Origin of the sequence: Tatumella sp. JGM91, from assembly GCF_018257575.1 — a bacterium.
GTDB classification, from domain to species: domain Bacteria; phylum Pseudomonadota; class Gammaproteobacteria; order Enterobacterales; family Enterobacteriaceae; genus Tatumella; species Tatumella punctata.
In genome coordinates, this window is sequence record NZ_JAERJP010000024.1 from 1 (window position 1) to 45,961 (window position 45,961).

Below are 45,961 nucleotides of genomic sequence, written 5' to 3' on the forward strand. Positions count from 1 at the left end.
GTATCTGATTAATTTCGATTTATTACCGGGGCGGTACTGTAACGCTGATGCGGGTATGCCGCATATCAATCCGGCGGGGTTCTGTTCGCCATAATGTCAGGCTATTTTTGCCGCCTCGCAGCGGGCGACCAGGCAAAGGGCGCAATGGCCGCGCCCTCTGCACACCGGGCCTGTGCGGCAGATCGTTCCGCCGNCCAGGCAAAGGGCGCAATGGCCGCGCCCTCTGCACTCCGGGCCTGTGCGGCAGATCGTTCCGCCGCTGCGCGGTACCTTCGTTCATTCCCGTGACCTTGACGGACCGGCCGCGATTCGCTCCTGCTCAACACGGCCTCTCGCCGCTTCCCTGCGGCTCGCCCTGGTCACACTCATTCACTCAGCGGCCCGGATGCCGCCTCCGGTAACCTGCCTTGGCTATGGATGGTTTTCAGCAATGAAAGTATCTGATGAATACTGGTTTATTACCGCAACGGTGTGACCACGCGCTATCCGCAGCGCTGAGCGCAGAGTGACGGCCCGGAGGAGCCGGCAGGACGCCGGCGATAGCACGGCTGAGCCATGGACGGCGAATCCGTGCGGTCCGGAAAGACGGAGCGATAAGCGAAGGAACAGCGAGGACTGCGCGAAGGCGTGGATTGTTAAGGCCCGCGCCCCCGGGCCTTAACCCGTCCGCCGCAGTGCGGCTGCTGAAACTCCGCCACTGATGGCGGAAGGAAGATGCACAGAGCCGGACGCTTATGCCCGAAGGCGGTGGATTAGCACTGATTATCGATAACGCCGATTGCAGCAAAACTGTTTCAGCGATAAAGGTATCTGATAAAGGAAGATGCACAGAGCCGGACGCTTATGCCCGAAGGCGGTGGATTAGCACTAATTATCGATAACGCCGATTGCAGCAAAACTGTTTCAGCGATAAAGGTATCTGATAAAGGAAGATGCTCAGAGCCGGAAGCTTATGCCAAAAACCAGTAACTCCGCACTAAAAGGTGACGCCCCGGCACGGATTGTTAAGGCCCACGCCACCGGGCCTTAACCCGTCCGATCGGTAGCAAGAGACTTGCTGTCGGAAAAATGTTCCCGGCACAAAAAAGCCGGGACAAACCCGGCTTTAAACAGTAAAGGATAACGGAAAACTTACAGCGCAGCGATGACTGCCTGCTGCTCGATAATTTTCACTCTGGCCTGTTGCAGATCACTCAGACGTTCACGCTCTTTCTCTACCACAGCGGCAGGGGCACGGGCGACGAAGCCTTCGTTAGCCAGTTTAGTGTCGATTTTCTCAATTTCGAGATCCACTTTCGCCAGCTCTTTTGCCAGACGTTCCAGTTCGGCTTCTTTATTAACCAGTCCGGCCATCGGGATCAGTAACTCGGCACCCTCGACCAGCTTAGTCACAGAAACCGGGCCTTTATCATCGGCGGCCAGCAGTGTCAGGCTTTCCAGGCGTGCCAGACGTTGCAGGAAGGTCCGGTTCGCTTCCACACGGCGCAGTACTTCGGGGGTAGCGCCACGCAGCAGCAGATCCAGTGGTTTACTCAGGGCAATATTCATTTCAGCACGAATATTACGTACTGATACGATAGCCTGCTTAATCCATTCGATGTCTGCCTGTGCCTGCGCATCTTCCTTCGCCGCATCGTAGGCAGGGAATGGCTGCAGCATAATAGTGTCATCGCTGTTACCGGTCAGAACCTTCACCTGTTGCCAGATGGTTTCGGTAATAAACGGAATAATCGGATGCGCCAGGCGCAGTAACGCTTCCAGTACCGTCACCAGTGTATGACGGGTACCGCGCAGTTCTGCCTCACTGCCACTGTTCATGACCGGTTTGGTCAGTTCCAGGTACCAGTCACAGAATTGGTTCCAGGTAAAGTCATACAGCAGACCGGCAGCGATATCGAAACGATAACTATCCAGTGCTTCGCGGTATGCTTTAACCGTACGGTTAAACTCAGTCAGGATCCAGCGATCAGCCAGCGACAGAACTTTCTCACCACCATTAAATCCGCAATCCTGGTCTTCGGTGTTCATCAGTACAAAACGGCTGGCATTCCACAGCTTATTACAGAAATTGCGGTAGCCCTCCAGTCGCTTCATATCCCAGTTGATATCACGGCCGGTAGAAGCCAGTGCTGCCAGGGTAAAGCGCAGCGCATCGGTGCCGGAAGGTTCAATACCATTCGGGAACTGCTTCTCGGTACGCTTACGGATTTTTTCTGCCAGCTGCGGCTGCATCATATTGCCGGTACGTTTTTCCAGCAAATCCGGCAGTGAAATACCGTCCACCATATCCAGCGGATCGATCACGTTACCTTTTGACTTGGACATTTTCTGTCCTTCATCGTCACGGATCAGGCCGGTCATATAGACGGTTTTGAAAGGAACCTGTGGCTTACCATTTTCGTCTTTCATAAAGTGCATGGTCAGCATGATCATGCGGGCAATCCAGAAGAAAATAATATCAAAGCCACTGACCACCACACTGGTCGGATGGAAAGTGCGCAGAGCCTCGGTATTCTCCGGCCAGCCAAGGGTAGAGAAAGTCCACAAACCGGAAGAGAACCAGGTATCCAGTACGTCTTCGTCCTGACGCAGCGCGACATCATCTGCCAGATTATTGTCGGCACGGACTTCGGCTTCATTACGGCCGACAAAAACGTTACCGTTATCATCGTACCAGGCCGGAATACGGTGACCCCACCATAGCTGGCGGGAGATACACCAGTCCTGGATATCACGCATCCATGAGAAATACATATTCTCGTACTGTTTAGGGACGAACTGAATATCACCGTTCTCGACGGCTTCAACGGCAACTTTCGCCAGTGGTGCAGTACGCACATACCACTGGTCGGTCAGCATAGGTTCAATCACCACGCCACCACGATCGCCGTAAGGTACGGTCAGATCATGAGGCTTAATTTCTTCCAGTAAACCGGCCGCATCGACGGCAGAAACGATGGCTTTACGGGCCGCAAAACGCTCCAGCCCGGCAAACTCAGCAGGGATCGCGGCATCGTAAACGCTACTTTCTTCACCGTTAGTATCATAAACCTGAGCCAGCTGACGAATATCGCCATCAAAGGTCAGAATATTGATCATCGGCAGCTTATGGCGACGTCCGACGTCATAGTCATTAAAGTCATGGGCAGGTGTGATCTTCACACAACCGGTGCCTTTTTCCATATCGGCATGTTCGTCACCGACGATCGGGATCCGGCGGTTAACCAGTGGCAGTATCAGTTCTTTACCGATCAGATCTTTATAACGCGGATCTTCCGGATTAACAGCAACGCCCGTATCCCCCAGCAGAGTTTCCGGACGGGTTGTGGCGACCACCAGGTAATCTTTGCCTTCGGCAGTTTTCGCGCCATCCGCCAGCGGATAACGGATATGCCACATAGAGCCTTTCGACTCACGGTTTTCAACTTCCAGATCGGAAATAGCGGTGCGCAGTTTCGGATCCCAATTCACCAGCCGTTTACCACGGTAGATCAGATTTTCTTTGTGCAGACGGATAAACACTTCTTTAACCGCATTGGATAACCCTTCGTCCATGGTGAAACGCTCACGTTCCCAGTCCACAGAGTTACCCAGACGACGCATCTGGCGGGTGATAGTGCCCCCGGATTCGCCTTTCCATTCCCAGATTTTGTCGATAAACGCCTCGCGGCCGTAGTCCTGACGGGTTTTACCTTCTTCCGCAGCGATTTTACGTTCAACCACCATCTGGGTAGCGATACCCGCATGGTCAGTCCCTGCCTGCCACAGGGTATTTTTCCCCTGCATACGCTGGTAACGGATCATGGTATCCATAATTGTCTGCTGGAAAGCATGTCCCATGTGCAGACTGCCGGTCACATTTGGCGGCGGGATCATAATGCAATAGCTTTCCTGGCGGGTATCACTATTGGGTTTGAAATAGCCTTGCTTTTCCCAGTGCTCGTAAAGCGGCTGTTCTATCTCTTGCGGATTATATGTTTTTTCCATTTCTGCTATGTCGTTTTTGGCGCGGAGTGCGTTGCCGTATTCAATTGGAAACCGACGCTGCGATACGCTTTATAGCGGTCACGCGCCAGCTGCTTCAAAGATTCTTCATCAGGAACGAAGTCTATCACTTCATGGAAAGCAGTAGCAAAATCTGCGAACCACGGCAGTAGGTTAATCAGCAAATCTCTGGAAGTACTGCCGCGTTTCTCCGGCCAGGCCAGTTCAACCGGCGCGCCATAACGCGGGCCTTCACCGGCCAGATTATGCGGAACAAATGCCTCTGCCGGACGTTGCCATAACGCCTCATCAAGGCGAATAGCCTGTTGTTCGTTTTCGCAGGCGACCAGGATGCGTTTACCTTCACGCCAGCGGGCAGCAGCCAGCTCGCAGGCCAGTGCTTCTGCCGCAGACAGGGTATCCTGTTGCAGATCGGGACCAGGGAGATAAAACGTGGCATTTTTCATGGGATTGCCTGTGTTTCATGAAGTAAAAAGAGTGACCGGAGTCACTCATAAAATAAATGATGCCGCGACTGCAGATCAAAAACCGTACACCCTGGCGGGCCGGGTGTACAGCGGCAGGCGGTTTACTCGTCGTTACCCAGCCCGGCACGGTTCAGCAGGAACTGTGACAGCAGCGGAACCGGACGTCCGGTAGCACCTTTGGCTTTCCCTGAACGCCATGCGGTACCGGCAATATCCAGGTGAGCCCAGTTATACTTACGTGTAAAGCGGGCCAGATAACATCCGGCAGTGATAGCTCCGCCGGGGCGTCCGCCGATATTGGCCATATCGGCAAAGTTTGATTCCAGCTGTTCCTGGTACTCATCAGCCATTGGTAAACGCCATGCACGGTCACCGGACTGCTCGGAAGCCCCAATCAGTTCATGGGCCAGCGGGTTATGGTTAGATAACAGTCCGCTGATATGGTGGCCGAGGGCAATCACACAGGCACCGGTCAGGGTGGCGACATCAATAACCACTTCCGGCTCGAAACGCTCGACGTAGGTCAGGGTATCACACAGCACCAGGCGGCCTTCGGCATCGGTGTTCAGCACTTCGACGGTCTGACCAGACATGGTTGTCAGAACATCCCCCGGACGCATCGCCCGGCCGTCAGGCATATTTTCACACCCGGCCAGCACACCTACCACATTCAGCGGCAGTTTCAGCTCGGCGACCATACGCATCACACCATAGACTGTCGCGGCGCCACACATATCGTACTTCATTTCGTCCATGCCTTCGCCGGGCTTCAGGGAAATCCCTCCGGCATCGAAAGTCAGACCTTTACCGACCAGTACAATCGGCCGGGCATCCGCATCCGGATGACCTTTGTACTCAATCACTGACATCAGGGACTCGTTCTGCGAACCGGCACCGACCGCCAGATAAGCATTCATCCCCAGTTCTTTCATCTGCTGCTCACCAATCACCCGGGTGGTGATATTCTGGCTGTAAGCGTCCGCTAACTGACGGGCCTGAGAAGCCAGATATGCCGGATTACAAATATTCGGTGGCATATTACCGAGGTCTTTAGCTGCTTTAACCCCGGCCGAAACGGCCAGACCATGCTGGATGGCACGTTCGCCACTGGTCAGCTCACGGCGGGTCGGCACATTAAAGACCATTTTGCGTAACGGACGGCGTGGTTCAGCTTTATTACTTTTCAGCTGATCAAAGCAGTACAGAGATTCTTTCGCCGTTTCGACCGCCTGACGTACTTTCCAGTAATTGTTACGACTTTTAACATGTAACTCGGTCAGAAAACAGACGGCTTCCATTGAGCCAGTATCATTCAGGGTGTTAATGGTTTTCTGAATAATCTGCTTATACTGACGCTCGTCCAGTTCACGTTCTTTACCACAACCAATCAGCAGAATGCGCTCAGAGAGAATGTTCGGCACATGGTGCAGTAACAGGGTCTGGCCCACTTTTCCTTCCAGTTCGCCGCGGCGAAGCAGGGCACTGATATAGCCATCGCTGATCTTGTCGAGTTGCTCGGCAATCGGCGACAGACGACGAGGTTCAAATACGCCGACAACAATACAGGCACTGCGTTGTTTTTCCGGGCTACCGCTTTTTACACTGAACTCCATGTATTCTCCTGAATCTTAAAGACAACAGCGTTTGCTATCGCTAGAATGTATAACTCTTATTCTTATTATGAAACAGTTGTACCATGACAAACACCATATCGGCGTCATAATAAGTTAAGATTCTGAGGGCTGATACCTCAGTATCCTGAGAAGGTGGTCATACAATTTTAGCCACGATGGCAGCCATTGATGAATTAAAATGGCTAATAAGCGTTGAAACTATCGACTTTCCTGCAAAAAGACAAGTTTTCACAGGCGTATTTAGCGTGATTATCATTAGATATCTGGTTCGGGAGACGCTTAAAAGTCAGTTCGCCATTCTGTTTGTCCTGCTACTGATCTTCTTTTGTCAGAAGCTGGTCAGGATCCTCGGAGCGGCGGTAGACGGCGATATCCCGACAAATTTAGTTCTTACTCTTCTGGGATTAGGGGTGCCTGATATGGCGCAACTTATCCTGCCATTAAGCCTGTTTCTGGCGATCCTGATGACGCTGGGAAGGCTGTACACCGAAAGCGAAATCACGGTCATGCATGCCTGTGGTCTGGGCAAAAGTGTGCTGGTGAAGGCGGCCTTGTTGCTGATGCTGCTGACGGCTGCTCTGGCGGCGATTAACGTCACCTGGCTGGGGCCATGGTCGGCGCGCTACCAGGATCAGGTGACCCAGAACGCCAGAGCCAACCCGGGTGCAGCCGCGCTGGCAGCCGGACAATTCCGTACTTCCGGTGACGGCAACTCAGTACTGTTTATCGAGAACGTGAAAGGCAACAAGTTCGGTAATGTTTTCCTGGCACAGCTGCGGCCCAAAGGAAATGCCCGTCCTTCGGTCGTGGTGGCGGACCAGGGCCATATGGAACAGCATGCTGACGGTTCCCAGACGGTGATCCTCGATAAAGGAACCCGCTTTGAAGGCACGGCGATGCTGCGCGATTTCCGTATTACTGACTTCACCAAATATCAGGCGGTGATGGGCTATAAAGAGGCCACTCTGGATCCGAATGATACGGACCAGGCGACATTCAGTACCCTGTGGCATAACCCTTCACCGGCATTCCGTGCGGAGCTGCACTGGCGTTTGACTCTGGTATTCTCGGTACTGGTTATGGCGCTGATGGTGGTACCACTGAGTGTGGTTAACCCGCGTCAGGGAAGGGTCTTATCGATGCTGCCGGCAATGTTGCTGTATCTGATTTTCTTCCTGGTACAGAGTTCATTCCGCTCAAATGCCGGTAAGGGCCGTCTTGATCCTGCCGTCTGGATGTGGTCAGTTAATCTCGGATATCTGTTGCTGGCGATTGTCCTGAACCTGTGGGATACCCTGCCGATGCGTCGATTCAGGGCCCGTTTCAGCCGCAGTGAGGTGGTCTGATGTTTGGAGTACTGGACCGTTATATTGGTAAAACCATATTTAACACCATCATGATGACTCTGTTCATGCTGGTGTCTCTGTCGGGCATTATCAAATTTGTTGAGCAGTTAAGAAAAACCGGCCAGGGCGCGTATACGGCGCTGGACGCCGGTTATTTTACCCTGTTAAGTGTGCCGTCAGACCTGGAACTGTTTTTTCCGATGGCCGCTTTACTGGGGGCCTTACTCGGACTGGGCAGCCTGGCACAGCGCAGCGAACTGGTGGTAATGCAGGCTTCCGGTTTCACCCGCCTGCAAATTGCTCTTTCAGTGATGAAAACAGCTATCCCGCTGGTATTACTGTCGATGGCGATTGGCGAGTTTGTGGCACCACAGGGTGATCAGATGGCGCACAATTACCGCGCCCAGCAAATGCTCGGAGGTTCACTACTGTCGACTCAGGGCGGGTTGTGGGCTAAAGATGGTAATAACTTTATCTTTATTGAGCATATCCAGAGCGAAAATCAGCTGAAAGGCGTCAGTATTTACCGCTTTAATGATCAGCGCCGGCTGGAAGATGTCCGTTTCGCGGCGACGGCCGACTGGGATAGCGGACAACACCAGTGGAACCTGGTACAGGTGGATGAATCAGACCTGACTAACCCGCAGCAAATTACCGGCTCTCAGACCGTGACCGGCGTCTGGAAAACCAGCCTGACCCCGGAAAAACTGAATGTTGTGGCGCTGGACCCGGATTCATTATCTATCCGCGGACTGAATGATTACATCAGGTATCTGAAACAAAGCGGACAGAAAGCAGAGCGTTATCAGTTGAATATGTGGAGTAAAGCAGTACAGCCTCTTTCGGTGGCCGTAATGATGCTGATGGCATTATCGTTTATTTTTGGTCCGCTGCGCAGTGTCTCTATGGGAATGCGGGTGGTAACCGGTATCAGTTTTGGCTTCCTGTTCTATGTACTGGATAAGATCTTTGGGCCACTCAGCCTGGTCTACGGGCTGCCTCCTTTCCTCGGCGCTATTTTACCGAGTGCCGCGTTCTTTATTATCAGCTTCTATTTACTGATTAAACGGCGCTAAAGGCTGCCTGAAAAAAGGGGTTCACTTGTGCGGTGAACCCCTTTTTTATGCCTGTTTCTCAGAAGCTCACTTCCAGACCGCTGAGGATATTCCAGTCATCAATACCTTCTTTTTGCAGCCGTGTCTGGTACTGCATACCGGTCGTCAGTGTCGTGTTCTCCGTCAGCCGTAATGCGGCCCTGGTTTTCAGCTGTACGCTGTCACCACCACGCCCGGCACTGAAACTGGAGGATGTCAGGCCGTCACTGATAATCGCCTGGCTGCCACCGCCCGGACGATGAATTAACCGTAAATCGACTCCGGCAGTCAGATTTCCGAGATCCAGCCGGTAGCCCGCACCGGCACTGAAATCAGGGTTGCGCTGTATCCGGTAGCGGACCTGAGCCTGATCTTCATCGCTAAATGGCCGGATATTCAGATACTGCCAGCGTATCCCCAGTAGCGGGGTGATACTTTGTGTTGCTGACTGCCAGCGTTTACCGGCATCCAGTCCGGCGGTCCAGCTACCGGCTTTCGGGCTGGCAACACCACCGCGTAAACCGGTATGCACCGTACCACTGAAGCGCGTATACCCGGCGGGCATTTCCAGCCACCAGCCAGCTCTGTGTTGCCAGCGCAGCAGGCTGTTAATACTCAGGGTATCAAATGCTGTGCGGCTGTCTCCGTCAGCAGCAGAGGGTTTTACTGAAAGTGAGCCCTTACTCACTCCCGCGCCGACGGTGATTTGCTGCCATGGCGATACGGCCAGTTGCCAGCGACCGCCGAGCATCCAGCCATTAGATTTACTGGTAAAATTATACCCGTAGCGGGCAAAGTCACCGGCCGTGTGGTAACGCTCCTCGCTATGGTAGCCATAAGCGAATATTGCCCGGTCCTGAACACGTACGCTATCGCTGAGCATCTCCTGTATGGCTGAACTGAAATTCCCCAGGGCTGACGGCAGTGAAATATAGGACGGCACCTGTGGTGTGGTTGCCGGACGAACCGGTTGCGGGTCTGGCTGTGGTGCAGGTTCCGGTACCGGTTGCGGGTCTGGCTGTGGTGCAGGTACCGGTACCGGTTGCGGGTCTGGCTGCGGTGCAGGTACCGGTACCGGTTGCGGGTCTGGCTGCGGCGCGGGTTCCGGTACCGGTTGCGGATCTGGCTGGGGCGCGGGTTCCGGTGCCACAGGTACTGTATTACCGTCACTGTTAAGCAGAATATTTTGCAGACGGTAATCCCAGTATTGATTACCTTCTCCGGTAAGTAAGCGTTCACCTGCGTCTGATTTTCCCGGGGCGAAGGCATATAAATCATATGCCCAGGCACCACGGGCCACATAACCACCCGCCAGCTTTACCCGCGTCTCATCAGAGGCCCCGCCGACCTGAACTAATGAGATACCTTCGTTGCTGTCCGCATGGTTATTGCCATTCGTATCGGTATTTCGCCAGATCCCTTGTGAGTTAACACTTACCAGCAATGGTGAACCGGCACGGCTATTCAGGTCACCCTCAATCAGCAAACGATCGGTAGTTGTGCCTCTAAAGCCTGAATTCAGGATCAACTGACCACCGTCAGGTATATCCAGACTGGCCATCTTCATAACCGCCCAGTCGTTTTCTGACTGTCGGTGCAGGCCGGGATAAAAGGTGACGTTCTTCCCTCCGGAAACTGCCCCGAGGCGGCCCGGGCCGGAGAGTGTTGTCTCTGCAAACATATTCAGCGGGCCGCTGACCACGGAGCGGACTTCCAGCTCACCTTCGCGGACACGGATCCCGCCCTTATTGCTGCTGTCACCGGTTAACGTCAGCCGTCCGGTACCGGTTTTTTCCAGCGTTCCCTCGCCGGTGATCTGCGCATCAATTTGTGCGGACAACTCGCCGAGAGTACTGACCCGCGGGCTGATATCGGCAATCAGTTGCGAACGGTCAGTCTCCAGCAGCACGCTGCCCTGCAGGGTACTGCGGGCCTGCATTATCAGCCCGGCGTTATCTGACAGGAGGGTTGTTGCATTAAGGGTGGCATGCTCTGCCACCGTCAGGCGACTGTCTGTCGCGACTCTGGCTGTTTCTGCAGTATACGTCTGCGGCTGCCAGTCATCGCTGTACAGCACATTACCGGCATGGAGTTCCTGCTGCCCGGCCAGTTGCAGGTGACCGCTGCTCACCGCCAGTTCCGCCAGGCTGGCACCGCCACTCAGTCGCCCGTCTGACAGGCTGGCACCGCCACTCAGTCGCCCGTCTGACAGGCTGGTCAGATTCAGCTTCCCGCTGGCCTGCGGGCTGCCGAGACTGCCGGAAAACTGATAATCCGCCCCATACAGTGTCACCTCAGAGGCCTGCAGAGCATTATTATTCAGTAAGCGTGCCCCGTTATCATTATGTTTTATTTCACTAAAGGCTAATGACTGGCCATTTAAATCCAGGTTGCCGCCCCGGTAGCCAAACTGAATATTGTCACTGCTGACCTGATCAGCACTGTTCAGCACAACTGTCGGGCGTCCGCTGACCAGCGTCACCGCGGAAAAGGCCTGTATTTTACCGTTACTGTCCGGCTGCTGGTCGAGGATCACCACTCCGTCACCGGTGTTCAGCGCACCGGGGTTTGCTCCCTGCCCGTGAACCCACAGGGTACCGGCACCGATTTTATGCAGCACATCGCCGGCCTGACCGTTAACCTGCCAGTCCACCGTATAATTCTCATCGACTTCGATACCGCCACCCACCCAGCGGGCATCTTCACCGGGCCCGGAAACGACCTGATAATTATTGGAAAACTGTAATTTTGCGGCACCGTGGTTAACGGACTGCTGCAATATAATAGTGCCGCCTTCCCCGTTAAATTGCAGGTCTTTACTGGCATCCAGTTGTTCATTCGTTGCCAGTGCCGGAATCAGGGTGTCGGTACCATGCCATTGCCACTGAGTATCAGCCTGGCGAATGCTGTCCGCTGACCAGAGAATATCCCCCGCAGAGCGGCGGTCAGTGACGGCCGGGTCGGTATTCTCCTGTTGTACGGCAGCGAGATGAGCATCCTGCAGAAACAGGACATAGCCCCGCAGATTATACGGCTCAGACCCGGAAATACTGGTCAGGACGCCGGCCAGTTTCCAGATTTTTTCCTGATTATCGTAAACGAACATCGGGCTGCCGCTGTCACCGGGCCTGGGAGAGGAGTCCAGTGGCTGAACCCGCGGATCCTCTGGCGAGTAGTTATACCAGCGCAGCCGCCAGCTTTCGAAAGTGGGTTCTGTCATAGTGCCACCGCTTTTCCATTGATAAGCACCTGACAGGTACCTCAGTCCGCCGGTATCGGCATCGACCTGGTATTGTGTGCCCGCGCCGACACGGGCAAACCATTGATAGCGGTCTTTATTTTTGGCGAGGTCTTTACCTTTAACCGTGGGTACCGGGGCCGCTTCCGTAACAACTTTATTCAGTCTCGGGACATGAAAATCACGCGCAGTATCATCGTTACGATTAATTAAACTATATTTTGTTTTGAAATTTGCATTATTACCGAAATCTGCTGTTTTATAACCGCCATTATGCCGGACACTGACAATATACGAGGGGGATATCAGGGTGGCATATCCCTGGGTGTTTACCGCACCAAAATCCGGTATCGGGTAACGTAATATACCGGCAGTGCTGCCATCAGTTTTTAATACGCTGACATTCTGTTTTCCCGGGCGGTATTTACCGAGGTTTTCCGCAAAGTCACGGTATTCCTGAACCGGGACATCTTCACGCATAATACCGGCATTACCTGGCGCAGGGACCAGAGAGGCAGAGCACAGCAGGGTTACAGAGAGTCGCTTCAAGGCTGATATCCTTAATTAATTCATGTCTTCCTGACGATGCGGCTTTATAACCAATAAAATAAATCCTGTCCAGAATTATGCCCCGGGAATGTTATTTCATTCTGAAAAAATAATATTACGTATTTAGTACTATTAATTATATTTAATCATTAGTCGGTTACTTATTTCTTTTAGCGGAAGTTATAATGTCAGCCAGTGGCGTAATAACTGAATAAATTCCGGTAACCGGGAGACTAAAAACAGTAATAGTCCGAGAACCCCGCCGACCAGAGTGCCATTAATACGGATAAACTGTAAATCACGGCCAATATTCTGCTCGATTTGGGCTGATAATTGCCGGTTATCCCAGCTTTTAATGGTATCGCTGATATGACGTGTCAGAAAGCGGGCGACGTCCGGCCCGCTGCGGGTCACCGCCTGTTCAATATGCCGGTTCAGGGAAGCCCGTAGTTGCGGATCTTTTTGCAGGACTTCTCCGGCCCGCAGGGCAGCCTGACCCATTTGCCTGGCGGTGGCTGACTCTGGCCGTTGCATATCCTCTGTCAGCCAGCGGCGAAGATCGTCCCACAATTCTCCCGTATACTGATGAAAGGTTTCATCTTCCTTAAGCCATGTTTTCAGTTGCCGGGCGCGTTGCTGCATCTGCGGATCTTGTTTCAATGCCTCAATAAACCGCTGTACACTGTGGTTAACACTGTCACGTAACTGATGGTGCTGATCCTGCGCGACATCCAGCAGCAGAGAATCCACCATCGCTGTCACTTTATCCGCGCCTTTTTCGCCCAGCCATTCCACAGAAATCAGCCGTGCCATGGTTGGATACTCCTGGCGAAACCAGCGGCTGATCTGTCCGGCAATAAACTGTCGTGACTGTGGATTTTCCAGCACCTGCACGACCTGTGCTATCAGTGAGTCCAGCAGTGCCTGATGGCGGTTTTCATGGGTCAGGCTTTCCAGCAGTCGGGCGGCAGTCTGACTGAAATCCACACTGTCGATAGCACGGCTTATCCCCTGACGCAAAAACCGCCGGATATGCTGGTCATTTCCGGCATTCAGAAAACCGCTGATCAGTTGACAGAGCAGGGTACTCAACCGCCCGGCATTCTGTGGTACGGTCAGCCAGCCGGCCAGTTTTCCTGCCAGATCCTGACGGCGCAGCAGGGCAATCATACTGTCGGTACTGAGAAATTTTTCTTCGACAAACCGGCCAAGACTATCGGCAATTCGCTGTTTATTGCGTGGAATAATCGCGGTATGCCGGCCGATAAAGGGCAACGGAATGCGGTGAAATAAGGCACTGACCGCAAACCAGTCTGCCAGTGCCCCGACCATAGCCGCTTCGGTCACCGATTTTACTGCCTGTACCGGCAGCGTCTGCGGCAGAAACAGGGTAACCAGAAAAATGATGCCCGCCAGCATAAGCAGGCATAACGCCAGACGTTTGGTTTTTTTCAGACCGGAAGTGTTATCCATATACAGCTCAGTAAACTCACAACATCAGAGGGTTAAGTTACAGTTATCAGGTTTCAGCATAGCAATCAGTCGTGCTTTTTTCCCGGAAAGGACCTTTTTCAGGACAATTCATCGCCGCCGGCAGAAAAATTATCATGCTGTTGCTGTAATAGCTCTCCGATAAAACTCAGAAACAGTTTCAGTGCCGAAGATTGCTGGCGGCCGGGCTATAGCTGAATCTGCAGGGTACGTTCTGTCAGCTGGCGGATTGACAGGCAGGGTACCGCCAGCGGGTGCTGTACCGGCATCACCGCCAGTTTTATCCCGCGCTCTGCATGCAGGCAAAACGGTAAGGCGAGGTCATATTCGCCCCGCTGCAGGTTTTCGGTAATCTGTCTGGCACTGGCGGTCTGTAAATGAAAGCGGACGGACGGATGCTGCTGGCGGTGCTCAGCAGTGTCTCGCTGATTGTTACCAGGCGTTATCAGGCGGTCTGAGCCTTACCCTGTACAGCGAAGAGGCCGGAACGGCCCCTTGATCAGACTAAACAGTTCAGATTATTTTCGCCCGCCAAACAGGCTGCCCAGCACACCCCGTAAAATCTGGTTAGTCACCTGACGAGTTGCGGTTTTTGCCATGGTCTGCACGACTCCGTCATGTTTACCTCCCCGTGGCCCGGTATAGCCAAACAGAATATTTTTGAGCCCGTCCAGCACTGTATTTTCTACCGCGTCTTTACCGCCTTTAGCCTGCGGGGCATTGGCCTGCTGACCGGCTGACTGAACAGCGTGCTGTAATAATTCGTACGCCGATTCCCGGTCCGCCACCTCGTCATATTTGCCGTACAGGGGGGAATGATTGATCAGACTGTTACGCTCATCACTGTTCAGTGGCCCCATACGTGAGCCGGGGGCAATAACCATCGCCCGTTCGACCACCGACGGACTGCCTTTTTCATCAAGGAATGAAATAAGTGCTTCACCGGTGCCCAGTGCCTGGAGGGCTTGTTCCGTATTAAAGGCCGGATTAGCCCGCAGAGTGGTTGCTGCGGCTTTTACTGCTTTCTGGTCTTTAGGCGTAAATGCCCGCAGGGCATGCTGTACACGGTTGCCCAGCTGACCCAGCACTGTATCGGGAATATCGGCCGGGTTCTGGGTGACAAAATATACCCCGACGCCTTTGGAACGGATCAGTCGTATTACCTGCTGAATTTTATCCAGTAATACGTCGGGAATATCATTAAACAACAGGTGGGCTTCATCGAAGAAAAACACCAGCTTCGGTTTTTCTGTATCACCGGTTTCCGGTAATTGCTCATACAATTCCGACAGCATCCACAGCAGGCTGGCGGCATACAATTCAGGCATCTGATACAGTTTTTCTGCACTCAGAATATTGATGATACCGCGGCCCTGCGCATCGGTCTGCAGCCAGTCTTTAATATCCAGCATAGGTTCGCCAAAGAAGTATTCAGCTCCCTGCTGTTCGAGGGCCAGCAAACCGCGCTGAATCGCCCCGACAGAAGCACTGCTGATATTACCGTACCGGGTGGTGAACTCTTTCGCATGATCGCCGATATACTGCACCATTGCGCGGAGATCTTTGAAATCCAGCAGCAGCATACCCTGATCGTCAGCGATCCGGAAAATGATTTGCAGCACGCCGGACTGGATCTGGTTGAGGTTTAGCAGCCTTGCCAGCAGCAATGGTCCGAGATCGGACACTGTCGCCCGTACCGGATGACCCTTTTCACCGAAAATATCCCACAGTACCACCGGATTATCCTGCGGCTGCCAGTCGGTCACTCCGATACTGGCTAACCTGGTCTGCAGTTTTTCTGAACTCTCGCCGGCTTTGGCAATGCCGCTGAGATCGCCTTTCACATCAGCCATAAATACCGGTACGCCTATCGCCGAAAAGGATTCTGCCATTTTCTGCAGGGTCACGGTTTTGCCGGTACCGGTAGCGCCGGTAATTAAACCGTGGCGGTTGGCAAGGGCCGGTAACAGGTTCAGGGTCAGTTGCGGAGTACGGGCAATCAGTAAAGGTGCAGTCATACAGTGTCAGTCTCTGAAAATTAGCAGTATTCGTATCCCTCAGACGGGAAACAGGTTTTCATTGGCATTATCCGCAACCAGTACGGATAACCGCTGATATGACTAAGACTATAGACAGTGGTGTGGCAAAAATATACCCGCTTATTTTACAGGTGAATGGCGAACTTCCCCCCGGCATGCCAGGTTTAATACTGATCCCCGCCCGCGGTCAGTGGCGACATTTCGTGCTAAATATTGATGGTTAGGTTATCAGTATATTAAATTTGTAATTAAAGTGCGCTAATGTAAGCGCTATCATTGTATTGGAAGCGTTTCCATCTTTTATTTTGTTAACAATTTTATAATAAATATATTCTGAGCAAATGAGAGTCGTTAATTATGTTGTTGCAAAAAAACACCACCCGCCGCAAATTCCTGCTCGGTTCACTGATGGCATTGCCACTGACTGAACTGGTGCTGAAGGGGCTGACCGCAGCTCAGGCAGCTGACATGGCTGCGCCCGAACTTGATCACTACCCGCCGGTATTTTTTCAGGCGGACGAATGGCAGTTTATCCTGGCGGCCACTGACCGGATTATTCCGGCTGGTGGCCCCGGCAAGGCCCCCGGTGCGCTGGAAACGAATGTGCCGGTATTTATCGATCAGCAGTTACATGACCCGCAGTTCGGTAAAGAAATTTATATGGAAGCGCCGTTTAATCCCCGCGCACCCGCGACTATGGGATATCAGATCCCTTTTTATCCGCAGCAGATTTATCAGACCGGTATCCGGCTGACGAATCAATGGAGTCAGCAAAATCTGCAGAAACCTTTCCATCAGCTCTCCGTGACGGAAAAAGATAAGGTACTGACAGCATTACAGAAAGACACTCTGGACTTCGCAGCACTGGGTGAAAATGACCTTAAAAGCTCACAGTTTTTCAGCCAGCTATTGGCGGATACCAAACATGGCTACCTTGCAGACCCGATGTATGGCGGCAACAAGGGCATGAAAGCCTGGATTGCTATCGGTTTCCCCGGCGCCAGGGCCAGTTATCTGGAATGGGTCAGGCAACATAACGTCAAATATCCTCTCGGTCCGGTCAGTCTGTTGGGCGAAACCGCCTGATTGCTGTTTTTCTGAATAACAAGGTTTCTTATGGCTCAGATAACTAAAAAAGAAGTCGATGTCGTGGTCTGCGGATTTGGCTGGGCAGGCTCATTAATGAGCATTGAACTGGCGATGGCAGGTCTGACGGTACGTGCCCTGGAGAAAGGTCCGGAGCGGGATTACGCTGCATTTGCCTACCCTAAACCGGCAGATGAATATGCCTATGCGGTGCGTAATAAAGTTATGACCACCCCGGCCGATTCTGCCGTCACTGTCCGTTATACGATGCAGGACACCGCGTTGCCGACCCGTAAATGGGGAGCATTTGTGCCAGGCGGCGGGGTTGGCGGGGCAGGTATGCACTGGACCGGCGTTTTGCTGCGTCCGACCCCCACCGATCTTAAACTCAAAACCTATGCTGATGAAGCCTACAAACCCGGCATATTGTCTGAAGATATGCGGGTCAGGGACTTTCCGTTCAGCTGGGACGAAATTGAACCCTGGTTTGAAAAATTTGAACGTATCTGTGGGTTATCCGGCAATGCCGGTAATCTGCGTGGAAAAATTCTGGAGGGCGGCGATCCTTTTGAAGGGCCGCGTGCCAATCCGATGCCGTTACCACCGCTGGAAAATACCCTGAACAACGTGATGTTCGGTGATGCGGTTAAAAAAATGGGTTATCACCCGTTTACTATCCCGTCGGCGGCGGCTTCGAGGGTCTGGACGAATCCGTACGGTAATACCATCGCGCCCTGCAACTACTGCGGTTATTGCTCTAAATATCCCTGCCTGAACTATTCTAAAGCCTCACCCCAGACCGCGGTGCTTGATGCCCTGAAGCAAATGAAAAACTTCTCGTATGAAGTACATGCCGAAGTCCTGAAAGTGGTACTGCACGACGATAAAAAAACCGCTAAAGGCGTGCTCTATATTGATGAGCAGGGCAATGAATGCTTCCAGCCGGCGAAAATTGTTATTCTCAGCAGCTTCCAGTTCTATAACGTCCGTCTGATGCTGCTGTCCGGTATCGGCCAGCCTTATAATCCGGTCACCGAAGAAGGGGTAGTGGGGCGTAACTATGCGTTCCTGAGTAATGGTGCTGCCACCCTGTTTTTTAAAGATAAAAACTTTAATCCGTTTATCAGTTCCGGCCCTACCGGGGTGCAGTTTAACGATATCTCTCCGGGCAACTTTGATGGTCCGGCGCTGGGGATTATCGGCGGGGCGAAAATTCAGAGTGCCCAGTCGACCGGGACACCTATCAGTACCGCACTGCCGCCAGGCACGCCTTCATGGGGTGCGGGCTGGAAAAACGGCCTGGAAAACTGGTACGGCCATTCGATGAAAGTGGGGATAACCACCTCATGCATGTCTTACCGCGATGTTTACCTGGACCTGGATCCGACCTATAAAGATCGCCATGGTCAGCCGTTACTGCGGATGACTTTTAACTGGAAACGTAATGAACTGATGTTACAGCAATATCTGAAAGGGATTGTTGGCAATATCGTCAGGGAACTGAACCCTGACAGTTTCAGTATGAGTTTTCTGCCGATGGGCGCGGACTTTGACCTGACCAAATATGTCTCTACCCATAATGTCGGTGGTGCCATCATGGGGGATAACCCGAAAACCTCTGCCCTGAACCGCTATCTGCAAAGCTGGGATGTTCACAATGTGTTTGTGCCAGGAGGTAATGCGTTTCCGCAGAACTTCCAGTCAAACCCGACAGATACTATTGGTGCCATCACCTTAATGGCAGCCAACGCGATTAAAGAACAGTATCTGAACAACCCCGGCCCACTGGTACAGGTGTAATATCATGATAAAAATGACATTCAGACGCCTGCTGTTGGCGAATGTATTACTACTGGGCTGCGGGCTGGCGGGAAGTACTCAGGCCGCGGACACCGGCAACAGCAACAGCAACAGCAACAGCAACAGCACTAATCAGGATCAGTTGGTCAGACAGGGCGAGTACCTGGCACGGCTGGGAGACTGTATGGCCTGCCATACTCGCAGCGGCGGTGCCGATTATGCCGGCGGGCTGGCGATAAAGTCTGGTCTGGGCACCATTTACTCTACCAATATTACTCCTGATAAACAGTCCGGGATTGGTCAGTATACGGAACAGCAGTTTGCTGATGCGGTGCGTAAAGGTGTCCGTGCTGATGGCAGCTTTTTGTACCCGGCGATGCCGTATCCGGATTATTCCAAAATCAGTGACCAGGATATCCACGCCCTGTATAACTACTTTATGCACGGTGTGGCCCCGGTAAATAGCCAGCCACCGCAAACCCGGCTGAGTTTTCCTTTCAGCCAGCGCTGGGGAATGCGTTTCTGGAATCTGGCATTTACCCCGGACCAGCCGTTTATGCCGGTTAGCGGAGCGAGCGATCAGGTCAACCGCGGGGCATATATTGTCGAGTCGCTTGGTCACTGCGGCAGTTGCCACTCCCCGCGTGGTTTTGCGATGAACGAACAAGGGCTGGATAGCAGTAACAGCAGCTTTCTTTCCGGTGGTTCGCTGAATGGCTGGGATGTTCCCTCGCTGCGAGGTATTCCGCGCTGGAGTCCCGAAGAAATTAGCGACTATTTACAAACCGGGCGTAACGATAAAGCCGGAGTTGCCGGAGAAATGACTGCGGTGGTGGAACACAGCACTTCCCATATGAGCGATGCGGATCTGCAGGCGATCGCTGCTTATCTTAAATTCCTCGGCGGGAACCCGCCATTACAGACTTATGACCCGCAAAAAAATCAGCTCACCACCGATAAACTTACTGCCGCCACTGATCTGACTGATGGTGAAGTTTTATACCTGAACAACTGTGGTGCCTGTCACTTTGCCAACGGCCTGGGAGCTGCCCGTGCTTTCCCGCAACTGGATCAGGCGTCGATTGTCAATGCCAGAGATCCGCATGGTCTGATTCAGATAATTCTGCAAGGCGCACAACTGCCAGCCACAGCTAAAGCCCCGTCAATGCTGAAAATGCCCGGTTTTGCCTACCGTCTGTCTGATCAGCAGGTCGCAACTCTGGCGACATTTGTCCGTCAGGGCTGGGGAAATACGGCTGCTGCTGTCAGTGCTGATCAGGTGAAAAAAGTACGGGACTCACTGAAATCGCAATAAATCCCGCGGGACAGAAAACCGGGAAATATTTCCCGGTTTTACTTCAGGTGTGCTGCGACATCCAGCCCCCCGTTAATCACAAACTGCACGCCCATACAGACCAGCAGAAAGCCCATTAAACGGGAAATAGCTTCGATACCGCCTTTACCAATAAAGCGCATAATTGCGCCGGAACTGCGTAATGAAAGCCATAAAATCACGGAAATCAGCAGGAAAGTGATTACCGGTGCCAGATGCATAACCCAGACCGGAAAATCCCCGGCCCTTACCGTTGATGCAGTACTGATAATCATGGCAATGGTTCCCGGCCCGGCAGTACTTGGCATGGCTATCGGTACGAAGGCAATATTTACCGGAGTATTATGCGGCCCGGCGGCATCAATTTCTTCCTGCTTATGCTGTATTTCCGGCGTATCGTGCAGTTGCTGTGCCGGAAACAGCATCCTGAAACCGATAAATGCCACAATCAGCCCTCCGGCAATCCTCAGGCCCGGGATAGAAATGCCGAACGTATCCAGTACCGCATTACCGGCATACCAGGCCACCATCATAATGGCAAACACATACACCGCAGCCTGGAAAGACTGGCGATTGCGTTCGGTAAAATTCATATCTCCGGACAGGCCAAGAAACAGAGCGACACTGGTTAACGGATTAGCCAGCGGTAATAACACCACTAATCCCAGCCCGACAGCTTTAATAAGTTCCTGCATAACACCCTCAGATTTTTGGACAGGGACAACCCGGTGCTCCGCCGTCCGGGAAGCGCATACCTGTCAGCAGATCCCGGCCCGGCGGTATATTAGCGAATATAACCTTAATTTCCGGCGGCAGCGAAGTTATCTCAGGGAGTAAAGTGTAGCAGTAACTGCAGACGGTGAATAAATCAGCAAAAAACCGAGGGCAGGGAGTCAAAAAGGGTACAGGCCGGCAGGCCTGTACCGGCGGGAAATTACATACCGAGGTATTTTTTGCCCTGTTCAAGCACTACGTTACAGGCTTTGGTTTTCAGCTTTTCACCCAGCGGGGTATTACTCAGGCTTTTCAGGCTGATTTGCTGGTTGTTACCTGTATTCAACAGTCCTGCCAGCCCCTGCATATAACCGCTTTCCTGTTGCTGAGCACCGGAGTCCGTCAGGCCCAGTTTATTTTTCAGCTGATCCGTCACCGAACTGACATTATTTTTCACCAGATTATTTTCGGCACAATACTGCAGAATCCCGGTTGCGTTACTCATACTGTCGGAACTGACCGCTTTATTTCCGCCATTCAGCAGACCGGTAATTGAAGACAGGGATAACCCGTTTTGCGCACCTGATGCCTGACCGGAGGTGGCAGAAGAAGAGTTCATTAAATCCGAAGCAGTACTGCTCAGCTTATCCTGCCAGCTGGAAGCACAGGCAGAGGCACTGACCAGTGCCGCGACGAAGCCCATTGCCAGTAAAGGTGTGTGTGTGATCTTTTTCATAAATACAGCCTCATCAGAATTATATTTTTACTCTGCGCCAGAGTTTAGTCCGTAACAGCCTCCGTTAGTTCCTTTTTTACTGCCCCCTGCTGATAATCGGAGGACTCCGACCCTGCTATCACCCGCGGCAGGGGCAAGGGGAGGAGCAAGGGCAGAACACTGATAAAAGACATTCGGCACACTGTGGCAGAAAACCGGCTGAATGTTTGTTTTTTCGGCAGTTAATTCACTTCGTCACGGAATCACCTTGCACCGTCCGGCACTCAGGGTATAATCCGCTTGTTTTCCGCATACCCTTCAGTGCCGAAGTGGCGAAATCGGTAGACGCAGTTGATTCAAAATCAACCGTAGAAATACGTGCCGGTTCGAGTCCGGCCTTCGGCACCATATGCGAAATTAAGTCACCTAAGGGTGGCTTTTTTTGTGCCTAAAATCAGTGAATTACTTCTTTTCTGCTCATTTTTCATTCTCATCGTATCTGATGGTATCTGCGGGTATATCGCATAAAGCGGGGTATAAATATGTATATCCCAAGTTCGATTTAGGGCGGTATACAGTTTTGTTTTAAAAATGACCGCTGGTGCTTTGTGTTGCATAGATGTTGGATGGAAATGGGCGTTAGCAGCAAGAATAGGTTGACCTGCTCCCCATTGATTAACACACCGCGATGTTAGTAATGTCTTCATAATGACCCTGACCCAAAATACTGCTCCATTCAGAAACAGAATTCCGGCATGATAATGACTCCCCTGAGCGGAGGTTGTGCCGATGAAAAAGTCACGATTCACCGAAGAGCAGATTGTCTTTGCCCTGAAGCAAGCTGAGCTGGGTACGTCCGTGCCGGAAGTTTGCCGCAAGCTGGGTATCTCCGACGCTACCTTCTACACCTGGCGCAAAAAGTACGGCGGGATTTCTCCTTCAGAACTGAAGCATATGCGGCAGCTCGAAGAGGAAAACCTTCGCCTGAAGAAGCTGGTTGCCGATCTGAGCCTCGACAAGGCCATGTTGCAGGACGTGCTGGCAAAAAAGAGCTGACGCTGGCACGCCTGCGCGAATGGGTCAGGGACTTACAGACCCGCTTCGGTGCCAGTGAAAGACAGGTCTGCTTTGCGCTGCAGGTCAGCCGCAGTTCGTTCCGGTACCGCTCCGTTGCGGCAGATGACAGCGCGCTGCGACTGCGCATCAGGGAGATAACCGAAACTCGCGTCCACTATGGCTACCGCAGGGTCCACGTCATGCTGAAACGGGAAGGCTGGCGCGATAATCACAAGCGCATTTACCGGCTTTACCGCGAGCAGGGATTATCGCTCCGGCTTAAACGCCCCCGCCGTAATAAATCTGCGCTGAAACGTCAGCCACAGCCGCAGGGACTGTATCCCAATCACGTATGGGGAATGGATTTTGTCTCCGATGCGTTGTTTGACGGTCGCCGGCTCCGCCTGCTGACGGTAATCGATCTTTATACGCGTGAGTGTCTGGGTATCTGCGTAGGCCAGAACCTGCGCTCTTCAGAAGTGGCTGAAATGCTGGACAGCATCGCGTTGAGACGTCCGTTACCGCAACTACTGAAAACAGACAATGGCTCTGAATTTGCAGGAAAAATTCTGGATAAGTGGGTATACGAACGTGATATCCGGATTGACTTCTCACGGCCAGGCACGCCCACGGATAATGCCACAGTAGAGTCGTTCAACGGCAGGCTGCGGCAGGAGTGCCTGAACGAGAACTGGTTCATGTCTCTGGAGGATGCACGATGCAAAATCGAGGCCTGGCGCATACACTATAACCAGAGTCGCCCTCATTCTGCGCTGGGCTGGATGACTCCATCCGAATTCGCCGAAAAATCTGCCGGTTGCCAGAATAAGCAACCAACCTGAAGCCGGTATTCCTGATTATGCCTGGATCATATTCGGGGTCAGGGTCAACTTTACGAGATTACTAGCATGCGCAGAATGTTTTATTCATTGTTATTTTGAATAAATAAAGATGAAATCCGCGCATATGAAACCTTCCCCTTTTTAATATCGTATCGTTCCGTCCAATAATCCTTGGCAAATTTTGCTTTCACGAATAATTATATCTCGTGTCGTCTGAAAAAACTTAGGTTCACCTTGACTCCATTGTATCAGTAACTTATGCATTTTTCTTAAATCTTTTTCTCGTGCACACCTATTGAAGAGAAATAGCAATTTCATTCTGGCGTTATTTAGTCTGCTACAATTTAAATTTAAAACCTCTATTGTTTTATTAACAATGTCGAGTGTTTCTGCAGCAGGCTTCCCATCTATACTAATGCTATTACAGTATGGTTCATTAGGTAGCAATTTACCTGTACCTTTGTCAAAAACAAATAAATTGTGCGCATCTGGAAGTGTGAGAGGAAGAAGAATTTTCCCTGTCCAGTCTTTGTCAATAACTTTATTTTTGTCTTCATAATGAGATTTATATGAATCGCAACTAAGGTTCACTGGTAATTGATAATCATCACCTTCGTTTGTCCCACCTAGACATACAGCTAAGAGATTAGACCATTCTAAATGCCAGTTAATGCCACCTAGGATTGAACCAGATTTAGATTTGAAATGCTCCACTTTTATTTCATGTTCATTTTCACAATCTAAATCTATCTCACAATACGCACAAAGGTACATTTGATCATTGCAAATGTGTTGCTTGAGCCTCTTATACAAAACACCTTGTTCATGATTCCTAAAATCATCCCAAGTTCCATTTGGATTTTGAGCTTTGAAGTTGGTAAAGAACTGATCCTCTGGAGTTTTATTGATCCTTTTCAAAATCGTTCTCCCAAATTCTTTTTTCAATTTCAAGCTTTAACTCTACTAAGGTTTCATCATCTGGACCGAAATGATGAGATAAAGTAGCACCTAGCTTTCTTGTGTAATCGCTAGCATATTCTTCTGAATATACTAAATCTTTATATTCTTGTAAGAGTTTGGTGTACTTATCACCTGGCGGTCTTTGAGCAACCTCAAACAAATTCTCCAATACCCAAGAAGATATTGCCCCTCTAACTCCTTTCGGTGCCTTAAATTTTTGTCCATTCTTTAATAACCATATGTTTTGGCTATCAATAGTATGACAAACCTGAGGACTATGAGTTGTAACTATAAACTGAATATTTTTAAAAGTTTTCTCAAGTCGCGGAATAATATTTTGCTGCCATGACGGGTGTAAGTGAAGATCTATTTCATCAATTAACACAATTCCAGTGCCATTTAACGGATTGACGCTATTAGGATTTAACAATGTCAACCTACGAGCAATATCAGCAATTAGTGCTAAAATGGATTTTTCTCCTTGCGATAATTGCAAAACACTTAGAGAAACATTCTCTTTATCCACAATCAGATCAAGAGGAGCTCTTTGAAACTTAAGATTACTAAATCCCGGGAGAAAAGAATAAATTGCATCTTCAACAGTATGTAATGTTTTACTATTTATTGAATAATAGCTATTTAATTTATCCTTTAAAATCTTTAAAGTATTGTTATGATCTTCTAGCAACTTTTTAGTGGCCTGAGAATCCTTATTTTCTGCTATTAGAGCTTTTAATAATGGATTGTCTAAGTCCTTTTCTTTAGCTCGAATTTCCGCTCTTAATGCTGTTATATCAGCATTATCAGAATTTTCAATTTCTATAAGTTCTTTAAACCATCTAAAGAATAATTTAAAATCAGCCTTTCCTGTTAGGCTCTTATTATATGCTTTGAATTTATCCCAGATTTGAGCTTCTTTAATTTCTTCTGAATTCTCAATGTCTTTAGTTGAAACGTCATTAGCTCTTTCAACTGTATACATTGCAATTAAAGGAAATGAAGTGTTTTGATTTATTGAATTGGCTGTTTTGAAAATATTACCTAACTCATTAATTCCGCTATAGTTACTTTTTGCTCTATCCTCATAACCAGGTTCGGTCATAGCTATGGTCATAGGGAAAGGTACTCCCATATAGTCGTAATTTATTACGATCGAAGCATAGTTTTGACCTTTTTTTAACTCATGCTTTTCAATACCATCGCCATTATGTGAGCGAGTAGATAGTCTTGAGGAGAGATGCGTCATTCCCTTCTGAATTGCATCGAGAATCGTCGACTTCCCACAGCCATTATTCCCTACTAAAACTGTAGAGTTCTTTTTCAGGGAAAAATTCATTATAAGGGACTCAAACCCTTTATAGTTTTCCAAACGAATATCAGCAACTCTCAGTTGACCGCCTTCTAGCTGTTTTGCCAATAACTCTTTAAAGTAATTAGACATTTTCTCATCTGGCTCAACTCCGTACTCATTTGAGCCAAATATCTTATAAAGCTGATAAGAAGTTGCAAAATCACCATTTTCCGATTTTTTAATTAATTTAGTTATTCTACTCGGTAAGTTCTGTTCCATTTTATCCTCCCTCAGAATATTTCTTGATAGACTCAACTGTTGATTTTCCATATTTTTTTTCAAGTCTTTCAATGAAAGTTGGCTCAATATTATGAGCAAAACCGATTAAGCCTCTAAGGTGATTAATATCAACACTAGAAAGCTTGCCTTCTTTAAACTTGAATACTAAAGAAGTAATGTATCTTTTTCTTTCCCTTCCTATTGATAACTTATTATTATTAGTTAAAGTTACTCCAGTGACATGACGGTTATGAGCTTTTGATGAATATACAATTTTGTTATTATTAATTATGATTCGCGAGCCAAAAAAATAAAGTAAGGTTGATTTTACCTTTTTATGAGCCAATCCTAAAACATCTTTTTCATTTGTTGAAAAAGTTAAATCATCAGCATATCTTGAATAATTTATTTTATTTAATAAGCAAAAGTTTTTTATCTCTTCATCGAAGTTGCTCATGACAACATTCGATATAAAAGGAGAACTTGGTGCTCCTACACTTAAAACTAATGCACCATTTTTTCTTTTTGTTCTACTCCAAAAACAAAATTGCTTTAATAAATTTTTGTTTGTATCTGAAATATCTAATTTTTGTCTAGCTAATGCCTTGAATAAAAGTTCCGGTGTTATTTTATTAAAAAAATTGACTAAGTCCAGCTTTAATAAATAAACTGAGTTTTGATGTATCTTGGCGTTATCTAATATGTTCTTCCCATCAACATACGCTGTGGCTGCATCGTGAATATGAGTATGTTGTTTGAGTATTTCAATTATATCCCTTTGTATTGCTTTTACTCGTGGCGTAGGTTGAGCTATGATACGATAGCCAATTGTACGCTTTGGAATTTTGTATACTTTGTAGTGTGTCGCTGGTCTTGATTTTAGAAGTGCGTCAAAATCGGGGTAAGCTTTTTGAAGTGTCGTTTCAATGTCGATGCTCATTACCAGCTTGTTCCGTTTACCAGTCAATAACTAGTACCAAGAGATGAACAAGGAGCTCTAAGTTCCCTGTCCATCCCGAGGTCCAGGCTCTTTACTTGAAGCCGCGGAACAAACTTTTTGATCCGCAACCTACTGGATTGCGGCTCAAAAAGTTTGTTCCGCAACTGTAAATGTAATCAATAAATTAGAGTTTGGCGCAACGCCCAACTAGATTTGACCAATCAGGTGGTAAATCCATAATACGCTAAAGAGCATTGGCATCTTACGCCTTCCCCCACAAAATTTCAAATATGAGACGCAATTGAACTCATACAGGCTTTCGCTTTGTGGTGCTAAATTAAACAATTATTGTTGCCACAATTTTGCCACACCTACAACGCGCAAAATTGCACATTAGTGTTGAACAAAGCAAAACACTGCAATAGTAAATTGATGATTTTACGAGAAAAGATGGCGATAATAGGAACCAATAATCCAATTCAAAATACTGATTTATATGAAAAATTTAAATTCGATAAATAAACCTATACACATCCCTATACACATCGGCGATAGCGTTCATTTTTTGAACCTAATTCTGAGTAAGAAAAAGTTTTTTTGCACTTAACTGTTCACACTGTTCACCTCGATTATTTCTCATTTTATATCATGTGGTTAGGTGGTGATGAGTTGGTGAAGAGTGAACAGTCGACTCTTCACCATTGTGATTTTTCTCGTTCTGGATGTGCCCGGTCAGGCGATGAGCGGGGGGATAAAAAGTTTTTTTAGGTTTTACTGTTCACTCTGTTCACCTCTAGTTTTTTCTCTATGATTTCATAGTGATGCAGGGTGAATATACGGTGAAGGGGCTTTGTTGCATAAATCGAACTTTTGCTGAGTTGACGGATCAGAGCACGTATCCCCTGATAACCCAGGTCGCTCCGTGGCAAAGCAAACGTTCAACATCACCAACTGGCCCACGTATAACAAAGCCCTTATCAACCGCGGCTCTCTGACCTTCTGGCTCGATGAGGAGGCCATCCGGGCCTGGTATGACACGGCTACCCCCGTGTCACGCGGACGCCCTCAGCGCTATTCTGACCTTGCCATCACCACTGTTCTCATGATTAAACGCGTATTCCGTCTCACCCTTAGGGCTGCTCAGGGCTTCATTGATTCCCTTTTTTATCTGATGAAACTGCCACTGCGTTGTCCTGATTACACCTCTGTCAGCCGGCGGGAAAAATCCGTTAACGTCAGTTTTAAAACACCCACCCGGGGTGAAATCGCACACCTGGTGATTGATTCCACCGGGCTGAAGGTCTTCGGTGAAGGCGAGTGGAAAGTCAGGAAACACGGTCAGTCACGGCGTCGTATCTGGCGAAAACTGCATCTTGCTGTTGATGCCAGAACACATGAAATTATCTGCGCCGACCTGTCGCTGAATAACGTCACGGACTCAGAAGCGTTTCCGGGGCTTATCCGGCAGACTCACCGAAAAATCCGGTCAGCGGCGGCGGACGGGGCTTACGATACCCGCCTGTGTCACGATGAACTCCGGCGTAAGAAAATCAGCGCACTGATACCGCCACGTCGTGGAGCAGGTTACTGGGCTGAGGAGTACGCAGACCGTAACCGTGCGGTGGCGAACCAGCGTGTGTATGGAGGTAATGGTCACTGGAAATGGACAACAGATTACAACCGGCGGTCGATAGCGGAAACGGCGATGTACCGGATAAAACAGTTGTTGGGTGGTTCACTGACGTTACGTGACTACGATGGTCAGGTTGCAGAGGCTCTGGCCATGGTACGTGCGTTGAACAAAATGACGAAAGCAGGTATGCCGGAAAGCGTGCGTATTGCCTGAAAACCCGCTCAGCGACAGGGATGCTCACCCAAAATCTGATTTATGCAACAAAGCCATTAATTATTTAAATGTAGATCAACGCGACAGAAGGAGAGATTCGTGATAGAGCGTCTTATCCAAGCTATCAAGGGTAGTATCCATAGCCCACCATAAAAGGTGGAAAGAGATACTTGCTGTATAGCCCGAATTGATCAATCATTTGTACATAAAAAAACACTATGTAGCTGAAATCATGAAACTTAACTACTTCGCCTATACAATTACTGATAATAATGATTCGAATATTTATTTCGACAACATTTCCGATATTATCAAGTCCTTTTGCCTTGGAAGAGAAAGAGCTCTTTTCGAAAAAAACAAAGGATTAAAAAAACTTTATTTAGCAATGCCGTCCACAATTCAAAATATATACTACCTTACCACGCCGGCAGTTATAACCGCATATAAAGCTGTTAATAGAGCATCTGGGATTGTAAATGATCTCTCGGCTGTCTTGGGTAAGGAGAGTCTCGAAAAGGTGACTTATTTCTACATTGACCCTTCTTATCCTATAATCGGTATTACAGAAGGAAAAGGAGGGGCTGATGTAGATGATTTGCAATTTTTTATTAATGAAATATTGAACCATGGACTTAGTTCTCAGCGTTTCAGTTTTAAAATCTCCACTTTAAAAGTTGAAATCAATGCTAAGTCTGCCACTAAATTCAAATTAATAACTGAGGCTAGAGTTAAACTAAATAATACATCAGTGAAGGATGTGGTTAACGGATTATTTGGAAAAGATCTACCAGAGAACATGGAGGTTGAAGTCGTAATAAAAAGGACAAATCGAAAGGAAAACGTCAAAGACTATATCGCCCCACTGTTAACTAAACTAGAAGAGTCTAATGAAAAAAACTATGCTCAAATATATTTTAGAGCTAAGGCAGATGAGTTCCAATCAAATATAAAGTCCTTCATTTTAGATAAAAATCAGAATATTTTTGACATAATTAATCCACATGCAAAAATGAGCATCGAAGACCAGATAATAGACAAGAGATATAAAAATCAAGTAGTTACTGGTGAGTGCGAAGCATTTATAAAAGAATACACTGGCCGGATAAAAATGACATTTAGTGATAATTTATGGATAATGATGAAAACTGAAGCATATCATAAACAAGAAAGTTGAGGTCGAAATGCTTACCAATAAACAAATAAAATTTTTCTCGGCACTAAGTTGGCTGGTAAGCATTGCAATTGCTTCTATTCTGGTATTTACAGCTATTCGTACTGATAGCACATTTATTATCATCAATAAAGATAATATAATCGGTGCAGCCACCCTACTTGGTACATTTGATTTTACTATGACTGGTTTCATTGCTGCAGTGGGGGCATATTTAATATCTATAACTGGTAAGGTGTCATTTCTTAAATGGTCGCAAGAAGGGTATGTGTCTATTTTCTATAATTTGTATGCTCAAAGTATCGTTTTCTTGTTATTGTCTTTTATTGCCTGCATGTTATCTATAATTACAGCAGAAAATATTTCTAGCTTATTGTTAAAGTGTGCCTTTTTTATTTTTCCACTTAATATGTTACACATATTAGTGTTAACGATAATAGCACTGCAGCAAATAAAAAAATAAACCCCGCATCTTACCATCTGATATATTAAAAGACACTTGTAATTCAATAAACGATAAAAATGGGTGATTTAATCATTTAAGTCACCCTTTCTCATTTTAACTAGAACGATTCCCTATAGTCTTATCGATTCGACTACGTTCGATAGTCTTTACGATCATCTTAATCAAGGTTAATCGATTTTGTCTCCCTGCCGTCTTTATACCTAATATTTTAGCAAAGAGTTTTATAGCACCTACGTTTTTAAATACCTCTACATTATTCAATATTGACTCTATTTCCTCAGGGGTTCTATTTTCGATATCATTCGCGAAATCGTTAATTCTACTATCAAAAATATTGCTATCATCTTTTAGAGAGTTGTTCTTCTGTGTGATGAAAGGACTCAGTTGAGTTCGTACAACATTTATTTTTTCGTTGCTTTTTTTTTCTTCTAATAATGAGAGGATGTCGTCAAGAGCGAAGTCAACTGATTTGCCGGGATAGTAAGACATTATCTTAATAATATAATCCGCAAAACTGATTAGTTCATGAGTTTTGATCATAGCGAATCCAACCTTATTTTTAACTCATCTGAAACGTTTCGGAAATAAGTTGCTTGCTTTCCTGCATTGTCTCTAGATTTTGGTAAGTGATTGTAACTATATACAGTTAAATTATTTTCAGAAGCTACTAGCACTCCATCACCGTGTGTAATGAAGTTTTCAAATGGCATTCCCTTGTGCTGTGAATCAACATCCTTTATGGTTTCATTATGTGTTGATTTTGGTTTTCCGCCATACTCTTTGACCATATTAAAAACAATCCCAAGCATTTCAGCATCTGTATAATCAATTTTTGACTCGGAATACTGAATCATTCCATTAAAACTTTTGTTTAATTTTTCCATCTCATCCTTTATTAAGGATATACCAACTGTAGATAAAAAATCAGGGATTGCTGGTATTAAATATGAACCACTGGCGAAGAAAGCATTCTGGGTTACTAAATTGATATTCGGAGGGCAATCTAAAAAGATATAATCATATTCATCCTGAACTTGTTCAATAGCCCTTTTTATTATAGCCATTTTCTCTAACTCAAATTCTGTCTCTTGCTTGTGTGTTGAACCACTTTTTTTCTCCCTAGCTAATCTCATATCGACAAGAACTAATTCATGATGAGATGGAAGTAAATCGACATTAACCCAAACTTTGTTATTACCTGCATCTAATGGCTGTTTTAGAATTGCCTTTCGTGTGTCGAATTTTTTGCCTTCAAAATAATCATCAAAAATATTCTTAAGTGTTGGCTTGTTTTTTTTATAAACATAGTCCACATACTTTGTTACCCCCAAAGCCAAATAAGACAAGTTACACTGCGGATCTAAATCGATTAACAATACTTTTGGTCTATCTTCATTTTGAAGCATTAAACCAAGTCCTAAATGTAATGTCAGCGTGGATTTACCAACACCGCCCTTCCAATTAATCATACTTATAATTTTTGCCATGTGTGAAGTCCTTATTTAAAAAATTATCACTGTACCATTGCAACATTTTTAACCTTTTATCTAAATATTGCGCATGATTATATGTACCTCTTATATTATTCTTATCCACATGAGCCAGTTGCAACTCAATCCATGCACTATCAAATCCTTCTTCATGCAAAATTGTGGATAACGAATGCCTAAAACCATGCCCAGTGACTTTGCCGCCATAACCAATACGTTTGATGACCTGATTTATGCTCGCTTCGCTCATTGGCTTGTTCGGATCGTTCCGCCCCGGGAAAACATAACGATAGCTTCCTGTCATGACTTTGAGTTCATGGAGTAAATCTAACGCTTGAGTCGATAATGGCACAAGGTGTGCCCTACGCATTTTCATCCTTTCTGCTGGAATTTCCCAAATAGCGTTATCCAGATCAAATTCCGACCATAATGCAGCACGTAATTCGATGGTTCTCACCCCCGTAATCATTAGTAATTTCGTAGCAATCTGGACAAGCCGACTCCCTGTGTAACTGTCTAAGGCACGCAGAAAATCAGGTATCTCATCAGCTTTTAGGAACGGGAAATGATTGGATTGATGTACTTCGAGGGCGCTAGAAAGATCTGCAGCAGGATTAAATTCAGCTCTCCCAGTAGCTATGGCATAACGAAACACTTCTGAACAACGCTGTCGCACTTTGCGCATCTTCTCTAACGCCCCGCATTTTTCAATTTTACGCAGCACATTAAGCAGTTCTAGCGGTTTTATTTCACCGATGGGTCTTGTCCCCACATACGGGAAAATGTCGTTCTGAAACGCTTCCATGATATCTGACGCATATCCTGCCGACCATTTGGTGGACTTCATCTGATGCCACTCTGTAGCTATCTTTTCAAACGCACTTTCGGATTCCGTTTGCAAAGCGATCTTCTGCTCTTTTCGAACTTCACTCGGGTTCTTTTCTTCCGCGACCAGTTTTCGGGCATCATCGCGACGAGAGCGAGCATCGGCAAGGGTAATCGTCGGATACACACCAAGCGAGATCATTTTGGGCTTACCGGCATAGCGATAGCGGAACCGCCAGCTCTTGCTTCCATTAGGCTCTATAAGCAATGACAAGCCTTGCCCATCTCCGAGTGTATAGGCTTTAGCTTCAGGCTTAGCGCGGCGAATCTGCATATCGTTTAAAGGCATGTGTATAGGAATCCAAGACCGAACAGGAACATATACACAATCCTATACACATTCAGTATCGGATTCTACTGGATGGTTACGGACAATGACGGACTAAAAGTCATTAAAATCTTTATAAATCATGGTGTTTATGGATGAATACGGACGTTTGGGGAAGTTGAGATGGTGCCGATAATAGGAGTCGAACCTATGACCTTCGCATTACATCTGCGAAAGCTGACCTGCAGGAATACCATACTTTTAAGAGTGGCCGGGATTGCCACTCTTATTGAACATAACATCGCTTTACCACACCGCCTCAGACGGCCTCAACGCGTTTTCAGGCCCTGAGCCTCAAAAGAGCTTCTTCCTCCCGAAAAAACCCGCAGAATCGTTCTGAGGCGCTTTACGGGAGTGAATGGTTATGCACCGGATACGGCTGTGAGACGTTGCCAAGATATCGGGGAGCAGCCCTGACCGGGCTTTGTAATACGTCCACCGGGGTGGCGGTGCTACAAAGTATATCCTGTCCCGTAATTCATCCCTGAGAAATCCCAAAGGTGTCCCAAGGAAATCTAAAGGAAACCGAGAAAGAGGTAAAGCAAACCAGTTGACCCACTCAGAATGTTGTTACCAATGTCAGCAGATCGCTCAAAGCTGCCCTTCACTTCTTTAACAAAAGCTCAGATAACCTTTAAATGACAGCTATTTGATATGCAAATGAGCCTCAAATCGCTGTCATTAAAAATCATGGTGTTATAGGTCGTCGATGCAAAAAATTTCATACGCCTGAAGGCTTACAAAAAATGCATCGCCTGAAGGCTCACTCGATCAAGGTTTTTACCCCCAATGACGCTATGCGTTATATAAAGAAAAGGCCTGAAGGCCTTGAAGGGCAAGGGCTGAAAGGGAAAATGCGCAACTTAATTGATGCAACGTTGATTTTGTTATTATTTTTTACTAACGTATAAAGCATGAAAGCCGCTCATGAGAGCTGTCAGGGCTTATACTGACATTGATGGCAAAGTCTGGCCGATAACAGACATATAACTTCGCTGTAACGGCAAAACCTGGCCAAAACAGGTATCAAATCTATGGCTTTTCTAACTTTTCAGTAAGTTATGAATAAATACAAGCCTTAAATCTATCAAATATATTAAATATATGAAGGTGCGTCTCACAGTATCATTATCTTGATAATGTGGTGTTTTATAAGCATTTTCTTAAATTTATTAAATCTACGCAGAACCCCCAATCTAGCGGGTGCTATCCCCTGCGGCAAAAACGTATAAAAACTATTTTGGGGCGAGACCAGTCCGAGCCCGTCTGAATCAGGCAAACCGGGGCGAATAGGCGCTATGGATGATGATATCTATGGTGGTCGCTGGCTATAGCATTACAGGTCAGATGTTCTTACAACTCCCTATTAGTAGGCACTGATATTATGTTTGATGCAAAAACGATAGTTATGAAATTACAGGAGGAGACCAGGCTACGCAGGAAACGGCCTTACCGGCGTAATCAGTCACGTCTGGACAGATATCGGGTAGAAATTCTTGCATTAAAACATCACGGAGCCTCTGCCGCGGAAATTCAGCGTTGGTTAAGACAAAAAAGGGTCTGTGTCGTTTTAACTACGGTTACGCGTTGGCTGGAGAAACATCATGGCTAGATTTTCATCTGAAAAGACGGATCGAGATATAGCTAAACGCCAGGCAGCTAACGTAATGAAGGTATTACAGGTTACGGCCTTTCGCTCAGTCGGTACAGTCAGAAATTATCAGGCAGCACTCACACGTATTGCTCTCTATTTCAGAACCAATGGTGGAGTGAACCTACAGGACATCACGCCTGAAATGGCGATCCGCTATTTCCACATTCGGGCTGCTGATGTTGGTCAAAAAAGCTTGGATATGGAGCGTCAGGCTCTACAGGCGATGATGGTACATCTGACTCAGGCTCTACCCGATGGACAAACATTGACAGTCGCGCGTTCTTTGCATGAACAGTCGTTGTCATCTAGGTCCTATACATCAGAACAAATTGAAGTCATCGCATCTCACCAGTCAGACAAAAACCGCTTAGCTACGCGTATTGCCTATAACGCAGGATTACGCAGCCACGAGCTGTTTTCTCTACGTGAATGGCGGTATCGCGAACCCAGTGCCCGGCCTGCGTCAGGTAAAAAATTTATGGGGCGGGGCGGCGTATCATACACAGTCCAAGGTAAAGGAGGGCTGCTCCGGGAAGTTAAGATCGCTTCAGAATTAGCAGAAATGTTGGAGAGCAGGCGATTAGCAGAATCGGTAACAGTGACGGACCGAGGCATTCATTATCAGCAATATTATGCGATTTCTGCGGGTCAATCTTGGAGTCGATCATTCAGCAATGCCAGCACCAGAGCATTGGGATGGTCAGCGGGGAGTCATGGAACGCGACACAGCTATGCCCAGGAACGAATGGCCGAGCTACAAAATTATGGTTGTTCCTATGACGAGTCACTAGAGATAGTGAGTCAGGAAATGGGCCATTTTAGGGCAGAAATCACCAAAACATACCTTAGGTGAAAAGAATTTAAATCTTTTATCTTGTGAAACTTTCCATTTTTTTTGGAGTAATATTCTGTAAAATGTTAATTTTATTTTACTAAAAATCATGTTAATGCAAATTAATAATATTTTCTGATTTATTTTTTAAAAGTGCTATTCGACCCTGGTAACACTCGTAGTAGCTTGGATATGTGGCCAGTGATTACCAGATTTGTTCGTATCTAAAAATACAATCGGAGAATTAATGATGTTGTTGACAGATGTATTTATCAAAAAACAGCAGAGAGAGTTAAATGCTAAAAAATTAGCTGGGGAGAGTGTCGAAAAAGAATTACGTTTGTCGGATGGGGGAGGGCTATATCTATTGCTCAAATCCAGCGGTAGCGCTTATTGGCGATTACGTTATCGCTTCCAGGGCGAGGACCGTTTGACCTCATTTGGTGAGTATAAGTACATTCCCTTGGCTCTGGCGCGTGAAAAACGCGAAGAGTATAAGGCCAATATTGCAAGGGGGATTGATCCTCGCGGAATAAAAGAGCAGGAAAATGTATTAACTTTTCGAGAGGTTGCCATGCAGTGGCACGATAGTAATCGGCAGTGGTCACCAGAGCATAGTCGTCGTATTTTAAAATCTCTGATGGATGAAGTTTTTCCTCAGTTAGGTGAAAAAAATATTAAATCACTCAATGCTCAAGAGCTATTGCAGCCCGTGAAAGTCATTCAGACATCAGGGCGTTTAGAATTAGCCTCGCGTATTTATCAACGTATTAATTCTATTATGACATTGGCAGTTGATAATGGATTGTTGGAGTTTAACCCCATTGCCCATAAATCTGGCGCATTAATAAAGAAGAACACAGTCCATCGCCCGGCTTTAGAGTTAGATAAAATACCTGAGTTACTGAAGCGAGTTGATGAGTATAAGGGCCGAGAATTAACGCAGTTGACAATTAAATTTTTGTTGCACACTTTTGTCAGATCGAGCGAAATGCGTTTTGCGCGTTGGGATGAATTTGATCTGGAGAATGCTGTATGGACTATTCCTTCTATCAGGGAAGAAATACCCGATGTAAAATTTTCATATCGTGGTTCAAAAATGAAAACACCGCATATCGTGCCATTAAGTGATCAGACGTTGAAATTAATTAAAAGCATTAAGGAATTTACCGGAAATAGAATATTCGTTTTTACCAGCGATCACTATCCCAAAAAACCAATGAGTGAAAATACTATTAATCATGCATTGCAAACAATGGGGTATAACACAAAAAAAGACGTTTGTTCTCATGGATTCCGTACTATGGCTTGTAGTGCACTGATTGAGTCAGGGAAATGGAGTCGGGATGCCATTGAACGACAGATGAGTCATCAGGAAAGAAATAATGTGCGCGCGGCTTATATTCATAAAGCTGAGCTTATTCCGGAAAGAAGAAAAATGATGCAGTGGTGGTCCGATTATCTACAAAAAATTCATCATGAATTTATGCATCCTTACTCGTTTAACACTAATGTTTAATTTACTTATATAAAGAGGTATATCATGGATAAGTTATTATCATTTAATCAGGTTATGGATATTACGGGTTATTCACGGCCACGTATTTATGAGTTGATAAAGCTGGGTTTATTCCCAAGAAAAATAAAGATAGGTGCAAGTAAAGTGGCTTTTATCGAAAGTGAAGTTAAAGACTGGGTTCAGAATAAGATCGCTACCTCCGTAATATAAATTTCACTTCTGAAAATAACTGTCTTTTCTGGCAGTGGGTAACTATTGCCAGAATTTAATTAATTCCTATATGAGTATAAAAAATGAGTCAGATAAAAAATAATAGAAACAAGCATGAACATGTCATCGATAAACTACCTATCAGTGTAGGATCGGATGGCTATGATAAACAAACTAGCTATGTAATGAAAAACTATATAACAGAAAATTCTTTGTGTAGTATTTACGGTCCTACTGGATCTTTTAAAAGTTTTCTTGCTATATCATGGGCGTGTCATATCGCAACCGGTATTGAGTGGTCTGGTAATAGAGTTAATCCGGGTGTTGTGATTTATATTGTCGGTGAAGGCGGGATCGGTGTCAGCCGAAGAGTAAAAGCATGGGAAAACATCTATAATAAAAAAGTCAGTAACCTTATATTAGTTAACCGGCCGGTGTTTCCTGCCGATCTCTCAGAACGGCGTGCTTTACTAAATGGGATAAAATACATTGAAGGTAAATGCCGATTACCTGTCAGATTAATTATTTTTGATACGCTAGCACGTTGTTACGGCAATCTGGATGAAAATAACTCGCAAGATATGGGGCGTCTGATTGTTGGATGTGATGCGATAAAAAATGGAACATCAGCCAGTGTCCTTCTTGTACATCACTCGGGTAAAGATGAAACAAAAGGTGCCAGAGGCTCAAGTTCATTAAAAGCCGCACTGGATGTTGAATTTAATGTTAAAAAAGATAAAGAAAACCAAGCGCTAATTTTGTCCTGTACCAAAATGAAAGACGCGGAAGAACCAAGGAGCCATGCTTATAAATTGTATGAATCAGAGTTATTTATAGATAATGATGGTGAAAAGATTTCTTCTCTGGCGCTCATTGATCATACTCGAAGACCAGTAAACCTATACCCTGAATTATCACATGTTCCAAATCTGACTGATAATCATAAAACTGTTTGGGAAATGATACATAAAAACTCTTCAAATGGTGGTGTATGTACTAAAAAAATGCTTCGTGATGAGTTGAAGCAACAGGGTATTGAGGTTAAGCACTTTCATCGATGGGTGAAAAAATTTATTGATGATGGAATATTGATAGAAAATGGTGAAGAACTACTACCAGTAATGCAGTGAATATTTTCATATATTTTACTGATATAAATTATTTTTTTTGAGATGTTAGATTTATCGGCTTTTCGAGTGATATACCCAAAATAATTCAAGTTGCAGGAAGGCGGCAAATGAGGGTACCCGATGAGCTTATGTGGGTAAGTAATTCGGGTGAGCGAAGGCAGCCAACGCAGCTGCAGCTTGAAGTATGATGGGTATAGAAGGTTTTTCCTGCCGCCTCATTACATTCGTTGGCCAACGCCTCACGACCGGACAATAAATTGCCCTGCTGTGAGGCGTTTTGCTTATTGGCTGTGCGTAGCGAATACCATCTCCCGTCGACGGGACTTTGAGCGAGGTTCTGGTGTTATGTGATAAAGGCCAAGTCTGGCCATGACTCACATCAGCGTATCGGTGTGGCGTAGTGTGAAGTGGCACAAAGGGTAATCCCACGCACTTTCTCTTGATAATATAATCTTTAGCTTATATCATTACTCTATAAGTCATAGCTTATAAGTGGATGGTATGTGGACAGTACTTTTTAGCCAACGCTTTGATGATTGGCTAAGCGAACAGGATGACGCGCTTCAGGAAAAAGTGCTGGCAGATTTGGGCAAGTTACAGGTGTATGGCCCTGAGCTGCCAAGGCCCTATGCGGATACGCTCAAAGGCTCGCGATACAAGAATATGAAGGAGCTGCGTATTCAGTTTTCCGGGCAGCCGATACGCGCATTTTATGCCTTTGACCCGATTCGCCGGGCGATTGTGCTTTGTGCCGGGGATAAGAGCAATGACAAACGATTTTATGAGAAACTGATCCGTATTGCTGAAGATGAGTTTGCCGCGCACCTGAAAAATCTGGAGATAAAAAAATGAGAACACTCGATGATGTGATTGCCGCACGTTCTCCTGAAAGCCAGGCCAGAATCAAAGAGATGTCGGATGAAATGATCCTTGAGGTCGGCTTACAGATGATGCGTGAAGAGCTTCAGCTTTCGCAGAAGTATGTGGCGGAAATGATGGGCGTTAGCCAGCCAGCCATCACCCAGCTGGAGCAGCGGGGTAATGACCTGAAATTGGCCACACTGAAGCGCTATATTGAAGCAATGGGCGGCAAGCTTAGCCTGGATGTCGAATTACCCACTGGAAAGCGCATCGCGTTTCATATCTGAGCCCTTTTTCTCTTGGCCGATGGCTCAGGCTAACCCCTTTAAGGCGATACACGCCTGCCTGCTATTCCTTCTCCCTGTACAGTGAATCAAGCGCTTTACGGGGACTGAATCCCTTCGCTATGTGATTCCCCACTTTCTTTCCCTATAGGCGCACAATCTGGGGAATAAACTTAATTTATTGTTAATTAAAGATTTTCACTTCTGCGCAATAAGCCATATCTTGTCGTGTTTATCGATAAGAAAAGGGCCTTCTGTCGGCAAAATGTTAGGCAATGATCACCTTTTGTATTATTTCCTACGAAATTGAGGTAATGATTCCAACTTACTGATTTAGTGTATGATGGTGATTTTGAGGTGCTCCCGTGGCTTCCATTTCCATCAGTTGTCCCGCCTGCTCCGCTACTGAAGGTGTCGTCCGTAATGGCAAAAGCACTGCCGGGCATCAGCGCTGTCTCTGCTCTCACTGTCGTAAAACATGGCAACTCCGGTTCACTTACACCGCCTCTCAGCCGGGTACACACCAGAAAATTATTGATATGGCTATGAATGGCGTCGGATGCAGGGCGACAGCCCGCGTTATGGGCGTCGGCCTCAACACGATTTTACGGCACTTAAAAAACTCAGGCCGCAGCCGGTAACCTCACGCATACAACCGGGCAGTGACGTCATTGTCTGCGCGGAAATGGACGAACAGTGGGGCTACGTCGGGGCTAAGTCCCGGCAGCGATGGCTGTTTTACGCGTATGACAGAATACGCAGGATGGTCGTGGCACATGTCTTTGGTGAACGGACTATGGCGACACTGGAGCGTCTTCTGAGCCTGCTGTCGGCCTTTGATGTAGTGGTATGGATGACAGATGGCTGGCCGCTGTATGAATCACGCCTGAGAAGAGAACTTCATGTTATCAGCAAGCGATATACGCAGCGCATTGAGCGACATAACCTGAATCTGAGACAGCATCTTGCCAGGCCGGGACGGAAGTCCCTGTCGTTCTCAAAATCGGTGGAGCTCCATGACAAAGTTATCGGATATTACCTGACAATAAATCACTATCAGTAAATTGGAGTCATTACCCGAACTTATAAAGCGTGAAGTTCGATAACCAATTATTTTTTATTGATTATGTTCTTTGCTCACGAATAATAGGTTATATTTGATGGGTGCCATTAATAATCTTCACTCTCCTTTTTATTATTTTCTTCGAGGTTAATTATGATGGATAAAAAAATTGATTTTATATTTCACCCTCAAATAAATGAATCCTATTCCTCTAGTGATATTTTTGATGATGAAATTATTGGTTTGGAAATATCAGTTGAATATTACGATTTTAGTCTTGATAACTTTCAACGGGAAATTCTGCACTGGTTTAAGCCACACTTTGCGGCAGGAAAATTATTAGCGGGTATACAGCAGTTAGTGAAAAAGCAGCTCCCTGAGATTAAGACGCATTCTATTGAAGTGAATGTGATACCTGCGATTTTACCTTTCGATGATGAAAACGGCGATATACTCAGCCTGCTGCAAATCTGCGGTTTAACAATAACTGATTGGCAGCGCATTCATGCGGATGTGGAAGTCACCACGCTGCCGCTCTGGCACGGTGAGGAAGAAGAGATCGTGCTTAATTTTTCCCCCAAGGTTCCGGCGGAGGTGATGCAGTATGTGAAACGCCTGCATGGCTGGACAGCCTATACGGGCATCACAGTGAGTGAGGTTGACCCAGGCATTATCGCCCATCACGGACTTTTACCGTATATCGCTGAACGCCGACAATCAGAAAATCTATAAATATCAGCCATTTTTCCTTAAACCATGAGTCCGGCCTTCGGCACCATACAAAGCTTTTTTCAAGTCTACTAACGTCTACTTTAGTCCATAAAAACAGTAAGTTAAGCCGGTTCCTGGCTTTTCTTAGTCTGTCCATGTCTACTCAATTCCTTGAACATATACCAACTAATGATGGTATAACTGATGGTATTCCCGGTTCGATTGATTTTGGTACCAACACTGGAGGTATCAACTGATGGCTCTCACCGATATCAAAGTTAGGACTACCAAGCCCTCCGACAAACCCTTCAAACTCACCGATGGGCAGGGTATGCACCTGCTGATCAATCCTAACGGCTCGAAGTACTGGCGACTCCAATACCGTTTCGATGGCAAACAGAAAGTTTTAGCATTGGGTGTTTATCCAATGGTCTCTCTTGGTGAAGCCCGCAGGAAGCGAGATGAAGCCAAAAAGTTGGTATCTGATGGTATCGATCCTTCTGAAAAGAAAAAAGCAGATAAGATTGAGCAAAGCGAAGCCCTGACATTCGAAGCTGTTGCAAGGGACTGGCATACTGCCTGTAAAAGGAAATGGTCAGATTCTCACAGCGAAAGAGTTCTAAAAAGCATGGAAGATGGTCTCTTTACTGCTATTGGTAAAAGAAAAATATCCGAGCTTAATACCAGAGATCTTATTGCCCCTATCAAGGCTGTTGAAGCTTCTGGACGACTAGAAGTAGCTGCTCGTCTGCAACAACGAACCACAGCAATCATGCGATATGCCGTCCAGAATGGCTTAATTGACTACAATCCAGCACAAGATATGTCTGGGGCAATTACAGTTGCGAAACGAACCCACAGACCAGCCTTACCATTTGATAGGTTCTCAGAGCTTTTAGAGCGCATTGAAAGCTTTAAAGGTAGGAAACTTACTAAATTAGCTGTGAAGCTGACATTGCTCATATTTATCCGTTCCAGTGAACTCCGATTCGCAAGATGGTCGGAGATCGACTTTGAAAATGCGATGTGGACTATCCCTGGAGAACGCGAGCCATTGCCAGGGGTCAAACATTCTCATCGAGGCTCAAAAATGAAGACCCCACACCTCGTGCCGTTAAGTCGTCAGGCCTTAGAACTTTTAAAAGCCATCAGAGAAATCAGCGGTGAATGCGACCTTGTATTCATTGGCGATCATGATTTCAGAAAACCTATGAGCGAAAACACAGTCAACAAGGCACTAAGGTCGATGGGTTATGACACAACTGTTGAGGTATGTGGGCATGGTTTTAGAGCGATGGCTTGTAGTGCTTTGATCGAGTCAGGAAAGTGGTCGAGAGATGCTGTTGAGAGGCAGATGAGCCATCAGGAGCGGAACTCCGTTCGTGCCGCATACATTCATAAAGCTGAGCATTTGGACGAGCGTAGGTTGATGTTGCAGTGGTGGGCTGATTATCTTGATGAAACAACTGAGAGAAGAATTGCACCTTTTGATTTTGATAACTAACTGATTTTAATTAATAAAATGGCGTGCTCAATAAAAAATTGAGGCGCTATTTTTTTATTTGCGATTTATGTGCTATTACGAAGTAAAACTTTTTACAACGGAGTGGCATTAATGAAATCTTGGGTAAAAATGAGTAGTTGGACATCAGAAGACACCAAAGCAGTGAAAACATGGTTTGATTTGGACAGATATCGAGAGTTTGAAAACATTTCAATTAATATGCTTTACCATGAAATATGGGCGAGGACATATTTCTTCAAACCAGTAATAGAAGAAGGAATGCAGAAAACAGTATTGAAAAATTATATGCAGATATTAGAAGGTAATCCTTTTCTCATCAAAGAGAAAGACTTGAATTATATGGATGCTGAAAATCAACTTTATCAACCGCCATACTTTTTTATAACCACGGTAGATCGAATAGCAAATATCAGTTTTGCTTGTATGAAAAAGGCTTTATTCATAAGAGCAAATTCAGAACAATATAAGATTGATTCCACTATTGAGAACGAATACATATCCGAAAAAATCCCTGAACAGTTTCCTACTACAATTATGTTAGAAATCGATCTTGCGGCTGGAAGTGATGATGAGATAGCAGAGGCACTGCGAATATCATTACCACAATGGCGAAAAGTTAAGGGTGTAAAACCTGCACCGCTTGATGCAGTAAGATTTGGTTATGGGACAATAAAAAAGTTAATGAGCTATAGAATAATACCAATGCTTGATTTACTTGCTTGGTCAGAAAGAAAGAAAGTGCTTCTGTCAGATGATAGAATATCACGATTGATTTATAGAGATGAAGATGACGATGACGATAAGGTAATTAGACAAGGGTATCATATTAGAGATGCAGACCGACCTTTAGCTATGAAAGTAGTAGAAAATGATTTTTTACGCCAATTCTACTTTTTTATAAATAAAAACAGACATATTAAAGAGATGAGCGTTTATGATGTAATGAAAATTACAGACGCTGACTGATTATATTGTAATGGTTGATAAATATATTTTAAGAGAGATTTTACTGGAAATAGAGTATTTTAATGATTTGAAATGCAGTAACGATTATGCGAGATATGACAATTTTTTTCACGGTATGATTGTGCTATTATATAACAGTGAATAGTATGATGGATTTCCCAATGGCGCTAAGTATCGATAATATAAGAGTTTTTTCAAGGGTGTTCAGCCGCCCAGTTTTCGAGGCTTTAGCCAAGGGAAGAGAACCGTCTAATGTCTTGGATTTTGTGTCTTTCTCTGATGAAATGAAGCAGGATGGGCAACCATTACATACATTTTTTAGTGAATGTTATAAAGAGTTATCCAGAAATTATAGAAATGAGTATGTTTACAAAACAGAAGTAGCCAATCGAATAGTTTTTGGGAGGCATAGTCCCCGGACCTCATCCTTATTAAGTGAGCTTCATGTCGGAAAGTCTATTGTTGATATTGCAATTTTTAACGGAACATCTACAGCGTATGAAATTAAAACGGAATATGATACCCCGCGGAGATTGCAAACCCAAACCCCAGATTATTTAAAAGCATTCGATAAAGTTTATGTGGTTACTCATCCAAATTTATCTGAAAAATATGCTGAGATTGTTCCAGATAAAGTTGGTGTTATTGCATTAAATAATAGAGGTAGCCTTAAGATAGTGAAAAATGCTGAGTCAAATTTAGCTAATGTTGATATATTATATATTTTTCGTATGCTGAAAAGAAGTGAATACCTTCCAGCAATAGAAAAATTCATTGGCGAGAAGATCAATTTACCCAACGGGCTTATTTATGCATTCTGCGAGGATATATTTAAAAAAATCCCTCAGGATATAGCTCACAATATTTACATTAATGCAATGAGAGGCAGAACGACAAGTGATGATATTGTAAGCTTTGTTAATTGCCTTCCTAGTTGCCTTCGTGTGTTGGGAATGTCATCTGCTTTATCAAGTGTTCAACGTAAAAAGATCCTCACGGTTTTGGGGATAGTGTAGAGATGCTTAACTTTATGTGATCATTTTTCTCTCTGGAGGGAGTCATATGTATAGTCCATATCTATATGGTCGTGGTTCTGAGCTGTTAGCGCTAAGAGAATTGGCAACAAGTTGTACTAATGCTGAGTTGTTTATACCGATAATTGAACCCGTGCTAACCAAAACCGATAAACTTATACGTTGTTTAGAGATACTTTCAGAGAAAAACAAGAGGGTCATGTTAGTCATCAATCCAAAACAACATGAGTTTAGCAAAGATATAGAGGCTCGAAGAAAATTTGTAGCAACGATTAAAAATAATTTAGATAAATGTAAAACACTTATCCCCACCCTTATAGTTGACTCAAGTGTAGCAATTGAAACTGTTAATGGTTTCTTAAAAGCATTTGAAGGTTCAAATGTTGCTTTAATATACAACAAGCCAAGTATTAGCGATGTGGAATTTTCCAAGTTAACAAAATTAAAAGTTATTGAATTTCATATCACTATTGATGGTAATGTTACTGATTTTCAATTTAATGAGATCCCTAAAAATAAACTTATTGAAGTGAAAGATAACTTCGTCAAATTAGATAAGAATGCAGATTACTTTGGCCAAGAAGTTTTCACGGATAAACATAAAAAAATTGGTAAAACAGTATTAGGTATCGGTGATTTCACTATAGTCGGGAAAAAACTTGAGATTGGTGGTGGCAAGGCTGGTGCCGTTGCATCTCATTTAATTTATAAACATCCTGCAAGCGGTGATATATGGATAGAACATTTTGTTTCGAATGATACTGATAGAGACATTGGCGACGTAGCGTCAAAATTCTTACAAATGACCGATAAAATTGAAAAGGAAGTTAGAACAAGGGCCACAGAGTACGGCTCTAATAAAGCATTAGAAAAATATAACGAGCATTATAAAAGCAGAACGTTTCCCGGTTTGGGGAAAAATAAAGAATATCAGATTAGACACCACATACAGCACATAATTGATGTAATATCAGGAAAAATCTGACAGTAAAGAGGCTATTGAGGGTGTTCATTATTCTGTGTCAAGGCTTACGGTAAGTGTCAAGGTAGTTGTCACCCCCGGTTAATTTAAGCCGCCTGTTTTTCCCGTTCCGGGTTCAACGTTAC

Annotated in this window: 35 protein-coding genes, 1 tRNA gene and 2 pseudogenes; 23 read left to right on the top strand and 15 right to left on the bottom strand. The window is 46.1% G+C overall.

Going from position 1 to position 45,961, the window contains the following annotated elements:
- Positions 1–1,131: 1,131 nt before the first annotated feature.
- The 3 genes from JK198_RS14300 to pepA form a co-directional block, all read right to left on the bottom strand.
- Positions 1,132–3,987: a valine--tRNA ligase gene (locus JK198_RS14300; protein ID WP_212710845.1), complete on the bottom strand. Its 2,856-nt coding sequence runs from the start codon at positions 3,985–3,987 to the stop codon at positions 1,132–1,134.
- Between the two features lie 5 nt (positions 3,988–3,992).
- Positions 3,993–4,451, bottom strand: a complete 459-nt coding sequence (locus tag JK198_RS14305; protein WP_212709670.1) for a DNA polymerase III subunit chi — start codon at positions 4,449–4,451, stop codon at positions 3,993–3,995.
- 122 nt (positions 4,452–4,573) lie between these two features.
- The gene (gene pepA / locus JK198_RS14310) at positions 4,574–6,085 is read right to left on the bottom strand and encodes a leucyl aminopeptidase (RefSeq protein ID WP_212709671.1); all 1,512 of its coding nucleotides are present in this window, start codon (positions 6,083–6,085) and stop codon (positions 4,574–4,576) included.
- Positions 6,086–6,351: 266 nt separating this feature from the next.
- Here pepA and lptF point away from each other — a divergent pair, with 266 nt between their 5' ends.
- Complete coding sequence (gene lptF / locus JK198_RS14315; RefSeq protein WP_212709672.1) at positions 6,352–7,452, top strand: LPS export ABC transporter permease LptF; 1,101 nt, start codon at positions 6,352–6,354, stop codon at positions 7,450–7,452.
- Entirely contained in the window at positions 7,452–8,528 is a 1,077-nt protein-coding gene (lptG, locus tag JK198_RS14320; RefSeq protein ID WP_212709673.1) for an LPS export ABC transporter permease LptG, read from the top strand. The genes lptF and lptG overlap by 1 nt, the downstream gene beginning before the upstream one ends.
- A gap of 58 nt (positions 8,529–8,586) precedes the next feature.
- Here lptG and JK198_RS14325 read toward each other — a convergent pair whose 3' ends face one another.
- From JK198_RS14325 to JK198_RS14335, 3 genes are all read right to left on the bottom strand, one after another.
- Positions 8,587–12,333, bottom strand: coding sequence for a S6 family peptidase (locus JK198_RS14325; protein WP_212710844.1), 3,747 nt, complete (start codon positions 12,331–12,333; stop codon positions 8,587–8,589).
- A gap of 180 nt (positions 12,334–12,513) precedes the next feature.
- The gene (locus JK198_RS14330; RefSeq protein ID WP_212710843.1) at positions 12,514–13,806 is read right to left on the bottom strand and encodes a DUF445 family protein; all 1,293 of its coding nucleotides are present in this window, start codon (positions 13,804–13,806) and stop codon (positions 12,514–12,516) included.
- Positions 13,807–14,342: 536 nt separating this feature from the next.
- Positions 14,343–15,842, bottom strand: coding sequence for a helicase HerA-like C-terminal domain-containing protein (locus JK198_RS14335; RefSeq protein WP_212709601.1), 1,500 nt, complete (start codon positions 15,840–15,842; stop codon positions 14,343–14,345).
- A 98-nt stretch (positions 15,843–15,940) separates the two neighbouring features.
- Between JK198_RS14335 and JK198_RS14340 the strand changes: the two genes are divergently transcribed.
- The 4 genes from JK198_RS14340 to JK198_RS14355 all read left to right on the top strand — a co-directional run bounded on the left by JK198_RS14340 (position 15,941) and on the right by JK198_RS14355 (position 20,064).
- A complete protein-coding gene (locus tag JK198_RS14340; RefSeq protein ID WP_212709602.1) occupies positions 15,941–16,087 on the top strand; it encodes a hypothetical protein in 147 nt (48 codons plus the stop codon).
- Between the two features lie 133 nt (positions 16,088–16,220).
- On the top strand, positions 16,221–16,949 hold the full coding sequence (locus JK198_RS14345; RefSeq protein ID WP_212709603.1) for a gluconate 2-dehydrogenase subunit 3 family protein: 729 nt from the start codon (positions 16,221–16,223) through the stop codon (positions 16,947–16,949).
- A 30-nt stretch (positions 16,950–16,979) separates the two neighbouring features.
- Positions 16,980–18,749, top strand: coding sequence for a GMC family oxidoreductase (locus JK198_RS14350; protein WP_212709604.1), 1,770 nt, complete (start codon positions 16,980–16,982; stop codon positions 18,747–18,749).
- Positions 18,750–18,753: 4 nt separating this feature from the next.
- A complete protein-coding gene (locus JK198_RS14355; RefSeq protein WP_212710842.1) occupies positions 18,754–20,064 on the top strand; it encodes a cytochrome c in 1,311 nt (436 codons plus the stop codon).
- A gap of 38 nt (positions 20,065–20,102) precedes the next feature.
- Here JK198_RS14355 and JK198_RS14360 read toward each other — a convergent pair whose 3' ends face one another.
- Positions 20,103–20,777 carry a MarC family NAAT transporter gene (locus tag JK198_RS14360; RefSeq protein WP_212710841.1) on the bottom strand — a complete coding sequence of 225 codons (675 nt, stop codon included), beginning with the start codon at positions 20,775–20,777 and terminating at the stop codon, positions 20,103–20,105.
- Between the two features lie 239 nt (positions 20,778–21,016).
- On the bottom strand, positions 21,017–21,532 hold the full coding sequence (locus JK198_RS14365; RefSeq protein WP_212709605.1) for a DUF2501 domain-containing protein: 516 nt from the start codon (positions 21,530–21,532) through the stop codon (positions 21,017–21,019).
- Between the two features lie 302 nt (positions 21,533–21,834).
- Between JK198_RS14365 and JK198_RS14370 the strand changes: the two genes are divergently transcribed.
- Positions 21,835–21,919 (top strand) — tRNA-Leu (locus JK198_RS14370).
- Between the two features lie 14 nt (positions 21,920–21,933).
- Here JK198_RS14370 and JK198_RS14375 read toward each other — a convergent pair.
- Entirely contained in the window at positions 21,934–22,218 is a 285-nt protein-coding gene (locus JK198_RS14375; RefSeq protein ID WP_212710840.1) for a hypothetical protein, read from the bottom strand.
- An 82-nt stretch (positions 22,219–22,300) separates the two neighbouring features.
- On the opposite strand from JK198_RS14375, the pseudogene JK198_RS14380 reads away from it, so the two are divergent.
- Positions 22,301–23,409: pseudogene (locus tag JK198_RS14380) on the top strand (IS3 family transposase).
- A gap of 141 nt (positions 23,410–23,550) precedes the next feature.
- Here the strand turns inward: JK198_RS14380 and JK198_RS14385 are convergent.
- Genes JK198_RS14385 through JK198_RS14395 form a run of 3 tightly spaced genes read right to left on the bottom strand, consistent with a single transcriptional unit; the run spans position 23,551 to position 26,879 of the window.
- Entirely contained in the window at positions 23,551–24,327 is a 777-nt protein-coding gene (locus JK198_RS14385; protein WP_212710839.1) for a retron system putative HNH endonuclease, read from the bottom strand.
- Positions 24,311–25,939: a retron Ec78 anti-phage system effector ATPase PtuA gene (gene ptuA, locus JK198_RS14390; RefSeq protein WP_212710838.1), complete on the bottom strand. Its 1,629-nt coding sequence runs from the start codon at positions 25,937–25,939 to the stop codon at positions 24,311–24,313. Before ptuA ends, JK198_RS14385 begins: the two co-directional genes overlap by 17 nt.
- A 1-nt stretch (position 25,940) precedes the next feature.
- A complete protein-coding gene (locus JK198_RS14395) occupies positions 25,941–26,879 on the bottom strand; it encodes a retron St85 family RNA-directed DNA polymerase (protein ID WP_212710837.1) in 939 nt (312 codons plus the stop codon).
- An 878-nt stretch (positions 26,880–27,757) separates the two neighbouring features.
- Between JK198_RS14395 and JK198_RS14400 the strand changes: the two are divergent.
- The 3 genes and pseudogenes from JK198_RS14400 to JK198_RS14410 all read left to right on the top strand — a co-directional run bounded on the left by JK198_RS14400 (position 27,758) and on the right by JK198_RS14410 (position 30,359).
- Positions 27,758–28,725 (top strand): annotated as a pseudogene (locus tag JK198_RS14400) (IS5 family transposase).
- Between the two features lie 232 nt (positions 28,726–28,957).
- Positions 28,958–29,899, top strand: a complete 942-nt coding sequence (locus JK198_RS14405; RefSeq protein ID WP_212710835.1) for a hypothetical protein — start codon at positions 28,958–28,960, stop codon at positions 29,897–29,899.
- A 7-nt stretch (positions 29,900–29,906) separates the two neighbouring features.
- Entirely contained in the window at positions 29,907–30,359 is a 453-nt protein-coding gene (locus JK198_RS14410) for a hypothetical protein (RefSeq protein ID WP_212710834.1), read from the top strand.
- A 96-nt stretch (positions 30,360–30,455) separates the two neighbouring features.
- On the opposite strand, the gene JK198_RS14415 is transcribed toward JK198_RS14410, so the two are convergent.
- Genes JK198_RS14415 through JK198_RS14425 form a run of 3 tightly spaced genes read right to left on the bottom strand, consistent with a single transcriptional unit; the run spans position 30,456 to position 33,026 of the window.
- Positions 30,456–30,902, bottom strand: coding sequence for a hypothetical protein (locus JK198_RS14415; protein WP_212710833.1), 447 nt, complete (start codon positions 30,900–30,902; stop codon positions 30,456–30,458).
- The gene (locus JK198_RS14420; protein ID WP_212710832.1) at positions 30,899–31,849 is read right to left on the bottom strand and encodes an AAA family ATPase; all 951 of its coding nucleotides are present in this window, start codon (positions 31,847–31,849) and stop codon (positions 30,899–30,901) included. The genes JK198_RS14415 and JK198_RS14420 overlap by 4 nt, the downstream gene beginning before the upstream one ends.
- Positions 31,824–33,026, bottom strand: a complete 1,203-nt coding sequence (locus tag JK198_RS14425; protein ID WP_212710831.1) for a tyrosine-type recombinase/integrase — start codon at positions 33,024–33,026, stop codon at positions 31,824–31,826. Before JK198_RS14425 ends, JK198_RS14420 begins: the two co-directional genes overlap by 26 nt.
- A 1,643-nt stretch (positions 33,027–34,669) precedes the next feature.
- Between JK198_RS14425 and JK198_RS14430 the strand changes: the two genes are divergently transcribed.
- From JK198_RS14430 to JK198_RS14485, 12 genes are all read left to right on the top strand, one after another.
- The gene (locus tag JK198_RS14430) at positions 34,670–35,572 is read left to right on the top strand and encodes a site-specific integrase (protein ID WP_212710830.1); all 903 of its coding nucleotides are present in this window, start codon (positions 34,670–34,672) and stop codon (positions 35,570–35,572) included.
- Positions 35,573–35,798: 226 nt separating this feature from the next.
- Positions 35,799–37,070 carry a tyrosine-type recombinase/integrase gene (locus tag JK198_RS14435; protein WP_249213343.1) on the top strand — a complete coding sequence of 424 codons (1,272 nt, stop codon included), beginning with the start codon at positions 35,799–35,801 and terminating at the stop codon, positions 37,068–37,070.
- A 24-nt stretch (positions 37,071–37,094) separates the two neighbouring features.
- The gene (locus JK198_RS14440) at positions 37,095–37,280 is read left to right on the top strand and encodes an AlpA family phage regulatory protein (RefSeq protein ID WP_212710829.1); all 186 of its coding nucleotides are present in this window, start codon (positions 37,095–37,097) and stop codon (positions 37,278–37,280) included.
- Between the two features lie 83 nt (positions 37,281–37,363).
- The gene (locus JK198_RS14445) at positions 37,364–38,410 is read left to right on the top strand and encodes a helicase RepA family protein (RefSeq protein ID WP_212710828.1); all 1,047 of its coding nucleotides are present in this window, start codon (positions 37,364–37,366) and stop codon (positions 38,408–38,410) included.
- Between the two features lie 501 nt (positions 38,411–38,911).
- Positions 38,912–39,262 (top strand): type II toxin-antitoxin system RelE/ParE family toxin, encoded by a 351-nt coding sequence (locus JK198_RS14450; RefSeq protein WP_212710827.1) that lies wholly within the window; start codon positions 38,912–38,914, stop codon positions 39,260–39,262.
- The gene (locus JK198_RS14455) at positions 39,259–39,558 is read left to right on the top strand and encodes a helix-turn-helix domain-containing protein (RefSeq protein WP_038808067.1); all 300 of its coding nucleotides are present in this window, start codon (positions 39,259–39,261) and stop codon (positions 39,556–39,558) included. The genes JK198_RS14450 and JK198_RS14455 overlap by 4 nt, the downstream gene beginning before the upstream one ends.
- A gap of 362 nt (positions 39,559–39,920) precedes the next feature.
- Positions 39,921–40,618 (top strand): IS1 family transposase gene (locus JK198_RS14460; protein WP_212710826.1). Its coding sequence is split into 2 segments (ribosomal slippage): positions 39,921–40,170 and positions 40,170–40,618, totalling 699 coding nucleotides; the frame shifts between segments, so codons are not numbered across the junction.
- Positions 40,619–40,771: 153 nt separating this feature from the next.
- Complete coding sequence (locus tag JK198_RS14465; protein WP_212710825.1) at positions 40,772–41,350, top strand: hypothetical protein; 579 nt, start codon at positions 40,772–40,774, stop codon at positions 41,348–41,350.
- A gap of 235 nt (positions 41,351–41,585) precedes the next feature.
- Positions 41,586–42,833 (top strand): integrase arm-type DNA-binding domain-containing protein, encoded by a 1,248-nt coding sequence (locus tag JK198_RS14470; RefSeq protein ID WP_212710824.1) that lies wholly within the window; start codon positions 41,586–41,588, stop codon positions 42,831–42,833.
- Between the two features lie 111 nt (positions 42,834–42,944).
- Positions 42,945–43,820: a DUF6387 family protein gene (locus JK198_RS14475; RefSeq protein ID WP_212710823.1), complete on the top strand. Its 876-nt coding sequence runs from the start codon at positions 42,945–42,947 to the stop codon at positions 43,818–43,820.
- A gap of 146 nt (positions 43,821–43,966) precedes the next feature.
- A complete protein-coding gene (locus JK198_RS14480) occupies positions 43,967–44,836 on the top strand; it encodes a sce7726 family protein (RefSeq protein WP_249213344.1) in 870 nt (289 codons plus the stop codon).
- A 46-nt stretch (positions 44,837–44,882) separates the two neighbouring features.
- Positions 44,883–45,839: a sce7725 family protein gene (locus JK198_RS14485; RefSeq protein ID WP_212710822.1), complete on the top strand. Its 957-nt coding sequence runs from the start codon at positions 44,883–44,885 to the stop codon at positions 45,837–45,839.
- The last annotated feature ends 122 nt before the right edge of the window (positions 45,840–45,961 follow it).

What these genes read in the sequence shown, in the direction of transcription:
- JK198_RS14300 (WP_212710845.1), bottom strand. Translation starts at nt 3,987, where the DNA reads ATGGAAAAAACATATAATCCGCAAGAGATAGAACAGCCGCTTTACGAG.
- JK198_RS14405 (WP_212710835.1), top strand. Translation starts at nt 28,958, where the DNA reads ATGAAACTTAACTACTTCGCCTATACAATTACTGATAATAATGATTCG.
- JK198_RS14305 (WP_212709670.1), bottom strand. Translation starts at nt 4,451, where the DNA reads ATGAAAAATGCCACGTTTTATCTCCCTGGTCCCGATCTGCAACAGGAT.
- JK198_RS14430 (WP_212710830.1), top strand. Translation starts at nt 34,670, where the DNA reads ATGGCTAGATTTTCATCTGAAAAGACGGATCGAGATATAGCTAAACGC.
- JK198_RS14355 (WP_212710842.1), top strand. Translation starts at nt 18,754, where the DNA reads ATGATAAAAATGACATTCAGACGCCTGCTGTTGGCGAATGTATTACTA.
- pepA (WP_212709671.1), bottom strand. Translation starts at nt 6,085, where the DNA reads ATGGAGTTCAGTGTAAAAAGCGGTAGCCCGGAAAAACAACGCAGTGCC.
- JK198_RS14395 (WP_212710837.1), bottom strand. Translation starts at nt 26,879, where the DNA reads ATGAGCATCGACATTGAAACGACACTTCAAAAAGCTTACCCCGATTTT.
- JK198_RS14475 (WP_212710823.1), top strand. Translation starts at nt 42,945, where the DNA reads ATGAAATCTTGGGTAAAAATGAGTAGTTGGACATCAGAAGACACCAAA.
- JK198_RS14410 (WP_212710834.1), top strand. Translation starts at nt 29,907, where the DNA reads ATGCTTACCAATAAACAAATAAAATTTTTCTCGGCACTAAGTTGGCTG.
- JK198_RS14345 (WP_212709603.1), top strand. Translation starts at nt 16,221, where the DNA reads ATGTTGTTGCAAAAAAACACCACCCGCCGCAAATTCCTGCTCGGTTCA.
- JK198_RS14365 (WP_212709605.1), bottom strand. Translation starts at nt 21,532, where the DNA reads ATGAAAAAGATCACACACACACCTTTACTGGCAATGGGCTTCGTCGCG.
- JK198_RS14415 (WP_212710833.1), bottom strand. Translation starts at nt 30,902, where the DNA reads ATGATCAAAACTCATGAACTAATCAGTTTTGCGGATTATATTATTAAG.
- JK198_RS14375 (WP_212710840.1), bottom strand. Translation starts at nt 22,218, where the DNA reads ATGAAGACATTACTAACATCGCGGTGTGTTAATCAATGGGGAGCAGGT.
- JK198_RS14480 (WP_249213344.1), top strand. Translation starts at nt 43,967, where the DNA reads ATGATGGATTTCCCAATGGCGCTAAGTATCGATAATATAAGAGTTTTT.
- JK198_RS14470 (WP_212710824.1), top strand. Translation starts at nt 41,586, where the DNA reads ATGGCTCTCACCGATATCAAAGTTAGGACTACCAAGCCCTCCGACAAA.
- JK198_RS14440 (WP_212710829.1), top strand. Translation starts at nt 37,095, where the DNA reads ATGGATAAGTTATTATCATTTAATCAGGTTATGGATATTACGGGTTAT.
- JK198_RS14420 (WP_212710832.1), bottom strand. Translation starts at nt 31,849, where the DNA reads ATGGCAAAAATTATAAGTATGATTAATTGGAAGGGCGGTGTTGGTAAA.
- JK198_RS14360 (WP_212710841.1), bottom strand. Translation starts at nt 20,777, where the DNA reads ATGCAGGAACTTATTAAAGCTGTCGGGCTGGGATTAGTGGTGTTATTA.
- JK198_RS14335 (WP_212709601.1), bottom strand. Translation starts at nt 15,842, where the DNA reads ATGACTGCACCTTTACTGATTGCCCGTACTCCGCAACTGACCCTGAAC.
- JK198_RS14425 (WP_212710831.1), bottom strand. Translation starts at nt 33,026, where the DNA reads ATGCCTTTAAACGATATGCAGATTCGCCGCGCTAAGCCTGAAGCTAAA.
- JK198_RS14450 (WP_212710827.1), top strand. Translation starts at nt 38,912, where the DNA reads ATGTGGACAGTACTTTTTAGCCAACGCTTTGATGATTGGCTAAGCGAA.
- JK198_RS14445 (WP_212710828.1), top strand. Translation starts at nt 37,364, where the DNA reads ATGAGTCAGATAAAAAATAATAGAAACAAGCATGAACATGTCATCGAT.
- JK198_RS14435 (WP_249213343.1), top strand. Translation starts at nt 35,799, where the DNA reads ATGATGTTGTTGACAGATGTATTTATCAAAAAACAGCAGAGAGAGTTA.
- JK198_RS14465 (WP_212710825.1), top strand. Translation starts at nt 40,772, where the DNA reads ATGATGGATAAAAAAATTGATTTTATATTTCACCCTCAAATAAATGAA.
- JK198_RS14350 (WP_212709604.1), top strand. Translation starts at nt 16,980, where the DNA reads ATGGCTCAGATAACTAAAAAAGAAGTCGATGTCGTGGTCTGCGGATTT.
- lptG (WP_212709673.1), top strand. Translation starts at nt 7,452, where the DNA reads ATGTTTGGAGTACTGGACCGTTATATTGGTAAAACCATATTTAACACC.
- JK198_RS14330 (WP_212710843.1), bottom strand. Translation starts at nt 13,806, where the DNA reads ATGGATAACACTTCCGGTCTGAAAAAAACCAAACGTCTGGCGTTATGC.
- JK198_RS14485 (WP_212710822.1), top strand. Translation starts at nt 44,883, where the DNA reads ATGTATAGTCCATATCTATATGGTCGTGGTTCTGAGCTGTTAGCGCTA.
- JK198_RS14340 (WP_212709602.1), top strand. Translation starts at nt 15,941, where the DNA reads ATGACTAAGACTATAGACAGTGGTGTGGCAAAAATATACCCGCTTATT.
- JK198_RS14455 (WP_038808067.1), top strand. Translation starts at nt 39,259, where the DNA reads ATGAGAACACTCGATGATGTGATTGCCGCACGTTCTCCTGAAAGCCAG.
- ptuA (WP_212710838.1), bottom strand. Translation starts at nt 25,939, where the DNA reads ATGGAACAGAACTTACCGAGTAGAATAACTAAATTAATTAAAAAATCG.